The sequence below is a fragment of the Azospirillum palustre genome (assembly GCF_002573965.1).
GTDB lineage: Bacteria > Pseudomonadota > Alphaproteobacteria > Azospirillales > Azospirillaceae > Azospirillum > Azospirillum palustre.
The window spans coordinates 766,087-823,757 of record NZ_PDKW01000041.1 but is presented as its reverse complement, the minus strand read 5'-3'; the positions used below and the strand labels follow the sequence as shown (position 1 = coordinate 823,757).

Here is a 57,671-nt window from a genome sequence, read left to right as displayed (position 1 = left end):
AGGCCGCCGGCCCTATGCCTTCGACCTCCAGCTTCCCAATGTCTTCGACGACTGCCCGTTGCTGCTGGATCTGCTGCCGGACGCGCTGGTGGTGCTGGACGCCGGTGCGCGCGACCGCATCGAGGCAAGGGCCGACGATCTTGCCGAGGCCGGAATCGACAGGCGCATCCGTCGCGACGATCCCTGTCTGCTGCCGGTCCCGCCGCTGGAACGCCGGCTGATCGACGCCGACGCGCTGGAGGCAAAACTGGCTGCCCGGACCTTGCTGCCGGTGGAGGTGGCGACCGGCGCTGTCGTGGAGGCGGTGCGCACCGAGCGTACGCTGCTGCGCCGGGCGGCGGGTCTGGTCGGGGAGGGCCGTGCCGTGCTGCTCGCCGCCCGCTCCGGTGCGGGCGAGGCCGACCGGCTGGCCGGGCGGATGTCTTCGGCATTGGGGCGCCCGGTGCCCCGGCTGGACCGCTGGCCCGATCCACCGCTGGCTGCGGGGGACTGCGCCGTACTGGCTTTGCGGAGCGCCGACGGCTTCACCTGCGACGGCATGACCGTGCTGGTCGCTCCCCGCCATGCCGAAGAGGGCAGCGGCGAAGCGCAGGTCCGGCCCCCGCTGGCCCCGTCGGAACTGTCGACCGGCGACTTCGTCGTGCACCTCGACTATGGCATCGGCCGGCTGATCGGGCTGGAAACCATCGTCTCCGGCGACGGCGAGGATGCCACTGCCGATTTCCTAGTGCTGGACTATGCCCATGACGACCGGCTGCTGGTGCCGACCGCCGATTTCGACCGGCTGTGGCGCCACGGTTCGGCCGACACCGGCGCGAAGCTCGACAGCCTGAAGAACGCCCATTGGCTGGAACGCCGCGCCGTGCTGGAGGCGGAAATCGGCGAGACCGCCAAGGGCATCCTGCGCGAAGCCCGCCGCCGCGGGCGGGAGACGGCGCCGGTCATCGACCCGCCGGCCGACCGCATGCGCCGCTTCGGCGCCCGGTTCGGCTTCGACCCGACCGAGGGGCAGCGCCGGGCCATCCAGGCCGTGCTCGACGCCATGCGCCAGGGCCAGCCGATGGACCATCTGGTCTGCGCCGACGTCGGCTATGGCAAGACCGAAGTGGCGTTGCGCGCGGCGGCCGCGGTTGCCTTCGCCGGCCATCAGGTCGCGGTGATGGCGCCGACCTCCGTCCTCGCCCGCCAGCATCTGGAGGTGTTCCGCCGCCGCTTCGCCGGCTTCGGCATCAGATTGGAGCCGCTGACCGGCGCCATGACCAAGGCCGAGGGCGACCGCGTGCGCGCCGGGCTGACCGACGGATCGGTCGACATCGTCATGGGTACCCATGCCCTTTTGTCCAAGGATGTCCGCTTCCAGCGCCTCGGCCTGATGGTGGTGGATGAGGAGCAGCGCTTCGGCGCGACGCAGAAGCAGGCGTTGAAGCGGCGCATCAAGGGCATCCACAGCCTGGCGCTCAGCGCCACCCCGATTCCGCGCACCTTGCAGGGTGCCCTGGCGGGCCTGCGCGGCCTCAGCATCATCGATACGCCGCCGGCCCGCCGCCGGCCGGTACGCACCGCCGTCACGCCCCGCGACCCGGCCACCGCCCGTGCCGCCCTGCTGCGTGAGCTGGGACGCGGCGGGCAGGTCTTCTGCGTCACCCCGCGCATCGCCGACCTCGGCGAACTGGAGGCGTGGATCCGCGGGCTCGTGCCGTCAGCCCGCATCGCCGTGGCGCATGGCCGGCTGGGGGCGGCGGCGCTGGACGATGCGGTGATGGGTTTCGTCGATGGCGAGAGCGACATCCTGCTGGCGACGCCGATCATCGAATCCGGCATCGATATCCCGCGTGCCAACACGCTGCTGCTGTTCCGCCCCGACCTGTTCGGGCTGGGCCAGCTGCACCAGCTGCGAGGCCGGGTCGGGCGCGGGGCGGTGCAGGGCTATGCCTACCTGCTGACCGACCCCGACCACCCGCTGGAGGAGCGGGCAGCGCGCCGGCTCGGCTCGCTGGAGGTGATCGAAAGCCTGGGCGGCGGCTTCGTGCTGAGCATGCTCGACCTCGACCAGCGCGGGGCGGGCGACCTGCTGGGCGAGGACCAGAGCGGCCATCTGCGTGCGGTTGGGACCGAACTCTACCAGCGCATCCTGGCCGATGCCCTGCGGGCGCTGCGCCGCCAGCCCGATGCGCGCTGGGATCCGGAGGTGACGGTCGCGGTGCCGCACTGCATCCCGTCGGCCTACATCCCAGAGGAGGAACTGCGCATCGGCCTGCACCGCCGCATCGCCCGCACCCGCGAGGCGGGCGAACTGGACGCCCTGCGCGAGGAGATGGAAGACCGCTTCGGCCCGCTGCCGGCCCCGGTGGAGCGGTTGCTGGCCATCGCCGGGCTGCGCTGCCGCTGCCGGGCTCTGGGCATCGCCTCGCTCGGCTGCGGCCCGGCGGGCGTGGCGGTCACCCTGCGGGGCGAGCGTGCCGCGGCCAGGGCGGCGACGCTGGCGAAGCGCTCGACAGGTGTGCTGCGGGCGCAGGACGACCGCCTGTCGGCAACGCTGGAGGCGCCGGATGCCGAAAGCCGGCTGGCGAACGCGTCCCGTGTGCTCGACTGCATCGAGACGATCATCCGCAAGGCGCAGCGGCGAAAGCGGGAATAGGCCCTGTCAGCGACAGGCGCGCCCGATGACCCGCGGCAGGATGGCGGTCAGCGCCAGAGCGTCGAAGCAATGTTCCAGATGCGCCGACCGCAGCTTCGCGCGGCGGTCGGCGTCGACGGACAGAGCTGCGAGAAGGCTGACGGCGTCATCCTCGCCCGCGAAGGTCAACCGGTCCTCAGTCGGCCCGAACAGCCGGTCGGTGTCGGCATGGCGCCAGCTGACCAGCAGCCCGTTGCGTTTGACGATCTCCAGCGTTCTGGGAAAAATCACCGTGTCGAAGGCGAGGCTGCCGAAATCCAGGCAGGCCGCCGCGTCGGGGTAGGCGTTGCGCGGGGCCGGCGAGACCGGACCGGCCTTGAGGCCGAAGCGTTCCCATCCATTGCCCCACAGCGAGAACCCTTCGCCCAGGCCGCGGCGCAGGGCGGTGGCGAAGCGGCGGCGGTTCTCCACTGCGAAGGCGATGGTGAAGGCGCGGTTGAAGTCCAGCGTCCAGGCCGGGTCCGCCGAGCGGTCGGTCAACCCGCAACGGTCCATGGCCTGCACCCGGTGCAGTGCCGGCCGCTCCGTCATCGCCGCCGCCACCGCTTCCGCATCGCGCCGGATTGCCGGTTGAACCGGCTCACGCCCGGCTTCCGGATGCTCGGGCCAGCCCTGTCCCAGATAGAGGATGCGGTCCCGCACCGACGATTCCGCATCGGCATCGGATTGCCCCTTCATCGCCGCATAGGGGTGGCGCTGCAGTCCAGGCGTGTCCGGTGCCATCCAGCGCTTGTAAAGATCGACCGACCCGTCCGCTGCGGGGGCGGTGCAAATCCAGCGATGGACGCCCAGCGGCTCGTGGAAGACCCGGCCCAGCCCCAGCCGGACGGCCTGCTCGGCCGATCCCTGGCACATGCACCACATGGAAACGTCGTTCTCGGCCATCCAGCGGTTGGCATCGCGGATCTGCTCGGCGTTGACGGCGCCGATCTCTTCCAGCGGGTGCTTCAGGCACACATGCACGATGGCCGGCGGCGTGCCGAACTGCGCGATGTAGTCGCGCAGCATCTCCACGGTCGGCCTGGGGATTTCGAACAAATTCAGCACGAACAGGGCGTCGATGCGGCGGTCGATCACATCCTGTGAGATGTCGGGCAGCGCCAGCACCGACTCGTGTCCCAGATCGACCAGAGCCGCCTGGATCGACCACAGGATTTCCGACGTGCCCTGTCCGCATAGGAGGAAGCGCATGCCGCTATCTCCGCTTATCGAACAGGCTGACCGCCTCGGCCATATAGGCGGAAAGCTGCGCGATGTCGGCGCCCTCCCGCTCGACTGCCTCGATGCGGCTGCGGGCTTCCTGCCGCGCCTCGGCCAGCAATTCCGGATCGCCCGCCAGGGCGGCGGCGCGGGCGACGAAGGCGTCGTCGTCGGCGACCACGAAGAATGGTCCGGCCACGCTGGCGACGTCGCCGACCTCGAAGGAAAGCACCGGCAGGCCGCCCGCCATCGCTTGCGCCGCCCCGCCGCCGCCGCCCGTACGGCGCGGATTGACGAATAGGTCGCAGACCGAGACCAGCGCCTCCATCCGATCGACATGGCCCAGGCTGCGCAGCCGTCCGGCGTGGCGGTTCGCGGCCAGCCGCCCGGGCAAGCGTTCCACCCCGCCGGCGAATAGCACCAGAGCCTGCGGCACCGCGTCCAGAATCCGTCCCAGCAACTCCAGGAACGTGCCGTCGGCCTCGGCATCCAGCCGGTTGCCGACAACGACACAGACGAACTCCCCCTCCAGTAGGGAGAACTGGGCGCGCGTCGCGGTATCCCCCGTGCGGTGTACCGACAGGGTGAAGCGCGACGGCCGCCAGGATCGCGCCAGCCGACTCCCGTCGGCCGGCGGCGCATGATCGCCATAGCCGAGGACAATGTCGGCGAGCGACATGGTCCGCCCGCTGGTGGTGGGCACGCACATGACCGGATACGCGCGTCCCAACAGGTCGGCGACGATCACCGAACCGCCGAAACCGATCACCAGATCGGGGTCGAACGCCTCCACCGCCGACAGGAAGCCGGACAGCTTGTCGGCTGTGACGCCGGGAACGATGGACGACAGCATGCGGATCCGCTCGCCATCGCAGCGGATCGTCTGCTCTCCCGACAGCCTGTCTTCGACCGCGGCGGCGAAGGGCGGGACGAAGGCACTGTAATAGCGGTCCGGCATCATGTTGGTGTTGAGAACCAGCACCGTCCGGCCCAGGTCACGCTGCAACCGCACTGCAAGCAACAGCAGGTCGCGCGACGGCTGGTGTTCGGCGGACAGGAACTGGTTGGTCACGATGACCACCCGCCCCGCATCGGGCATGCCTGCCTGCCGTCCGGCCGGATCCAGTTCCAGCCGCACCGCAACCTGTCGCAGGAACCGTTCGTAGAAGGGAAAGAGATGTTTGCCGACGAAATCGGGCACCGAGCCCAAATCCATCCGCATCAGGAACAGCTGGCGCTGCATCGACCAGAAGATCTGGTTGATGCCGTCCAGCGATGCCAGATCCAGCACAGTGTCCAGCATCTCCAGGATATGCAGGTATCGGCGCAGATCGCCGGAGACATAGGCCAGCGCCGATTCCCGCAGGATGGGGTCAAGGCCGGCGGTCGCGCCGTCCAGCTTTTCCATCGTCGCCGCATCCTGCCCCAACCCCGCGGCCCTGGCGGACTCGCAGCTGTCGGAGATCGCCTTCAGCGCCTCGCCGGTTCCGGCCGGACCGCAAAGACGGGCAATCAGGTCGGTCAGTTCCGTGGCATGTGAATCGGAGGCTTGCATCGTTGGAAAAGTCCCGGCTGGCGCAGCGGCCGGCGGCGGCGCCTCGACGGGGCGGAATTGTGCCGGCATCCGTTTCCACCGATAGGTGCGATGCCGACAGCTGTCAATGCACTCGCTCCGCGACATGGTCGCCATGTCGGCCGCTGGGTCGGTTGCCACGTGCCGACCCGGATCGGGAAGGCACGTGGCCGCCGGCTGCCGTTACCAGGTTGGGAAGAACAGCAGCAGCAGGGAGAGAACCGCGAGGATGCCGAGAATGGTCCACATGGCGGGGCGCCCCAGGCCCCGCGAGGTGCCGGCCTTCGGGAGTTCGGTGCCCACATTCCGGGAAGGGCCAGCCATTGCGTTTGCTCCTGACAATGTCGATCTGTCGGTAATCAACACGGCAAGGCCGGTAAAGTTTCCGCTTCCGGTCAACCTTCCCCATCTGCCCCCCACACGGCGCGGGCTTGGCGATGAGGGGCGGCACGGATTTTCTGAACGCGTTTTTTGCTTTACCGCCAATGGGTTGATTGTGTCTCGCGGATTTCCCGCGGGAATCGGCGAAAAAACCACTTCCCAAGCGTGCCAGCCATCGGCAAACTCTACACAAGAAATAGAAAAGTTGCCGCGGGTACCACGAAAAATTCCCGTGCAATTCAGGAGCCACCGAAGGAGACCCCCTGTCATGTCGCTTCGCCGCCTGACTCTTCTCGCCGCCGGTCTGACCATGGCCTGGCTGGGTGTGGCCGCTGCCGATTCCAAGGACTCGCTGCTGAACGTGTCCTACGATCCCACCCGGGAATTCTATGTTGAGTTCAACAAGGCATTTGCCAAGAAGTGGGAAGCCGAAACCGGCCGCGCGCTGACCGTGCGGCAGTCGCACGGCGGCTCCGGCAAGCAGGCGCGTTCTGTGATCGACGGGTTGGATGCCGACATCGTGACCCTGGCGCTGGGCTACGACATCGACGCCATCGCCGATACCGGGCTGCTGCCGAAGGACTGGCAGAGCCGCCTGCCGAACAACAGCTCTCCCTACACCTCGACCATCGTGTTCCTGGTGAAGAAGGGCAATCCGAAGGGGATCAAGGACTGGAACGATCTGGTGAAGCCGGGCGTCCAGGTCATCACCCCGAACCCGAAGACGTCGGGCGGCGCGCGCTGGAACTATCTGGCCGCCTGGGCCTACGCCCTCCAGGCCAATGGCGGTGACGAGGGCAAGGCCAAGGAATTCGTGGCGCAGCTGCTGAAGAACGTCCCGGTTCTGGACAGCGGCGCCCGCGGCGCCACCGTGACCTTCACCCAGCGCGAGATCGGCGACGTGCTGCTGGCCTGGGAGAACGAGGCCTACCTGTCTCTGCAGGAATTCGGCGCTGACAAGTTCGAGATCGTGGTCCCCAGCCTGTCGATCCTGGCCGAGCCGCCGGTCGCCGTCGTCGACAAGGTCGTCGACCGCAAGGGAACCCGCAAGGTGGCCGAGGCTTATCTCCAGTTCCTCTATACCCGCGAAGGACAGGAGATCGCCGCCAAGAACTTCTACCGTCCCCGTCTTCCGGAACTGGCGAGCCAGTATGCGGGACGCTTCGCCGATGTTAAGCTGGTCACCATCGACCAATTCGGGGGCTGGCGTGCCGCACAGGAGAAGCATTTCTCGGACGGTGGTGTCTTCGACCAGATCTTCCAGAAGGGGCGTTGACCTATGGTCGCCGCTGCCGACAGCGACGGCGCTCTGGCAGGAAAGGGGGGTGCGGTGACGGTCCGCGCCCCCGTTCCTCTCTTCCGGAAGCCCAGCGTTCTCCCCGGATTCGGGCTGACGCTGGGCTTCACGCTCAGCTATCTCGGCTTCATCGTGCTGGTCCCGCTGGCCGCCCTGATCGTCAGGTCCAGCGGGCTCGGCTGGAGCGGGTTCTGGTCGGCGGTGACGACGCCCCGCGTTCTCGCCGCCTTCGAGGTCAGCTTCGGGCTGTCCTTCGCCGCGGCGCTGACCAACGCGATCTTCGGTTTCCTCGTTGCGTGGGTGCTGGTCCGCTACGACTTCCCCGGCAAGCGGCTAGTGGATGCGCTGGTCGATCTGCCCTTCGCTCTGCCGACGGCGGTGGCCGGCATCGCGTTGAGTGCGCTCTATGCCCCGAACGGCTGGCTGGGCAAGCCGCTGAACGAGCTGTTCGGCATGAAGGTCGCCTTCACGCCGCTCGGCATCGCCATCGCGCTGACCTTCATCGGCCTTCCGTTCGTCGTCCGCACGGTGCAGCCGATCCTGCAGGATCTGCCGGCGGAGGAGGAAGAGGCAGCGGCCTCGCTGGGCGCCTCGCGTTTCCAGACCTTCCGCAGCGTCATCCTGCCGGCCATCCTGCCGGCGCTGGTCACCGGCTTCGCCCTTTCCTTTGCCCGCGGTGTCGGTGAATACGGCTCGGTCATCTTCATCGCCGGCAACATGCCGGGCCTGACGGAGATCCTGCCGCTGCTGATCGTCATCAAGCTGGAGCAGTACGACTATGCCGGCGCCGCCGCGGTCGGCACGGCGATGCTGGGGGTGTCCTTCGTCATGCTCCTGATCCTCAACCTCCTTCAGCAGTGGATGAGGTCGCGCCATGCCCGCTGAGACGTCTGCAAGCACCGGCATAACCGCCCCGGCCTCCATCCCGGTGCCGCCGGGGCGATCCGCGCTGACCGAACCCGGCTGGGTCCGGGCGCTGCTGATCGGCGGAGCCTTGCTGTTCCTGGCGCTGTTCCTGCTGCTTCCCCTGGTGGCGGTGTTTGTCGAGGCGCTGCGCCGTGGTTTTGGCGCCTATTGGCTGGCACTGACCGAACCGGACGCGGTCGCAGCGATCGAGCTGACGCTGATCGTCGCCGCCATTTCGGTGCCGGCCAACCTGCTGTTCGGCGTCGCCGCCTCCTGGTGCGTCGCCAAGTTCGACTTCCGCGGCAAGAATCTGCTGATCACCTTGATCGACCTGCCTTTCTCGGTGTCGCCGGTGATCTCCGGCCTGATCTACGTCCTGCTGTTCGGCATGAACGGGCTGTTCGGCTCCTACCTGCGCGACATGGGCGTTCAGATCATCTTCGCCGTACCCGGACTGGTGCTCGCAACCATCTTCGTCACCTTCCCCTTCGTGGCGCGCGAACTGATCCCGCTGATGCAGGAACAGGGCTCCGACGAGGAGGAGGCGGCACTGGTGTTGGGCGCGTCCGGCTGGCAGACCTTCTGGCGGGTGACGATCCCCAATATCAAATGGGGCCTGCTCTACGGCGTGCTGCTGTGCAATGCCCGCGCGATGGGCGAGTTCGGCGCCGTGTCGGTCGTCTCCGGCCATATCCGCGGCGAGACCAACACGATGCCGCTGCATGTCGAGATTCTCTACAACGAATACAATTTCGTCGCCGCCTTCGCGGTCGCCTCGCTCCTGGCCATGCTGGCCCTGGTCACGCTGGTCGTGAAGACCGCGCTGGAGTGGCGCTTCGGGGACGAGCTGGCGGCGTCCCGGCACTGATCGCCGGGCTCTGGAGAGGAAAACGGGACCAATGGCGATCCAGGTTTCAGGCATCACCAAGCGCTTCAACGATTTCACCGCCCTCGATTCCGTCGATCTGGAGGTGAAGTCGGGGGAGCTTCTGGCCCTGCTCGGCCCCTCCGGCTCGGGCAAGACCACGCTGCTGCGCATCATGGCCGGGCTGGAAAGCCCCGACGGGGGCGGTCTGCTGCTGAATGGCGAGGAAGCGCTGGGGCTGAAGCCGCGCGACCGGCAGGTCGGCTTCGTCTTCCAGCATTACGCCCTGTTCCGCCACATGACGGTGTTCGACAACGTCGCCTTCGGCCTCAAGGTGCGGCCGCGCGGCGAGCGCCCCGGCTCCGCCGAAATCAAGCGGCGGGTGACCGAGCTGCTGGAACTGGTGCAGCTGTCGCCCTTCGCCGGGCGCTATCCGGCGCAGCTGTCGGGCGGCCAGCGTCAGCGCGTGGCGCTGGCCCGCGCTCTGGCCATCGAGCCGAAGGTGCTGCTGCTCGACGAACCCTTCGGCGCCCTCGACGCCAAGGTCCGCAAGGAGCTGCGGCGCTGGCTGCGCAAGCTGCATGACGACATCCACATCACCTCCGTCTTCGTCACCCACGACCAGGAGGAGGCGCTCGAACTGGCCGACCGGGTCGTCGTGATGAACCAGGGCCGGATCGAGCAGATCGGCACGCCGGCGGAGGTCTACGACCACCCGGCCTCCGCCTTCGTCTATGAGTTCCTCGGTCAGGTGAACCGGTTCGACTGCACGGTGGAGGGCGGCATCGCCCGTGTCGGCGACGGTGCCCTGGCGATCCCGACCCAGGGCGGCGTCCAGGGGCCGGCTGTCGCCTATGTCCGCCCGCACGACCTTGGGGTCACCCCGGCCTCGGCCGGTCCGGCGCGCATTTCCGGCATCCATGTCGTCGGGCCGGATGCCCGGATCGACATCGACCTCGCCGGCCTGTCGTTGGAGGCGGAGATGGACCGCGAGCGCCTCGCCACGCTCGGTATCGCCGCCGGCGACCGCTGCGCGATCCACATCGACCGGGCGCGGGTGTTCGCTCGCTAGAGTGTGATCGATTCAAGCGGTATCGCTTGAAGCGTGAATCACACGGAAAACCAAAAGCTTAGAGTCTGTCTGATGCTTATTGAAGCATCAGACAGACTCTAAACGCGGTCAACCCGCCGACTGCTGATCGGCGAGAGTCCGGTAATTGCCGTCGCGGTGGGCCTTCAGGCTGAGGTCCACCGCCGCGGCCTCGACCCCGGCGCTGCGCAGGACGAGGCCGGCCAACTGCAGGCTGGCCTCCATGGTTTCCGGCACGATGGCGCTGGCGCCCGCACTTGCCAGCGCCGCACTCTGGCCCAGATCGTGGGCGCGGGCGATGATCGGCAGAGAGGGGGCCGTGGCATGGATCGCCTCCACGGCGCGGTGCGCGGCGTCCGGCCGGTTCAGCGTGATGACGGCGGCCCTCGCCCGTTCGATCCCGGCGGCGCGCAGCACGGTGCCCTGGCTGGCGTCGCCGTAATAGACCGGCAGCCCGTCATGCCGTGCGGCGGCGATCCGCTGCGGTTCCAGATCCAATGCCACATAGGCGATGTTGTGCTCGGTCAGCAGCTTGGCGACCGCCTGGCCGACACGGCCATAGCCGCAGATCAGCACATGGCTTTTCAGATCGCTGGTTTCGATGCCGAATGCCTCGGCGCCCAACCGGGCCTCGATCAATTGGGCAATGCGCTGGGCGACCGCCCCGATCGCCGGCGTCACCGCCATGCTGAGCGCCACCGAGGACGACAGCAGCAATCCGGTGTGGCCGTCCAGCACCGACAGGCCGACCGCCTTGCCGATCAGGACGAAGGCGAACTCGCCGCCCTGCGACAGCAGAAGCCCGATCCGGAGCGAGGTCGCCAGCCCCAGCCCCGACAGCCGGCAAAGCAGGAACAGCAGCAGGCTCTTTCCGACCAGCAGGGCGACGGTCAGCGCCGCGATGGTCTGCGCTTCCGCCGCCATCGCCGGCAGGTCGAGCGACATGCCGACCGTCATGAAGAACAGGCCGAGCAGCAGGCCGCGGAACGGCTCGATGTCCGCCTCGACCTGATGGCGATAGGCGGTGTCGGCCAGCAGCATCCCGGCCAGGAAGGCGCCCAGCGCCATCGACATGCCGGCCTCCGCCGTCAGCCAGCCGACCGCCAGCACCACGAACAGGTTGGTGGCGGTGAACAGCTCCGGATTGCCGGCCGAGGCGATGAAGCGATAGGCCGGCCGCACCACGAACCGGCCCAGCAGCATGATGCCGAGGATCGCGGCCACCGCCTTCACCGCGGCGAGCGCCAGGGCCAGCGGAATGCTGGCATCGGGATCGGCTAGAAGCGGCAGCAGGGTCAGCAGCGGCACCACCGCCAGATCCTGGAAGATCAGCACGGCGACGGAAATACGGCCGAAGCGGGCGACCGTCTCGCCACGCTCCACCAGCAGTTTCAACACCGTTGCGGTCGAGGAGAAGGCCAGCATGCCGCCGACGATCAGCGCCGCCTCGGGCGCCAGGCCGAGCCACCAGGCGGCGCCGCCGATGGCGGCGCTGGTCAGCCCGACCTGCATCAGCCCCAGGCCGAAGATGTAATGTCTCATGGCCCGCAGGCGCGAGACCGGCAGTTCCAACCCGATGGCGAACAGCAGGAAGACGACGCCGAATTCCGATAGCACCTGCGGCACCGCCAGATCGACCACTGGACCGGGCGTGTGCGGCCCGAGCGTCGCGCCCGCCACCAGATATCCCAGAACTGCTGGAATGCGCAGCGCCTGGAACAGCGGCACCACCAGAATCGCGGCCAGCAGCAGGAACAGGACGTCGAACAGAAGGGCAGGGTCGTGCATGGCCGGATTAAGGAGATTGGGGCAGGGGCGCCCCTGTATCGTCCCCCAGTTGCCCCTTCCGCAAGCGCGATGGCACCGTAAGGCCGCCATTTCCCAGCCGACCGCAGGCCTTGGTGTTGTGACAGGCGGGGTAGGGCAAAATCGCTATGCCAGTGCATTTTGTCCTGGACGAGCCTCAAAGGGCTGCGTATATACCCGGCCCTCGACCGGTGGCGCCCTTCACGAGAGCGAAGACGCCAAGGGGCGAGGCCCCGATGGATTGGGGCAGCTGCGTTTCTTCTCCTTGCTTCGCCGACGCTTCGGTGGAGATGCCGAAAAAAAAGGGCTTGACCCATTCGGCTGAAAGAGATAGAAAAGTTGCCTGCCAGCGCGAACCGACCGGTTTGCGCTCTTCCGATCTTAAAATGACGATGCATCAAGCCGGTTCACCGGATGATTGCCTGTCGTGATCGGAATGGATCTTGGACATTGTAGATCGTGAAGTCGAGAAGGGATGCGCAGGCGGCGGCAGTTGGTAGCCGTTGCGGCCTTGGGGTGCTGGGTTCCTAAGGGGATCGGCACAATCGAGGATCGTCTGTGCATCTTTTGAGCAGAGAAACTGTATCAGTATCGACGTTTCAGGAGATCGCCTAGGCGGTCCTGTCAGTCGTGGATTTCGGTCCGCGATCTGAACCTGAGAGTTTGATCCTGGCTCAGAACGAACGCTGGCGGAAGCCGACCCTGGCTGGTCCGGCACCTTCAAAGCCCAGATGGCGCATCTCTGCCGCCGCCGGCGCATCCCTTCTCGACGATCCGGAACACCCGCTGACAGTGCATCCGCACTGTCTCGGCCGGATTGACGAGAAGCGCTTGGCGTTTTGAAATTTTCAAAATGCGGGATCTTTCAAATCGTGAATAAAGTCGAGTTTTAAGTGACCGAGGATGCATCTTCATGAGCGTCCACGAGGCAGGAGCGGTTTGCCCCTGTGCGTGACGTTCGGAATAGAGATCAAGCGTCTGAAGGGCATCTGGTGGATGCCTTGGCACTGAGAGGCGATGAAGGACGTAGCACGTTGCGATAAGTCACGGGGAGCCGCGAGCAGGCATTGATCCGTGAATTTCCGAATGGGGAAACCCACCGCGCAAGCGGTATCCCATGCTGAATAAATAGGTATGGGAAGCGAACCCGGCGAACTGAAACATCTAAGTAGCCGGAGGAAAGGACATCAACCGAGACTCCGCTAGTAGTGCACGTCGATAGGAGGCATGTGGACGGGCAGCAATGCTTGAAGCTAAGCCTTACTAATCGCTCGATCGGCTTGATCTCTCTCCGGGCGCCATGCACAGCGGCAAGCCGCTTCATGGACGATCTGAAGACGCATTCCGTCACTTGAAACTCGATTTTATCCCGATCAGCGAAAAGGCCGCCTCCCTTGTGGGAAGGCGGCCTTTTCGCGTTTGGAGTTTGGGCTCTTCGTCTACTCGCCCAACCCCTTGAAGCCCATGTCGCTGTCGGCGATGGTGACGAACCAGTTCTTCGGATCGCCCACCGTGCCGGCCAGTTCCGGCTGGTCGAGTGCCGGCCGCACCATCATGCGGGTCGGCGTGCGCAGGCCGTTCTTGAGGCAGAGGAAACCCATCATCGACAGCGGCCGCGCCGCCTGGGCGTTCAGCGTCCGGCACATCAGCGCAACCATACCCTCCCGGCGCGCCAGTTCGGTCATCAGCGAGAAGGCCGCCATCAGCCAGCCCGGCCGGGCCAGATAATCGCAGACCACGCCGACCGGCTCGCCCTTCCAGTGGTCGACCCGCAGCACGACATAGGCCAGAACGGTCTCGCCGCGCATGACGTAGAAGCGGCGGAAGCGGTCGGCCTGGGGGGACAGGTCGAAGCGCCAGTTCAGGAAGGCCCAGTCGCGCCGGGCGATCACCGAATGCTGCGGCGACGCCGCCTCCCAGAGGTCGTCGACGCGGTAGTCGAAACGGTCGATTTCCACCAGCCGGGCACCGAGCAGCTTGGCCGAAAGTCCGTAGCCCATCGAGGCCGACGCCAGCGCCGGCTTGCCCACCCTGGCGACCAGCTTGGCCAGACCGCCGCCATAGGGGCTGACGCGCAGGCAGCGCAGAGGGTCGATCACCCGCAGATAGGTGGGCACATTGCCGAGGTCGAGCCAGCCGCCGCGCTTGTAGGATTTATACGCGGCCTCCGTCATCGACAGCGACACGGCGAGATCGCTGGCCCCGGTGTGGGTTTCCGACAGGGCGGGGCCGACGCCGCGCAGGCGCCATTCCGGAGCGACCATCAGGTCGATCGCCCAGGAGGCCCTTCGGTTGCGTTCACCGACCTTCAGCGTGAAGGGGATGCCACCCTGCTGGCCGACCACCGCACCGTTCCGCTTGCACAGCCAGAGCTGCGGCCCTTCATGCTCCCGCTCCGGCGGTTCTTCGAACAGCCAATGGAAGTGGTCTGGGGACAGCTGGATTGCTTCGGCCCCGAAATGCGCGCGCTGGAATGCCTCCAGGGAGGCGTGGTCGCCCGGTTCATACCGGGCGACGCCACGTTGCTTCCAGTCGATGACGCTCATGCCTCATCCCCGACGGACACCGGCTGCACCAGATGGGCATCGCGCAGGATACGGGCGGAGGTCCGGCGCTTGGCGGTGATGTCCTTGTAGACGCGATGAACCTGCTGAACGGTCAGGTTCAGCGCCTCCGCGGCTTCCTCCTCGCTGGCACCGCGACCGTAGGCGCAGAGCGCCAGATCCAGCTTGTCGTAGGGCAGGGCGTAGTAGAACTCCTCCTGCGACTGCGGCAGCGTGTAGGTGTCGGTGCTGGGCGACTGCGCCTGGATTTCCGCCGGCAGGCCGAGATAAGCGGCCATCTGGTAGACCTGCGACTTGTAGAGATGGGCGATCGGCTTGAGATCGGCCAGACCGTCGCCGCCGCGCACGAAGAAGCCCAGCTCATATTCCAGCCGGTTCGGCGTGCCGAGCACGGCGTAGTTCAGGCGGTCGGCATGGGTGTATTCGACCGTCTTGCGCATGCGCTGCTTCAGGTTGGTGGCGGCGACGACGTCGAGATAGACGTCCACCGGCATGCGGCTGGTCTGGCGCTCGCCGTCCGGCGATTCGACGGTCAGGGTGAAGTAGTTGACGCGGTCGGCGTCCAGCAAATTACCGGCCAGACCGATCTTCTGCTTCCAGCCCGGACCGAATTCCGGGAACAGCCGGCGGATGGCGTTGTCGCGCCGCTCGTAGCAGCCGAGCGCCTCCAGCGGGCCGGTGATGTTCTCCATGACGGGCGTGACGCCGAGATGCTCGCAGAGCAGCGTGCCGAGGCGGGTGCTCTTCGGCGAGTTTTCCTTTTCCGGCATCAGGATGCACAGCACGCGCTCCGGCCCGAGGGCGCGGACGGCGAGCGTGGCGCAGACCGAGCTGTCGATGCCGCCGGACACGCCGAGCACGATGCCCTGGCGGCGCAGATCATGGGCGACGATGCGTTGGATGGCGTCTTCGATCTCGCGAGCCGCGGCCGCGCAATCCAGATCGAGGGCCTTGGAGTCGAACGAGGTGAGGGCGTTCAGCATGGTCACGGTTCCCAATGGGGGTTGATGCATCGTCGGGCAGAAACGGTCGCGGCGGTCAGGCCGCGGTGGGCTGGGGTGCGGCGGTCCGGGCGTTGCCGGCCAGATCCTCCAGCACGTGAATTTCGGCGTTGTCCAGGGCGGCCCGCTGGTCGCGGATGCTCTGGGGCAGTTCGTCGTGGACGTAACGGGCCAGCATCTGCAGGGTCAGCGTGCCGACCAGCGCCATCTCCTCCCGCTCGCCGGCCATGCGGCCGTTCTGGCGGTGGGCCTTGTCGGCCAGGGCGGAGACGGCCGCGGCATCGGTCAGGCCGTAGCGGGCGAGGGCGTCCGGCGACAGCAGGTCGCGGACATAGTCCGGGGCGCCGTCGCCGAACAGGGCCGTGGTCATCGGCGCCCGGTAAGGCCGCTTCGGCCGCTGGAAGATCTCGGCCGGCAGATGGCGGGCGGCGAGCCGGCGCAGGGCCAGCTTGTCGCGCAGGCCCAGCATCTTCACCCGGTCCGGCAATGCTGCGCACAGGTCGTCCACCGCCGGGTCGAGGAAGGGGTAGCGGACCTCGATGCTGTTGGCCATGGCGACGCGGTCGCCCTGGGCCGACAGCAGGTAGGGGGTCATGAAGGTGGCGATCTCCGCCCACTGGCTGCGCGCCAGCGGCGACCAGCGCGACCAGCCGTCCGGCAGATGGGCCGCCACATGCGCCTCGAAGGCGGCATCGTTGGCGGTGGCCTGGACATCGGCCGACAGCAGGCGCTGCGACCAGGCGGTGTTCCGCCAGCGGGTGCGGTGGGCGTAGAAGGTCTCCTCCGTCTCCATCATCCCGCGCTTGAAGAAGGCCTGCCACAGCGGGCTGTCCTTCTGGCCATTGACGGCGGCGAAGGGATGGACGCGGCCCAGCAGCTTCGGCCGCGCCTTGCTGTCGGGCTGCCGCGCCCAGAAGCGGCGGACCTTGTCCTCCTTGAAGATGTCGTAGCCGGCCAGCCACTCGTCGGCACCCTCGCCGGACAGCACCACGCGGATGCCGCTCTCGCGCACCAGACGCGACAGCAGGAACAGCGGGGCGGGGGCGGTGCGGACCAGAGGCATCTCGCCATGACGGATGACGTCGGGCAGGGCGGCCTGGATGTCCTCCGGGCTGCAGAGGATGTCGTGATGCTCGGTCCCGACATGGCCGGCGACCAGCCGCTGCTGCGGCGTCTCGTCGAAGCCGGCATCGGTAAAGCGGACGCCGAAGCTGTGCATGTGGGTGGTGTCGAGCTTGCGGGCCAGCGCCGCAATCACCGAGCTGTCGAGACCGCCGCTGATATAGACGCCGACCGGCACGTCGGCGCGCAGCCGCAGCCGGATGGCGTCGAGCAGCTTCTCCTCCAGCCGGTCGGCGGCCTCGTCCAGCGATAGCTTGGCCAGCGACGGGTCGGTGGCGAAATCGGGCTGCCAATAGCGGTCGACATGCAGCGCCAGCGTGGAGTCGACGCGGATCGCGGTGGCGGCCGGTACGCTCTCCACCCCAGCGAAGACGCTGCCGTGCGGTGCTGTGCTCCAGTGGGTGAAGACCTGGGCGAGGCGGGCCGGATCGAAGGCCGGATCCACCCGGCCGCCGCCGAACAGCGACTTGGCTTCGGAGGCGAAGACCAGATGGTCGCCGCGGCGGGCGTAGAACAGCGGCAGGATGCCGAGCCGGTCGCGGACCAGCCAAAGCTCGCGCCGCGTGGTGTCCCACAGGCAGATGGCAAACTGGCCGTTCAGCTTGGCCCAGGTGGCGGGACCGTACTCCTCGAAGGCGTGGACGATCACCTCGGTGTCGGTCTGGGTGTAGAAGCGGTGGCCGCGCGCCTCCAGCTCCCGCCGCAGTTCGACATGGTTGAAGATCTCGCCGTTGAAGCTGATCCAGAGGGTGCGATCCTCGTTGTGGATCGGCTGGAAGCCGCCGGCCAGACCGACGATGCTGAGACGCGCATGGGCAAGCCCGATCCGGTCGTCACGGTAGAAACCGTAACCGTCCGGGCCGCGATGGCCCAGCATGGCGATCATGCGCTTCAGCTCGTCCAGCCCGGCCGGTTCGGCACGCGATCCTGCGAGAACTCCGGCGACACCACACATGAGCGTGCTCTCTGTCCTGGGGTGGGTAGTGTTCGTGGTGGCGGTGTGTCTGGGGAGGGTTCCGCTCCCGTCCTGCCCCGTCCCGCTATGCGGGGGAGCGGACGGATGCCGCCGCCGGACGTGCCGGCTTGCCGATTTCCTCCACCAATTCCGCCCGCCGGATTTTGCCGGAGTCGGTCTTCGGCAGGCTGTCGCGGAACTCGATGAATTTCGGCACGAGGTGGCTTTCCAGCCGGCCGCGGCAGTGCTGGCGGATCGCCGCTTCCGACAGGGCGACACCGTCACGGGCGACGAGGAAGGCCTTGACCGCCAACCCGTCTGCATCGTCGGGAACGCCGATCACGCAGGCCTCCAGCACACCCTCCAGCTCGTACAGCGCGTTTTCCACTTCCTTGGGGCTGACCTTCTCGCCGCGGCATTTGAAGACGTCGTCCTTGCGGCTGACGAAGTACAGATGCCCCTCTGCGTCCTGGGTGAACAGGTCGCCGGTGAAGAGCAGGGTCTCGCCCTGCGGGCCGCGGCGCAGGCGGCGGGCGGTCTCCTCCGGCCGGTTCCAATAGCCGCGCATCACGTTGGCGCCGCGCACCACCAGCTCGCCGACCTGGCCGGGAGGAAGGCGGCTGCCCTCCTCATCGGCGACGAAGGCTTCGCAGTTGGGGATGGCGCGGCCGACCGAAGCCGGCTTCAGGTCCAGCTCGGCGGGATCGAGCGTGCTGATCCGCGTGCAGCACTCGGTCATGCCGTACATGGAATGGAAGACGGCCTGGGGGAAGCGCTCGCGCAGCCGGTGGAGATGGGCGGCCGGCAGCGGGGCGGCGGCGTTGGTCAGGTAGCGCAGGCTGCTGAGATCAGCGGTCTTCGCGGCTTCCAGACCAAGCAGGGTGGAGAAGACGGTCGGCACGCCGGGCAGGCCGGTGACGCGGTGCTGCACCATCCGTTTCAGCGTTTCCATCGGGAAGGCGAAAGAGCGCTCCAGCACCAGGGTGAAGCCGACGCGGGCGCCGGTCAGCACCTGGGACAGGCCATAGCCGAAGGTCAGCGGCAGGACGCACATCACCACGTCGTCGGGGGTGTTCCCCAGATAGGTCGAGATCGCCCAGCTGGTGTTGACGTAGTTGGCGTGGGTCAGCATCACGCCCTTCGGCCGGCCGGTGGTGCCGGACGTGTACATGATGGCCGCCAGATCCTGGTCGATCAGGCCCGGCTCTGCCGGCTGCCGGTGCTGTGCGGCCAGGGCGTCGGCATAGAGCAGGCCGGTGGCGCCGTCGGGCAGGCCGGCGCCGACCCACAGCACCGTCGGCGGCGTCTCCAGCGTCTCCAGCGCCGGCAGGACCTGCCGGGCCAGGGCGGCCGGCGCGATCAGGACCCGGATGCCGGCGTCGGCCAGCAGATAGGTCAGCTTGTCGGCCTTGGTGGAGGGGTTGACGGGCACGAACACGCCGCCGGCCTTCAGCGTGCCGAACAGGCCGGCGACATATTCGATGGAGTTCTCCAGCATCACCGCGACGCGGTCGCCGCGCGCGATCCCCGCCGACTGGAGCGCGCAGGCGACGGCGTCGCTTTCACGGTCCAGCTCGGCGAAGCTGCGGCGGGCATCCCCGGCGATCAGCGCGGTGCGGGAGGGATCCTGCTTGGCCGTCTCGCTGAGGAACTGGTGAACCAGATGGGCCATGGTGATGTCCTTCTTCGCCCGTCTTCGGTGCCCGTCTCTTGGCCGCTCGCCTTCCCAATCCGGTGGGATCAGGCGGCGTTGCGCAGCTCCTGCTTGCGGCCGACGAAGGCGGCGATGCGGTCCACCGATTCCAGGTTGTCGGCGACCATGTCGTCGTCATCCACGGCGATGCCGAAGCGCTCTTCCAGGAAGGCGACGACGTGCATGATGCCGGTGCTGTCGATGATCCCCGATTCCAACAGGGATTCGCTGTTGTCGAAGCCGGAGTCCTTGCCGAGCAGGAAATTCTCCACGATGAAGGCGCGGATTTCCGGCAGGGCGGGAGCGGTCAGGGTCGTGTCGGTCAGGGTGGCGGTCCGCATGTCTCTGAAAACTCCTGCTGGGTTCGGTCGACTTGGGTGTCGTAAAGGGGTGTCGTAACGGGGGTTCGGTCTGGAAGCCGGTCGGTCTGAACGGGGAGCCGGGTGTTCGGCCGGAACGCTGTTGGGGGTAGGTCCGGCTACCCCCTGTCATGTGTCCCGCTGTTTTCCGGCTCCTTGTTCTCGCATCCGCCTGATATGCAATTTTATTGTGATGCTCGCGGTGGTTTGCGAGGGCTCAAAGGATAGGAGTGGATTGAAGTCTGTGGTTAGCCACTCTGTTGTCCCGTAATAGAGCTTGTCGCGGGACGCTTGACGTTCGGCTTGGCGCCGGTACCCGCGGTCATACGCCTGCCGACTTGGGCTTTACCATCGAACCTGTCCATTCGGGCGTTGCCCCATTGGCCGAATCGCCGGTGTCCGCGGCTTTGCGCTTGCGCAGCCAGGCCGGGATGCCGGTCAGCTGGACGCTCAGCCATTCCACGGTGGCGTCGTCGGACACCGGGAAGGCCTTCAGCCGCAAGGGGTCGCTGGAGGCGTCGTTGAAGCCGGGGTCGATGGTGCGGGCGGTGCGGTAGCCGGCGCGCCGGATCTCCTCCACCTCGCGGTCGCTGAAATCGCCGTTGGGGAAGGCGAAATGACGGCAGGACCGGCCCAGCGCCTCCTCCAGCTCGGCACGGCACAGGGCGATCTCATCGGAACAGCGGTCGTCGTCGCATTGCAGAAGGATCGGATGGGTGCGGGTGTGGGCGCCGTAATCGGCGACGTCGGTCATCCGCGCGATCTCGTCCCAGGTCATCGCCTGCCGGTCGTCGCCATCCTTGTCGGGATCGTTGCCGGCCTCGGCCAGCAGGCGGCGGCGTTCCGGGTCGGGCACGCGCTTCAGCCGCTCCACCCCGATGCCGTCGGCAGCGGCGGTCTTCCACCAATAGGGGCGGGCGGTGCCGACGATCTGGCTGCACAGGTAGATGGTCGGGCGCAGGTCGAATTCGCGGAACAAAGGCGCCAGTGCCGTGTTGTTCCGGTGCCCGTCGTCGAAGGTGATGACCAGCGGATAATCCGGCAGCTTGTCCCAGCGGCCGGTCTCGATCGCGGCGGCGACGGCATCGAGCGTGGTGAAGCCGTAATGCTTGGCGTACCAGCGCAGATGCTCGCGCAGCACCTCCGGGTTCGGATCGTGATAGACGACGATGGTGACCGCGTTCCGCGCCTTCAGGAACCGTTGCATCGCACCGAATCCCGACCAGCGCACCAGATTGGCAATGGCGTTTTTCATGGTGCCCCTTCCTTCATGTCGATGCTCCCGGTTCGGGCCCGGGCCCAGGTCGGTGCCTGGGCTGTGTCAGCCTGAGCCGGGAGAGGCCTGCCGCTTTTCGGGTCAGCCGGTGGTGCTCTTCGAATGGCCTGCCGGTCCGGCGGCCGGAACCGGTCCGGCGGGAACGGCGGGCGACGTGCTCAGGCTGCCGCGCGCGTTGCGGCGGTAGATCTCCAGCAGCCGCTCGCGGAACACGGCGACGTCGAACTGGCGCTCCCACCGTGCGCGGGCGCCGGCGCTGAGGTTGCGGCGCAGGGTGCGGTCGTCGATCACCCGCGCCAACGCATCGGCCAGCGCCGTCACGTCGCCCGGCGGAACGAGCAGCCCGGTCTCCCCGTCGGCGATGGCGTCGGGGACGCTGCCGACCGGGGTGGCGACGATGGTCAGTCCCTCCGCCATCGCCTCCAGGACGGACATCGGCAGGCCTTCGAACATCGACGGCTGCACCAGCACATGGGCGCCGGCCAGCTCGCGCCGGCAGCCGGCCTGATCCAGCCAGCCGGTGAAGCGCACGCGGTCGGCGATGCCCAGTTCCGTCGCGAGGCTGCGGTAGGTCTCCAGATCGCCGTCCCCGGCGATGGTGACCTGCCAGTTGCGGTCGCGGCAGGTGGGGGACGCCAGCGCGTTCAGCAGGACGTCGATGCCCTTCAGCTTGATCAGCCGGCCGAGGAACAGCAGGCGGACCGGACCGGCGAAGTCCTCTTCCGCATCGTCGCGCACCGGCGGCGATGCCGGACCCGGCACGGCGTTGTGCAGCAGGGTGGTGCGCTGGCGCGCCTCCGGCCCGAAGGCCTCGGCCACCCAGTCGCGCCAGAACTCGCCCAGCACGACGATCTCGCTGGTCATCGCCATCATGCGGCGGATCGCCCAGCGCATCGCCGGACCGGCGTCCTTGAACTGCTTGGGGAAGCGCCCGCCATGCAGATGCAGGATCACCGGCACGCCGAAGGTGCGCGCCATGGCGATCAGGATGCCCTTGCGCAGGACACTGCCGTATTCCGCCATATGGATGTGGACGAGATCGGCCTTGCCGGCGGCAAAGCAACCGGCAAGCCGCGCGGTCGCCCGCGCGAAATAGAGGGGCATCAGGTGGAATTTGCCAGGGCCGTAGCTGTCGATCACCTCGAACTTCACGTCCGGGCAGTTCTGCCGGAAATCGGTCGTGAAGTTGTCGACCACACGGCCCATTCCGCCTTTCTCCTGGGTGCCGCCGGGGGAGACGATATAGATCATGTCCGCTCCTGATCCTTTCCCGGCCCGCCTTTCCTGCGTTGCGCCCCGGCTTTTACCGTGTGACGTCCGTCTTTCGACGGCTGCGGCGGGCTTGTTATGTTTTCGGCCTCTGTTCCTTGCCGGCCCGACGATCAGGCCGTGACAGGTGCGTCGCGGTGCGGCCGATGGGCTGCCGCCCTTTGGAACGCGCCGCAGCCGGGGGCTGGACGGCGTTCACGTGCAAGTTTACGCGATGCAGCATCCGCACGCTGTGGAGCGACCGAACGGGTTGGCCTGCCGGTATGGTTACCCAACCTGTGCATGTGCATCTCCCTTTCGGCTATGCCCGCATTGATTGTTTTCTAATCCGATCATCGACATCTGCGTGACCATGGCCTACCGCCGTTTGGAAGCAGCGGCGGCCGATCCGGCCAGCTTGTCCAGGTCCCCGGAAAGCTCGACGGCGCCGCGGTCCAGCTCCTGGTAAATCGCCAGAAGCGACTTGGCGTAGGCGTCGATGACGAACTGTTTCAGGAACAGGCGGCGGCCGTTCTCCGCCAGCCGGCGATAGAGGTCCGGGTCGCGGCCGACCTCGACGACGGCATCGGCCAGGGCGCCGGGATCGTTCACCGGGATGATCCGGGCGGTTTCGCCGTCGGTCAGCACTTCCGGGATCGATCCCACCGGCGTGGTGATGACCGGCAGTTGCGCCGACAGCGCCTCCAGGATCACCATCGGCAGTCCTTCGTGGGTGGAGGGCAGCAGCAGCATGTCGTGCGACCGGATGTGCGCATGCGCCTCCTCCCGGCCGATCCAGCCCAGGAAGCGGCATTCCTCCGCCACCCCCAGCTCGGCCGCCATGGCGCGGTAGCCGTCGACGTCGCCGCCGCCGCCGATGGTCACCCGGAAGGGCTGGCCGCGCTCCTTCAGCAGCGCGCAGGCGCGCAGCAGCGTGCCGATGCCCTTGCGCTCGGACAGGTTGGCGAGCACCAGCAGGGACAGCGCGGCTCCCGGCTCCGGCGGTTTCGGCGTGCCGAGGTCGGCGCCGACATCCGGCACGGCGTTGTAGAGCACCCGGATCTTGCGGGGATCGGTGCGGACCGACTGGACCAGGAAGTCGCGCCAGTTGTCGCCCAGCACCACCACCCGGCCGCAGCGGTTGAACAGCCAGCGGCTGATGCCGCGGGCGAACATGCCGCCTTCGAAGAACTCGACGAAGGAGGCGCCGTGCAGGTGGACGACGGTCGGGCAGGACATCAGCCCCGACACCAGCTGGACCGCCGCCTTGCGCAGGAAGCTCGCACGCTCCGACACGTTGATGTGCACGACGGAGGCCCGGCGGCGGGCAAGGATCCAGCCCAGCCGTGCCAGGGTGACGCCGAGATATAAGGGTGACAGCAGAACGCTACCGGTGCCGCGGGTGTCGAGGATGATGGAGCGTGTCGTGCCCGACCTGTCGAACTGGTCGACCACATAGCCCGTCATGCGGCCGATGCCGCCGCCTCCGTCGAGTGCGCCCGGCGTCGCGAACACGACGACGGTCCGGGTGGGCGCATCCGGCTGGCCGGTGGGGGTGCGGATGTCGTTGGTGCTGTCCATAGGCGTCGGGGTCCTTTTCGTGCTCAGGCAGCGTCGGACGCGGAGAACAAGGCCTGCCGCAGGCGGCGGCGCAGGCCGACCGGCATCAGCGAATGCATGGTGAAGGTGGCGAGAGCCATCGGCGTCGGCTGGCCGTCGCGCAGCGCCGAATTCAGGATCCGCCAGCGCGTGCCGGCGGTGCGGGCCGCCTGCTCGCCGCCGGTCGCCTGCAACAGCAGGCTGGCATAGGCGCGCGGCGACAGGTGGTCGCGCATCGACTCGGCCCATTCCAGCGCCTGGTTGATGTTGTGGCAGGTCGACAGGGTGACGCGGTTGTTCTCTTCGGTGTAATGGACGGCCATGACGTCGGGGATGTGGACCAGCGCCACCCCATCGATCCGGCCGCAGGTGATCAGCCATTCCCAGTCGTCGAAGCGGGATTTGGGGACCGGGTTGCGCAGCAGCAACGCCTTGGGCGCCAGCAGCGTGGTGGTGGGGGCGAAGGTCTCGCCCTTGAACAGGCCGCGGCGGACGAACAGATAGTCGCCGATGGCGTCGGCCGGGGTGGCGAGACGCCGGGGCCAGGCGAAGGTGCCGCGGGCGGTCACCACCTGGCAGCGGCAGCTGACGATGGGGAGGCGGATGCCGGCCGGGCGGCCCGCCATCTGCAACTCCACCTTCTCCGGCATCCAATGATCGTCGTCGTCCAGGAAGGCGATCCAGTCGCCCTGTGCGGCGCGCACGCCGATGTTGCGGGCCTCCGCGGCGCCGTGGTTCGTCTCCAGCTCCATCACGGTCAGCCGCGGATCGGCCAGTGTCGCCAGATGCGAGGCGGTGGCCGGATCCGGCCCGTCGATCACCACGATGACGTCAAGGTCGCGATAGGTCTGGTCGAGCGCGCTGCGCACCGCCCGCATCACCATGTCCGGGCGGTTGCGGGTGGGGATCACGACCGTAACCTGTTCGTTGGTCGCCTGTTCGCTGTTTGCCGGGCGGTTGCTGCTTGCCGGCTCGTTCTTCGGGCTCATGGGTCTGCCTTCGGTCGAAGGGAAATGGGAATGGTGGCAGAGGAGAAGGGACTGGAGCGCCCTGCCGCTACTGCCGGGACAGCGGGCCCGGATAGGGGCCGGCATAGGCGGCCCGCCCGGCGTAAGCGGGGGACGGGACGCTGGCGGCGGCGTTCCGGCGCAGGCGGTGCTCTTCGGCCGCCCGGTCGTTCAGCAGGCGCTGCCAGCGGCTCTGCTGGATCAGCCGGACGACGGCGATGGTGGCGATCACCCAGTTCATCGAATGGCGTTCGGCGAACACGCTCTCGGACACCGAAACCGCCAGCAGGGCGCAGCCGACGGCGAAGGCCCAGGCGGCCTCCGGCCGGCTGTTGCCGTAGCGGGCGGCGAAGAAGCCCTGGAACAGCATGCGGCCCAGCACCGCCACCACCAGCGCGACACCGACGAGGCCGAGGTCGAGTGTCAGCTCCAGCCAGCCGCTGTGCGCCGAGGTGATACCCCAGTCGCGGGTGAAGCTGGAGCCCGGTCCGTTGAAGCCGGACCAGTAGGCGGCATAGCCGTAGCCCTGGAGCGGCCGCTCGCCGACCGAGTGGACGATGTGCTCCCACAGCACGGTGCGGCCGGTCAGGGTCGGGTCGCGGCCCAGCGCATAGAGCACGTCGTACCAGAAGGTCGCGCCGGCGGTGACCATGATCACCAGCAGGGCCAGCAGCAGCGCCATGGTGGGGGCGAAGTTGCGGATGCTGCCGCGCAGCATGGTGGTCGACAGCAGGGCCACCGACACCAGGAGCGAGGTGACGAGGCCGGTGCCGGACCGGCTCATCACGATCAGCAGCATCGCCAGCAGGATCAGCGGCCGGGTGAGCCAGCGGCCCATTTCCTTCTGCCAGTCCAGCCAGACCAGCGCCAGGACCAGCCAGACCATCATGCGGCCGGTCACGTTCTTCTGGAAGAACACGCCCTTCCAGGCGCCGACATGCTGCGCGCTGTCCAGGCCGATGGCCGGCATCGCGAAGATCATGAAGAAGGAGACGAACATCAGGAAGGACAGCCCGACCACCAGCAGCCGCATGATCTCCGGGAAACGGAAGCGCAAAGCGAGCCAGATGCCGAACACCGTCGTGAACATGAAGGCGATCGACCGGCGCAGCGTGATGTCCGGGAACAGCGACCACAGCGCGGTCAGGAAGGCGAAGGCGATCATCGCCGTCAGCGCCGGGCTGGCGAAGGGGATCTGAAAGGCGATGGACGGCCGCAGGGCGATGGCGGCCAGCACCAGAACATAAAGACCGCCATACAGGATGGTGACGCCGGCCGATTCCAGATCGCCCGCCAGCGGGTCGCCGCCGGTCAGCATCAGCGGAAGCACCGAGCCTCCGAAGGCGATGATGCCGATGACGGCGATGGTTTTTTCCAGAAAATCCAGGATTTTCATCGGCTTTCCCTTAGGCTGCCGTACCGTGTTCGGCTGTGCAGCACTGAAGATGCGGATGATACCCCTCATCTCGTAGCCGGGCGGTGGCATTAGACCGAAGGAGGCCGGGCCCGAAAGAGGTAGCCGCTTTCGTGCCGCCCCCTCCCTTTGCCGCCCGAAAAAGGGAATGGACCCTAGAATCTGTCCGATGCTTATTGAAGCATCGGACAGATTATAAGTTTTTGGTTTTCCGTGCGATTCACGCTTCAAGCGATTCCGCTTGAACCGATCGCACTCTAAGCATTCCAATAAAAAGACCCCCGCGCGGGTGGCGCGGGGGTCCGGCTGGCATCCGGTTCAGGAGTGGAAGGATTACGACCCGTCGCCCTTCAGCACCATCACGGCGGTCTTGCACAGGATGAAGAAGTCGAACAGCAGGCCGCAGTTGCGGACATAGAAGACGTCCATCGCGACACGCTCCTGGAAGGTGGTGCGGTGGCGCCCCGACACCTGCCAGTAACCGGTCAGGCCCGGACGGACGGTGCCGATCACCGCGGCGGAGTCACCCACCTCCGGCAGCTCCTTCGGCATGTAGGCGCGCGGGCCGATCAGGCTCATGTCGCCCATCAGGATGTTCCACAGCTGCGGCAGCTCGTCGAGCGAGGTCTTGCGCAGGAAGCGGCCGAGCGGGGTGATGCGCGGGTCGACCGTCAGCTTGTGGTAGGTCATGTACTCTTCGCGGGCGACCGGGTCGTTCGCCAGCAGATGCTGCAGCTGCTCTTCCGCATCGACATGCATGGAGCGGAACTTCAGCAGGTCGAAGGTCTGCTTGCCGCCGGCCCAGCGCTTCTGGCGGAACATGACCGGGCCGGGGCTGTCAAGCCGGATGGCGACGGCGAGGCCCAGCATCAGCGGCGCCACCAGGACCAGCAGGATCGCCGACAGGACGATGTCCATGGCGCGGCGGATGCGCAGGTAGCCGGTCGGCGGACGGACGCTGACGCGCAGGGCCAGCGAGCCGTGCAGGTTGTGGTAGGTCGCATCGACGGCGCTGACATTGCCTTCGCCCAGCACGCAATAGACTTGGCGGAAGGGCAGGGTGCGGACCAGACCGGTCAGGTCGTTGCCGTGGCGGCCCATGTCGGCGACGATGGCGGCGCTGGCCTGGCCGGCGACGGCGGGCGACTTGGCCAGCAGCTCCACCGGACCCATCACCGGCAGGCCCGCGACGCGGGTCTGCCACAGGCTGTCGTCGTCATCGACGAAGCCGACCGGCCGCATGCCGAGCCAGGGCAGGCGTTGCAGCTTCTCGGCGATGGCCGCACCCTGCGGGCCGGCGCCGACGATCATCACCGGCGTGCGCCAGTCCAGCGCGCTGGACAGCAGGCCCTGGATCAGCAGCAGGTCGGCAACATAGGTCACTGCGAAGCCGAGCAGCGCGATCGACAGCGCCTCCACGAAGAAGGAGCGGAAGCCTTCCATCACGATGAACGGCACCGCCAGCACGGCGCAGCACAGAAAGGCCGCCTGAAAAGTCCGTCTCGTGCGTTCCATGTAGTCGAAGCGCCCGAGCGTGTAGATGCCGAACACCGACTTCACCAGAGGCACCAGCATCAGGCCGGTCACCAGCGACCGCTGCCAGGCGGCGGCTTCCATCGGCTCGGTCAGCGCATCGGCGCCGAGGAAATGGTTGAGCGTCCACCCCACCAGGGCGAGGACCAATCCATCCGAGAGTGCAAGCAGCAGCCCGGGGGCGATCGTGGGGATCGTCGCCTTTTTCGCCGAGGTCAGATCGATGACCACTTCTGGGTCCAGTTTGCTCATCGCAGGTCCCGTGGTTGAAGGAAATGCCAGCCATCGCACGGCCATTCGTGCGGATGGTCGCTCGTCATCAGCGTCTCTTGGGATTCGGCCGGTCTTTACTGTGCTGCACCACCGCATCGGCAGGGACGCATTTATGTAAAGAACACTCTTTCATGATTTTGGTGGGCCGATCCGCTGTTCGTTGAGGACGAATTAGGATGAGGAAGCCCGGCCAGCAACAGAGCATACGGACGTTGATTTCGCGTCCGCGATACCACCGGTGTTTCGAAGGGTGCGGGGGTCCGAATATTAATGGGGATACTTTCGGATGCGGCACCCAGCGGGGATAGCGTTTCGGGTTAACGGCAAGGTGGTGTCACACCCCCGGCGGTACCTGCGATCCCCGCAATTTTTAGGTATATGCCGCGGAGACCTCCCCCGACCGGACGAAAAGCGGCGGCGCGAACGGGGATGATCGCCGAACTTGCGGGGTGGGTCCGCCACCCGGATCGACCGAAGGGAGCGGCCCGGCAATTCCGAGCGGGGGCGCGGCGCGAACGAACCCTTGCCTGTTGCGGTGCGCAAGAGGCAGCGTGCGAACTCGCCGGAAAGCATACTCGGAACGTCCGGGATCTCTGACCGAAGCCGTGCTGACTAGCACCGAAGAGTGTTCCGGTCGCTTCAAGGCCGAATTGACGCTGTCCCGACCTCCGCCAAGATTTGGCGCGTTCTTTTTCCTTAGCTGCGCCCGTGCGGCACGCCCTTCGGAAATGGCCCATGCGACATGGGCCCATGCGACAGGGCGGACGCGATGCTCTCCCCAGCAGGCGAGACCGGAAGAAGAAGCGGACTATAGGGGGCGAAGGAAACCGGATGGCTGTCGAAGCTGGTACGATCATCAAACATGGCTGGATGTTCATGGTCGCGAACGTGGTCAACCGCGCTGCGGGACTGCTTCTGCTGCCGCTCTATGCGAAGGTCCTGTCACCGGCGGAGTTCGGCGTCTATGCCCTGATCAGCGTCGTCGGCGACATCGTTGCGGTCATGCTGATGATCGGCATGATCAACGCCTTCACCGTCGTCTATTTCGAACATCCCGACGACCGCAGCCGGTCCCGCGTGGTCAGCACCACGATGATCGGCCTGTGGGCCGCCTCGCTGGCGCTGCTGGCGGTGGCCCTGCCGGCCGGCTGGGGCGCCAGCGACCTGCTGTTCGGCGGCACCGACCAGGGGCCGATCATCGCCTTCGCCTTCGCCGGCATCGCGTTCAGCGCCGTGTTCGAGCTGGCGCTCGCCTATTACCGGGTCCACAAGCGGTCGGGCACCTGCCTGCTGATCTCGGTCGGCAAGGCGGTGGGGCTGATCGGCCTCAACCTCAGCTTCCTGCTGGTGATGGATCTGGGCGTGACCGGCATCTTCCTGGCCAACGCCATCACATTCGTCGGGCTGGGCATCGCTCTGACGGTGGCGATCCTGGCGGCGAACGGCGTCGGCTTCTCCTTCGGCATCCTGAAGCGGGTGACGGTGCTGGGCCTGCCCTTCATGCCGCAGACCATGCTGGACATGGGCAACCAGTTCGCCATGCGCTATCTGGTCAACCTGCTGATGGGCGTCGCGGCGGTCGGCGTGCTGTCGTTCGGGCTGCGGCTCGCCACCATGCTCTACATGTTCCTGACCGCCTCCTTCCTGCAGATCTGGTCGGTCAGCCGGATCGAGGCGCAGGACAGCACCGCCGGGCGCGACCAGTCGGAATTCGTCTTCTACCTGTTCGTCGTGCTGCTGTCGGCGGCGGCGCTCGGCATGGCGCTGACCGCGCCGGAGGTGCTGTGGCTGATCGCGTCCGCCGAGTACGAGACGGTTCTGCCCTGCATGCCGCTGCTGGTGCTGGCCTATGTCGTCCATGGCGTGCGCATGCATGCCGAGGTCGGGCTGGTGAAGACCAAGAAGGTCGGCGTCCTGCCGGCGATCTCGCTGGGCGGGTTGGCCGTCGGCACGCTGGTGATGGCAGTGACGCTGGGGCCGCTCGGCCTGATGGGCGGCGCCATCGGCGTGCTGGTGCGCGAGCTGGTGATGCTGGGCGCGACGGAGGCGATGTGCCGCCGCCTCAGCCCGAACGAGCCACCGCTGAGCGCGCTGCGGGTGACGGGCATCCTGGCGCCGGCCGCCATCGCCTATCTGGCCGGCCTCGCCCTGTTCGGGTTCGAGGTGAACCCGACCTTCGCCGCCGCCAAGGTCGGGCTGACCATGCTGTTCGCCGTCGCCGCCCTGTTCGGGCCGAGCTTCGGCAAGGCCGACCGCGCCATGCTGTTCCGCATGACGGCCCGATTTCGTCGTCGGTCCCAGGCGGCGGCGTGACGACCGGCGTGACAATGCTTGATCGGAGAGGATGACACCGCGATGCAGGACGCTCCGCACTACACATTTCGGCAGACGGTTGCGGCGGACGCCACCCGCTACGGCGGCGGTTCCGGCCTCGGGGCGGTGCTGAAGCTGCTGGCGGGCAACCGGATGTTCCGGGTGACCTTCACCCTGCGCAGCTGCCAGGCGCTGGACCGGATGGGCGGGCCGCTGCGAAAGCCGCTGCTCGCCGCCTGCCGGCTGCTGCACCGCTGGACCCAGCATTCCGCCGCCATGGATCTGCCCTGGGAAACCCAGGTCGGACCGGGGCTGCGCATCCTGCACGGCTGGGGACTGGTGGTGAACGCCAGTGCCCGGATCGGCGCCAACGTCACCCTGTTCCACGGCGTGACCCTGGGGCAGAAGGACGATCTGCTGCCCACCGGCCGCGTCACCCATTACCCGGAGCTGGGTGACGGTGTCTGGGTCGGGCCGCATGCGGTGGTGATCGGCGTCAGCATCGGCGACGAATGCATCGTCGCCGCCTCCTCCGTTGTCACCAAGCCGATGCCGCGGCGAAGCGTCGTCGCCGGCAACCCCGGCAAGGCGGTGGCCGAGGTCGCCATCCCCGATATCCCGCATCCGGCGCCGGTCGGCGGCGTGTCGGCGATGATGCCCGGTACCGCCACCTCGCCGGTGCCGGGCTGATCCTCTCAGGTCCAGCTCCGGAAACGAAAAAAGGGTCCGGCAGCATTGCTGCCGGACCTCTTTTCTTCAGGCACTCACCCGGCCGGACCAACCGGAGAGGTCAGGCGGCGTGCGCCAGGCTGGTGTCGGTCGTGTGCAGGTCGTGATAGGTGTCGAAGGTGACGCCGAACACGTCATGGCTGGCAAGCTGCTGCGTCGTCGCCAGATCGGCGGCGGTCGCGGTGGGCGTGTCGTTGGCGGCGCTCATCGTGTGGGCCAGCAGGTCGGCCGAGCTGAGCGATGCGGCGGCGGCCTTGGCAGCCGAGGCGTCGACGATCGTGCCGGTGCCGGTGGCGTCGGCAATGGTCGCGGCGGTGGCGTTGGAGATCTTCAGGCCGAAGGTCTCGTTGCCTTCCGTCACGCTGTCGCTCAGCACCTTGACCGTCACGGTCTTGGCAGTCTCGCCGGCGGCGAAGGTCAGCTTGCCGCTGGTGGCGGTGTAGTCGGAGCCGGCCTTGGCGGTGCCGTCCACCGTGGAGTAATCCACCGTGACCGGGGTGCCGGAGGCTGACGACAGCTTGACCGTGAAGGTGGCGTTGGCGGTGTTGGCGGTGGTGGTCGGGGTATCGAACACCGCACCTTCCATGGCGCCCTTCACGATGGCCGCCTTGGTCGGGTTGATGGTCTTGTAGTCGTCCATCAGGACGCCGCCGACGTCACCCGATTCCGGGGTCCAGGCCCAGAAGGTCCAGCTCATCCCCTTGTCGCCGGCCGCGATGTCGCTCTTGCCGTCCAGGTTCCAGTCGCCGTTCAGATACTTGGCCATGGTCTTGGCCCAGGTCTGCTCGGCGGAGCTGGTGAACTGGCCGCCCCATTCACCCAGCATGATCGGCGCGGTGTCGTTCTTGTACAGGTACCCCCACATCTTGTCGTACTGGGCCGGCAGGTTGTTGGGGTAGTTCGGGTCGTTCAGCCAGCTGAACTGCCCGACGCTCTGGCCGTAGGCATGCGGCGAGTAGACCAGCTTGTTGGGTGTGTCGAAGTGGATCGGCCGCGCCTGCGCACCGGCCAGCGTGCTGCTCCATTCAGTGCCTTCGACGAACAGCAGCCAGTCCTTGTTCACCGTCTGGATGGCGTTGCCGATGCGCTCGGCAGCCGACGCCCAGTCGGTGGCGGCGCTGCCGCCCCAGGTGGCGCTGACGCTCGGCTCATTGTGCAGGTCGGCGCCGATGACGGTCTCGTTGCCGGCGTAATGCTGGGCCAGCATCTTCCAGTTGTTGATGACCGTCGATTCCGGGTGCTTGTCGGTGTACCACAGCCCGTGCTCGTTGGTGCCGGCGCCGCCGTCGTTGCGGTGGTGGTCGAGGATCACCTTCATGCCGAGCTTGCCGGCGTAGTCGATGACCTTGTCATAGACCTGCAGGCGGGTCAAACCGGCCAGATCCGGGTTCTTCGAGAAGTCGATGCCGTTCGTCACCGCGGTGCTGTCGAACATTTCATCCGACATGGTCATGCGGATGGTGTTGAAGCCGACCGACTTCATCTTCTCCAGGTGGCCCTGGTAGCTGTCGGCCCACAGGCCGGCGGGCACGTAGTTGTAGCCCTCGCCGCCGAACCAGTTCACGCCGGTCAAGCGGACGGTGTTGCCGGCCTCGTCGACGATCTGGTTGCCCTGGGTGTGCAGGAAGCCCTGGATGCCGCCGGCGGTCTTGGTGCCGGTCGGCTCCGTCACCGTCACGTCGCTGACCGACAGGCTCGGCTGGGTCGGCGTGGTGGGGTTGGTGGGGTTGGTCGGGGTGGTGCTGCCGGCGAACCAGGACTTGTCGGCCTTCACCTCCATGGTGCCGTCCCACCACATGGCCTTCTGGCCGGCGACGATGTCCTTGCCGTCCAGCGCACCCTTGTCGATCGACACGATGCTGTCGGTCGGGTTCACGGCATGGCCGCCGATGGTGATCTTGTTGACGTACAGGTTGCGGTCGACACCGTTGACCACGGCGTCGTTGTCGTACTGGATCTGGACCTTGTGGGCGACGTCGGCGCTGACGTTCGCGTTGAAGGTGAAGTCCTTGGCAGCGGTGCCGGCCGTGCCTTCACCGATCATCTTGCCGTCGACCAGAACCTTGAAGTGGGCGTTCACGCCGCCGGCCGCATTGCCGTAGGCATTCACGACGATCGGCGTGCCGCCGGTGGTCGGGGTCGTCGGGGTGGTCGGCGTCGTGGGAGTGGTCGGAGTGGTCGGAGTCCCGGTGGCGCCGGCGAACATGTCCTTGGACATGTTGAAATCGAGCGAGCCGCTCCAGGACAGCATTTCGCGGCCGGACAGCGTGCCCTGACCTTCAGCGGCGTAGGAGACCGTCGAGCTGTTGGAAGCGATGGTCTTGCCGTTGACTTCGACCGACTTGACGATCAGGTCGCGGTACATGCCGGCTTTGTCGGTCGACAGCCAGTCGTTGTCATAAACGATCTGGACCTTGTGGGCGACGTCGGGTGCCACCTTGGTGGTGAAGCTGTACCGGCCGGCGCTGGTGGAATTGACCGTCGCCTGGCCGACGGCGACGCCATCGACGAGGAACTTGAAATGCGGCCAGACTCCTCCGGCAGTCACACCCGAGGCATTGACGACGAAGGTCGTATCGACGGGGCTCGTTGCCATTGGAAGTATCCTCTTTTCCGTGAATTTCGCTGAAACCCAATCTGGCCGGAAAAGGTTAACGAGGTATTTCAAATTTTAGCGAAATGCGGCTCTAATGCCACTATCACTTGTGAAAAGAAAGAGACACGAAAAACCCCTTTGTCGATGCATTGCAGCAACAAAGGGGTTCGGCATATCGTTAAGTATTTGATTTAGCGCTTTTTCGTGGCGCTCAAACGGGCATCACCGGGGCTTGTGGGCCACCACGAACACCTCGGGCCGGAACAGATAGAGCTGACCAACCCTTCCGAGCTTGCGATTAAGGGTTAACGGCAGCCGCCCCAAAAATGCCTCAACCAGCTTGGCATAGCCGAGATAGGCGCGGCTGGCGAAATGCATGTTCATCCGGCGGCGCACCGCCATCGGCAGGATGTAGACGGCTTCGACGCGGCCGAAGCCGGCCTTGCGCAGCATCGCTTCCGTTTCGCCCCAGCCATATTCGCGCAGATGCATGCAGATCGGCTCGTTCAGGCCGAACACCTCCGACAGGTCGGCCGGACCGGCGTATTTGTGCGGCATGCTGAGGATGTACTTGCCGCCCGGCTTCAGGATGGTGCGGACATTCTCCATATGGGTGAGCACGTCTTCCGGATGCATGTGCTCCACGACGTGAGTGGAGATCACGCTGTCGTAGCGGTCGGCTGCCTCGAAGCGGGCGAGGTGGATGCCGTCGCTGTTCTTCCAGGTGACGTTGGAATCCTGTTCGATCCAGGTCGCGCCGCGCTCGCGTGTCACCTCGGTGGCGACGCAGCGGTAACCGTGGCGGGCGAGGTAGCGCAGAAGCCGTGCCTTGCCCGACCCAACCTCATAGACGTCCTGCGGCCCGCCCAGCAGGGTCAGGAAATGGCGGAAGTCGAGGTCGTCGTTGCGGGTGTGGGCATCGTCCTCCGCCTCGTTCAGCCACGGACAACTGCTGTAGAGCGTCGTATAAGCCTGCTCGAACACGTCCCAGCGCTCGTCCGGCTTGCTATCCAGCAGTTCGCGGGCGAGCCGCCGTTCCAGATCCCAGTGGCGCTGCACCATGTCGGCCGTCAGCGGGTAGGTGGGCGAGAGGTGGAACTTCCGCCGGTAGCGCTCGACGAGCGCATCGTCCGTCGTGCGATCGGCGGGCAGACGATCCATCGGCACTGTGTCGGCTGTGTTCTGCACGATCGACCTCTCCATCAGATGGGTACAGGACGCATTGAGGGACTCTAAACGGGAGCGGCACCGGACGCGCGCGCGCGAACGAGAAAGTGCGCGGGCCTATCGCAGGGGGTGGATGGCACCAATGGCTTACCCCCGCGGTACGTCATCCGGGGCACCGTCAGCCCGACCGCGCCTTGCCGGTGCGCGCCTTTTCCCGCAACGTCTCCACCACCGCCGTGTAGAGCGGCAGGGGCCGGGACTCCTCGTCATAGGGGGAGGGGTGGGCGCCCAGATCCGGATGCTCCCGCGCGATGAAATTCAGGTCGGAACGCAGGTGCCACCAGCACAGCTCCTCCACCCGCGCAGTGTCGAGCATGTCGGCCAGATACTGCCGGGCCAGCTGGGCCATCGCCCGGTCCTTCTCCGCGCGCGACCAGGAGCGGGGCAGGCGGGTCTCGTCCACGTCCATCTCCGTCAGATGGACGGACAGGCCCAGCTTGTCGACCGCGCGCAGGAATTTGCGCATGCCGGCGCTGTCATAGGGCTTGCCGCCGATCAGGTGGCTTTGCAGCCCGATGCCATGGATCGGCACGCCGCGCTTCACCGCCCCGGTCAGCCAGTCCAGCAGATAGGCGCGCTTGCGCTGCTGCCAGCCCTCGTCGATCTCGATGCCGAACTCGTTCAGCACCAGCTTCGCCTTGGGGAAGGCCTTGTGCACATGGTGGAAGAAGGGATCGAGCCACTCCGGCCCCTTCTCCGCGCCGCCTGCCGCCACCCACCACATGCCGCGGCGGAAGCCGTAGCGGTCCTGTTCCTTCGGGTGGCTCTCCACCGTCTCCCAGAAGAAGACCTCGTTGGCCACGTCGATGCGGTAGAAGACGTCGCCGTAGCGCTGCCGCACCGCCTCCACAACGCCGGTGAAGCGCGGCCAGACATTTTCGGCGCTCAAGCTGCCGTCCGGCGAGAAATAGGCGCTTTCCGAGATGCCCAGTTCCGCCTGCCGGCCTGCGGGAAGCTTCATGTAGGGCGGCATGCCCATATGCTGCCAGATGATCGTGTGCCAGTTCGGCGTGGCGCCGATGCTGCGCGCCAGCTCAACCGCGGCGTCGAAGCGGCGCCAGTCGTAATTGCCCTCGGTGTGCTGGAAGACGCCCCATTTGCCGCCATTCTCCGGGGTGACGACGTCGCATTCGCGTGCCATCAGCCGGTCGAGCATCGGGTCTTCCGGATCGATGAAATGGTCGCGGGCGGCACCGTGGCGGATGCCCAGTGCCCGGCAGGCCTCGCGCAGTGTCACCGCCGGCTCCGCTGCCTGCGGCTGGGTGGCGGCGGCTTCCGCCGTCGTCGGGCCGCTGGCGCCGCGGCAGCTCGCCAGCACCGCACCGGCGGCGGCGGTCCACAGCAGGTCGCGCCGGCTGGGGCGCCAATGGGTCGGGTGCCATTTCGGGAAACCGGGCTTCGGACGTTCGGTCATGCGGAGGGGTTCTCTCTTCCTATCGCGGGTTCCGGTCGCAGGAGCCTGTCATGGAGAGGCCCCTCCCTCCGGGCGCCGCAGCGTCCGGAAGGAAAGGGCCTCCGGGTCGAAGGAGCTTCAGGTCACTCCGGATTCCCGCGTTACGGGGCGGTCCGGAGCGTGGTGTCGCCGTAGTATTTCCGGGTCGCCATGTAGCTGTTGTACGGACCCTGGTACCCGCGCGACGCCGCCTTCTTCAGGTTCACGTCGGTCATCACCGCGACGAACTTCGAATGATCGATCGGACCCAGGTCGGCGACCGCCTGCAGGTCGCTGGCGGTGGTGTGGCCCCAGCGGCTGACGAACAGCACCTTGGAGGCGGCGCCGCAGACGATGCGGGCATCCGACACGGCCAGCGCCGGGGCGGTGTCGAACACCACCAGGTCGAAGTGCGGCGACAGGCCGGCCATCAGGTGGATCAGGCCGTCGACGTTGAAGCGGTCCAGCGTCTCCGGCATCAGGCGGCCGGCGGGGATCATCGCATAGGGCGCGTCCTCGCTGGTGTGGACGATCTCGTCCAGGGTGGCGGTGCCGGAAACCCAGTCCGACAGGCCCTTCTTGGCCGACAGGTTGAACAGGCCGTCGATACGCGACCGGCGGAAGTCGGTGTCGACCACCACCACGCGGCGGCCGGCTTGCGCCGCGACCTGGGCGACGGCGAGGCTCATCGAGGTCTTGCCGTCCTGCGGGCGGGCCGAGGTGACGGCGATGGAGCCGACCGGACCCAGATCCGACAGGTGGTTGCGGAACAGGGCGCGCATCGATTCCGAGAACAGCGAGAACGGATGGTTCTGGAAGATCTGGTCGAGACGGCCGCGGGTGCCGCGGGTGGAGTGGTGCGGGACGATGTGGACCGTGCCCACGCCCAGGATGCGGCGGACGGCTTCCGGGGTGCGGATGCGGCGCTGGAACAGCTCGATGCCGAAGACGATGAAGATGGCGACGGCGAGCGAGGCGACGAAACCGGCCAGCAGCATCAGGATGCGGAACGGACCCGACGGCTCATGCGGAACCTGCGGCGCCGAGACCAGCTTGACGGCGGTCGGGAAGGCGCGGTTGTCCTGCTGGGCCTGCACCTCTTCCAGACGGCCGAGCAGGCTGTCCAGCAGCTGGCGCTTGGCCTGGGCCTCGGCCTCCAGCGTGCGCAGCGGCACCGCTTCCTCGGTCATCGTCTGGTAGCCGGATTCCAGCTTGGCGATCATCCCCTTCAGGGCGTTTTCCTGCTCGATGGCGACGTTGGCCGCCTCGCGGACGCCGCCGATCTCGTGGCGGACCTCCTGCTGCAGCGAGGAGTTCGCTTCGTTCAGGCGGGCCTGGAGTTCCTGGATGCGCGGGTGCTTCGGACCGTACTGGCGCGACAGCTGGGCCAGCTCGGTGGAGATCGAGGCGACGGTGGCGCGCAGCTGGGCGACGACGGGCGAGGCGAGGCTGCCACCGTTGCCGCCTGCGCGTTCCAGCGTCTGGGCCTGGGCGACGGCGCGGGCACGGGTGGCGGCTGCTTCGGCCAGACGCAGGCGGGCCTGCTCAAGCTCGGTGGTGGCCATCAGGCCGTTGGTGCCGTTCTTGACCAGACCGGCCTTGAAGCGGACGGCGTCGACCTTGGTGTCGGCGGCGGCGACTTCCTTGCGCAGGGTGGCGATGCGGTCTTCCAGCCAGGCGACGGCGCTGGTGGACAGGTCGCGGTCCATCTGTTGGCGGGTTTCCATGTAGCGGCGGACGACGGTGTCCACCACCTTCTGGGCGATCTCGGGGTCGCCGGCGGTGTAGCGGACCTGGATCACGCGCGACCGGCCGACGACGCCGACCTCGAGGTTGCGGCGGACGCGGTCGAGCACGCCGTCGATGCTGTCGGCGGCACGGGTCTCGCGCAGGTGGGTGTCCTTGGTCATGTTGTCGCCATGGGCCAGGACGGCCTGGACGACACCCGGCAGTTCCGGACCGAACACGGCGTGGGCCTGCTCGCGCGTCCAGGCGGTGGCGCGCTCGACGAAGGGCTTCGTCTCGTCGGCCTGGACCGGCGGGTTGTATTCCTGGTTGGTCGCCAGCTTCAGGTCGGTGACGGCCTGGGACAGCACGGCGGTCGACTTCAGGATTTCGATCTCGCTGAGGATCGCGCCGTCTTCCGGCGTGATCGAGTTCAGCGCCTGGTCTTCCGCGCGGACGACGCGGACCTGCCGGTTGTCGACCAGCAGAAGGGCTTCGGACGTGTACTTGTCCTTCATCAGCGAGACGGCGAAGGCCGACAGGGCGGTCAGCGCCAGCACGATGAGGATGATCAGCGTCTTGTGCGCCGCCAGCACCCGCAGGATGAAGCGGAAGTCGGGGCCCATCGCCGGAGCGGGGCCGTCGAACTCACGCGGCGCATGGTGGCCGACCTGGGTGGGCCACGCCGGAGCCGGCGGGCCGCCGTGGCCTCCGTTGTTGATCTGGGGAAGGTTTTCCACGTCTCAAAGCTCCTTCTGGATAGGCGACCGCCGGATCGGTGACGGAGAGATCCGGGTGGAAGCGGGCGCTGCGGCGCCCGTCCCGCGGGTTCGGAGGGATGCGGCACGGCGAAGGCGAAGGGTGCTCCAGGCGAACCCGAAGGCACCGATGCAATAGCGGCGGAACAGGCGGCGGGGCTCCTGCGCCAGACGGAAGGCCCATTCCATGCCGGAGCGCTGGACGGCCTCGGGAGCGCGCTTGAAGCGGCCCGCCAGGAAATCGACGATGGCGCCGCCGTTGACGATCAGCACCGGATGATCCAGCGCACGCTTCAGCTCCGCGGCGACCTGCTCCTGCTTGGGCATGCCCATGGCGAGAAGGATCACGTCGGGGCGGTTGGCCCGCGCCTGGGCGATGTAATGCTCCACCGGGTGGAAGCCGTGCTGAAGGTCGGCGTAGCGGTGCGGCGTCGCCGTCTCCAGCACCACGCGGGCGCGGTCCAGCCACGGGGTGGCCGTGCCATAGATCGCGACCTTGCGGGGGCTGAGGGTCTTCAGCAGCAGTGGGATGAAATCGGTGCCGTTCATGTTCAGGCCGGCCGGCATGCCCAGCACCGGCAGAACCGCCTGCAACCCGATCCCGTCGCGCAGCAGCACGTCCGACGCGCCGAAGGCGGTCAGGGCCGCGTCCGACGTCATGCAGACGTTCAGCCCGTGCGCGTTCAGGAAGGACAGCACCGTCGGACGGTCGGCCGCGCCCAGCCGTTCGATCAGGGCCCGGCGCTCGCCGTCGTTCGAAATGCACCGCATGCGCTCGATCAGTTCCAGGACCTCACGAGGGTTCGGCATGCGCATCTCCCAAAAAAAATTAATCGGAACAAAGCATTGAACGTTACACGACCGATCTGGCGTCCGGTCCGGCCTGACCCGGTGCCGGGCCCGTCCACCGGGCGGTGGCGGCTAACCCGTTGGGGTCGGACCACCAAACCTGCGTGGCTCTATGTGGCCGTGCCTCCCCCCTTTTCGCACGGGCGAGATCGGCGAAACGGCGACGGATTCGAATTAGCCCGGGCTTGCTCCCATCGGGGGATTCGGCTTGCCGAATCGACCGGTCAGACCCATAAAGTGAGACCCTGGCCATAAAGAGAGACCCTGGCGCTCTATGGCTGTTGTCCGAGGGCAGGGCCTGACGGCCTTGCCGGACCGGCCGCCCGGCCGATATGACCGGCCGAAGCGCTTGCATCACCGGGGCAATCTCAAGAAAAGACGATCATGACCGACGACACTTCCGACAACGCCCGCTCCGGCCGTACCCCCGGCACCGCTGACGAGTTCGACCGCCGCTACGCCCTGCGGGCGGTGGCCGCCGTGGTGCGCGGCGACGGGATCGAGGTGGATGCCGACAGCACCCCGGCGCGCTGGACGGTCGCGGTCAACCATGTCGTCCAGGTTCCCGGCACCGACCGCAAGCTCAAGCTGCGCTTCAAGGTGGCGCTCGGCCCGCTGCCGGACATCGAGGCCGACCTGTGGGGCCTGCTGACCACCGAGGAGGGGGTCGGCCGGCCGCAGGCCAAGGCGCTGGGCAAGCGGGTCAAGGGCGCCTGCCTGTCCTCTCCCGCCATCGCCAAGGCGAAGGACCGCGTCGACGGCTGGGTCGCGTCGATGGCGGAGCGGGCGGCCGGCTTCGGCGACTCCTGGCGGCCCAAGGGCTTCGCCGACGAACTCGGCCGCGTCATCGGTTTCGGCGGCCGGATCCCGCGTTTGCAGACTTTGCTCGACGCGATGGAGGAAGCCTTCTCCACCGCCGTCGCCCGTGCCGGCCTGAAGGTGCGGCGGGAGCGGCTGGAGAACGCGTCCGGCATGGGCGTCTATCTCGACAGCTTCGCCACCGCCCGCGCGATGATCCGCAAGCTGCGGCTGTTCGTCGGCCCGACCAATTCGGGCAAGACCCACGCGGCGATGGACCGGCTGGCCGAGGCGGAGAGCGGCTGCTACCTCGCCCCGCTGCGCCTGCTGGCGCTGGAAGGGCAGGAGGCGCTGGAGACGCGCGGCCGGCCGTGCAGCCTCGTCACCGGCGAGGAGCGCGACGTGCGGCCGGGCGCCGCCTTCACCTCCTCCACCATCGAGATGGTGAACACCAGCAAGGTCTGGGGCGCCTGCGTCATCGACGAGATCCAGATGATCGGCGATCCCGACCGCGGCTGGGCCTGGACCCAGGCGGTGGCCGGCGTGGCTGCGCCGGAAATCCTGATGACCGGCTCGGCCGACGCCATCCCCTACGTCAAGCGTCTGGCCGACGCCATGGGCGAGGAACTGGAGGTCGTCGAGTTCACCCGCAAGTCGCCGCTGCGCGTCCAGGAGGAGCGGGTGAAGCTGGAGGAGGTGAAATCCGGCGACGCGCTGATCGCCTTCTCGCGCAAGGACGTGATGGCGCTGCGCCACGACCTGCTGGGCCGCAACCACAATGTCGCGGTGATCTACGGCGCCCTGTCGCCGGAGGTCCGCCGGGCCGAGGCGCGCCGGTTCCGCGAGGGCACCGCCGACGTGCTGGTGGCGACCGACGCCATCGGCATGGGGCTGAACCTGCCGGTCGCCCGCGTCGTGCTGTCCACCACCCGCAAATATGACGGGCGGGAGGAGCGCGAGCTGACCGCGTCGGAGATCCGCCAGATCGGCGGCCGGGCCGGTCGCTTCGGCCTGCGCGAGGAAGGCCGTGTCGCCGTGCTGGACGGCGAGAGCATCAACCCGGTGCGCCGGGCGCTGACCTCGCCGCCGGTGCCGCCGGAAGATCCGCGCTCGTGGATTTCGCCCAACCTCAGCCATGTCTTGGCCATCGCGCAGGAACTGGACACCGACAGCCTCGCCAAGGTGCTGCGCACCGCCGGGCAGGAGCTGCTGCGCGCCAACCAGACCTTCCGCATGACAGACCTGGAGCAGCGCATCCAGGCGGCAACCGCGGTGGATCGCGCCAAGCTGCCGCTGGCCCAGCGCGACATGCTCGCCCGTTGCCCCATCGACACCCGCGACCAGAACAACCTGCGCCTTCTGGGCGGCTGGGCGGTCAACCAGGGCAGGGGCATCCCCAACGCCGCCCCCGATGCCGCCGAGCGCTTCCGGCACAGCGTCGGCACCGACGTGGAGCTGGAGAAGGCCGAGCGCGCGGTGAAGGAACTGACCGCCTACGCCTGGCTGGCTTACCGCTTCCCCGACGCCTATCCCGAGATGGACCTGTGCCAGGAGCGCCGGGCGCACCTGAACGCCTTCATCGAGCGGACGCTCGCCGAGCGCTCGCTCGCCCGCGCCTGCCCGGTCTGCGGCACGCGGCTGAAGGCCAACCACCGCTTCCGCGTCTGCGACAACTGTTACAGCAGCCGTGTCGAGGAACGCCGTGGCGGCCGTCGCGGTCCGCCGGAGCGGGGCAATGGCGAGAAGCCGGCGCACCAGCATCATTTCCACCATCCGGTGGCGAAGGAGGGCGCCCCGGCCGGTCGTGCTCCCGACCGGGCCGGCCCCCGCACCGGCCCGCGTGCCGGTCGAGGCCCGAAGCGGCGAAGTGCGACACCGTAAGCGCTGTAAGCCCCCCTTCCGAGCCGGGGGGCTTACGCCGCCGCGCTGCTGTCCTTGTCAGCCCCCTCGCGCTTCGGCCAGCTGATTTCCTCGACCGTGCCGGCCTCGCCCAGGAAATAGCGGCGGAGCGGCGTCAGGTCGGCCCCCAGCTCATAGACCAGCGGGCGGCTGGTCGGGATCTCGAACAGCGGGATGTCCTGGTCGCCGACGTTGTCCAGGTGCTTGACCAGTCCGCGCAGGCTGTTGCCATGGGCCGAGACCAGCACCCGGGCGCCCAGCCGCAGCGCCGGGGCGATCTCGTCGCGCCAGAAGGGGATGACGCGCTCGGTGGTGTCCTTCAGGCTCTCGCCACGCGGCAGGTTCGCCTTGGCGAGGCCGGCGTAGCGGCGGTCGGTGACGGCCGACCGCGGGTCGTCCGGTTCGATGGCCGGCGGCGGCACGTCCCAGCTTCGCCGCCACTGGAACACCTGCTCGGCCCCATGGCGCTCCGCCGTCTCCGCCTTGTTCAGCCCTTGCAGCGCGCCGTAATGCCGTTCGTTCAGGCGCCAGTGCTTGTGCACCGGCAGCCACAAGCGGTCCATGTCGCGCAGGACGAGGTGCAGCGTCTCGATTGCCCGGCTCAGCACCGAGGTGAAGGCGATGTCCACGTCGATGCCGGCCGCCTTCAGCAACTCGGCGGCCTTGTGGGTCTCGGCGATGCCGCGGTCGGTCAGGCCGACGTCGGTCCAGCCGGTAAAGCGGTCTTCCGCGTTCCACACGCTCTGGCCATGGCGCAACAGAATCAGTCGGTGCATGGCGGCTCTCCCTTCCAGCTCCGGCACTCCATCGCCGGGCATGTGAGAGGTGAAACAGGGCTGTAACCGGGCCGGTTCCCGCGACAAAACGGCACAGCGTCGGGCGGTTTCCGAGCGGCGACCGGTACCCTGCGGTTTCAAACCAATTTCATGATTGCTTCCACAGACACCAATTATGTCAGCGGCGAAATCGTGGCGACATACGCGAACAATAATCCTCCGGTACGGTCACCTCATTCGAAAACGCCGGCCTCGCCGGCCACAGCGGAAGGGAAGGGCCGATGACGCAACCGAACACGGGGTCGCAGACTTCATCCGGCACCGCGGGCCTGCGGGGCGCAACGCCGAACCATTCCGATTATCGCCCCAGCAACCTGACAACCTTGCGTACCGAGGCCACGATGCTGCATCATCATGACGTCATCTCCAGAGCCGTTTCGACCGACCGCGAGATCACTCTGGAGGCGCTTCGTGTGTTCACCTATCTGAGCCGGAGGCTCCATTTCGATCGCTCCGTTCCGGTGCTCCAGTCCGAACTGGCTGATGCGCTGGGCATGCAGCGGCCCAATGTGAACCGGGCCATCAAGCTGCTGGAAACCAAGCAGATCCTTCTGCGGGAATCCAAACTGGGGCGCGCGATCACGTTCCGGCTCAATCCGGGACTGGAGGGCGGCCGGGCGTGAGTGTTTGGTCAGGGATGGAATGATCGTCGAGACACGTGAACTGTTCTTCACCAATTCCGCCCTGAAGAAAGCCCTCGCCTGGTACCAGAAGGCTCCGAACCAGACGGATCTGCCGCTGGGCGTCGTCACCATGGTAACCCCGACCGCCGATGGCGGTCTGTCGGTTCAAATCCAGCAAAGCGGCGCCTCCAGATCGCGGGAGGTTGTCTTCACCCCCAGCAAGACGCTGGCGCTGCTTCTGCTGTTCTGCCGCCGCCAGAAAGTCCCGATCCCCCGCGATGCCGGCAAGGAGATCGAGGCGGCGGATGACGGCCTGATCCTGATCGTGCGTGGCGAGACGCAGACGTCCGCACCCCCTCCCTGACTTTACCGTCCCGTTCTTGCGACGCCGCCGCGCCTCCCGCGCGTGCGGCCCATTTGCGTTTCCGGTGCCTGGACCGTGACCGGCAAGAGTGGTGGCATACCTTATCTAAAGTAGTGAACAAGCCCGCAATTGCGGTCGGGACCGTTCCACGGCTCCGTTCAACTTGCCTTGACCCAATGGGCAGGTGATTACGATGTTTGTCATATTCGCCAAGACTGATCGCGTGATATTTCTTCCTGTGATATTGTTCCTCTGGATAATGGGGCTAAGCTTTAGTTCCAAACCGTCAACCGAACGGGGAACTGCGGGTTGATTTGTCATTCGAACATTCGGAAAAGCTGAAGCTTGCTCTTGGCTGTTTCGCCTGTCTCGATTGATATCCCAATCGCTGGCAACCCGGCCGCTCTCCTGTCACCCGCCCAGCTCCGCCACCGTCCAGGATTTCCCGCCGATGACCGTCACCCACCAGTCGCCGCCGCTTTGGAAGGAGCATCGGCATCGTCTGCCGCGGGTCCAGCCAATGCCCGTGTGACCGGGCCGATGTCATCGCCACAGATGCCCCCGTCTTCCCTGCCGTTGGCAGCATGCCCCGGCCGTCTCGCCGCCTCTCCACGGATGCTGGTCGCCTTCCTGTGCGCGCTGCTGGCGCTGCTGGGGACGGCCTCCTGGGCCGCCGTCACCGCGCTCGACTATCGTGACACGCTCGACCGGGCCGAGAAGGACGCACGGGAAGCGGCCATCCTGTTCGACAGCCATGCGCGCGGTGTGCTGGACGCCAGTGTCGGCCTGCTGGAACAGGTCGCCGGCCGGATGGATGGGCGTGGCCTGGCTTCCTGGGGACAGCGCACCTTGCCCGAGGCGATGGCTGTGGAGCGCAACGGCCGCGTCACGCTGCTCAGTGCCGACGGGACGGCGCTGTACGGTCCCACCGTCGCCTTTGCCGAGCCGGAAACCAGCGACGGCCTGTCGCTTCTGGTCCGCCCCTTATCGCCGGAGGAGGAACGTCGGATCCTGCCGGCCTTCGGGCATGTGGCGGGGCAGCCGGCCATTCTTCTCGCCCGCCGCATCCACACTGCGGCGGGCGTTTTCGACGGTGCGGTCCTGGTGGCCGTGCCGCTGGCGGCCCTGGAACCCGTGCTGAAGCCCTTCGACGCGAGCGCCCGCTCGGTCGGTCTGTACCGCCCGGACGGCGTCCGCCTCGCCGGCGCGGGCGCCCCGTCGCTCGGCCCGCTGCCGCGGCTTGAAGCCGGAACCATCCGGGTCGATGCGAAATGGATGGTGAACGGCAAGCCCTCGCTTCTCGGATTGAAGCGGATGGCCGGCCTGCCGATCCTGTCGGCGGTGACGATCCCGCGCACCAGCGTGCTGGATCCCTGGTATGTCCGGATGGAGCGCGGCCTTATCGTGGTGGTCGCCGGCGTCGCCGCATTGGCCGGCCTCTCCCTGCTCGGCGCCGCCAGCCTGCAACGCGAGGCGCTGGCCCGTCAGGCCCTGACGGAGGCGAACGCCCAGCTCGAACAGGCCAATGTCCAGTTGGAACAGCGGGTGGAGGAGCGCACTGCAGCGCTCAGCGCCCTCAACGTGAAGCTCAGCCGCGCGCTGGAGGAAAAGGAACGGGCCAATCAGGCCAAGGGCCGTTTCCTGTCGGCCGCCAATCATGATTTGCGTCAGCCTTTCCAGGCCTTGCGGCTTTTCCATCATATTCTGATGGAACGCCTCGCCAACACCCGCGACCATGCGATCGCCGAGAAGATGGGCGAGGCTCTGGACGCCGGCGAGAAGCTTCTGCATGCCCTGCTGGAGGTGGCGACGCTGGATGCCGGCGTGGTGCGGCCTCAGCTGGCCGACGTGCCGGTGTCGGCGGTGTTCGAGGATCTGCTGGCCGAATTCCGCGGTATGGCGGCGGAAAAGGGGCTGGTGCTGCGCGCGATGCCCACCCGGATGGTGATCCGCACCGACCGCACGCTGCTGACCCGCATGCTGGGCGATCTGGTGCGCAATGCCATCCGCTTCACCGACGAGGGCCGCGTCACCATCGGCTGCCGCCATCAGGGCAGCCGTCAGGGCCGGTGGCTGCGCGTTGAGGTGTGGGACACCGGAACCGGCATCCCGCCCGAACAGCTCGACAACATCTTCGAGGATTTCGTCCAGCTCGGCAATCCGGAGCGCGACCGCCGCCAGGGCCTCGGCCTCGGCCTCGCCAAGGTGCGTCGCAAGGCGGCGCTTCTGGGCCATGCGGTGGAGGTCCGGTCGCTCCAGGGCCACGGTTCGGTCTTCGCGGTCAGCGTGCCGGTGGTCGGAACCGAACGGGTGTCGACCGCGGCGCCGGTGCAGGACGCCGATCCGGTGGTGGCCGGCGACCGGTTGATCCTGGTGGTGGAGGATGACCCGATCCAGCGCGATGCCGTGCGCCTGCTGCTGGAGAGCTGGGACTATCGCGTCGTCGTGGCGGACGAGGGCGAGACTGCGCTGGCGTTGATCGGCGGGACCAACCCCCAGAGCGGCTCCCCCAAGGCCGGTTCCATGGCCGACACGCCCGTTCCCGACCTCATTGTCAGCGATTTCCGCCTGCCGGGCCGGCTGACCGGCGTGCAGATGGTGGCGAAGGTTGGGGAGCGGCTGGGCCGTCCGGTGCCTGGCCTGATCCTGACCGGCGACACCGCGCCGGAACGCATCCGCGAGGCGGTCGCCACCGGCTGCCGGCTTCTGCACAAGCCGGTTTCGCCGGAGGAGTTGCGCGGAGTCATCGCCTCCATCCTGTCGGAACGGGGCCTGTCGGAGCGGGGCCAGTCGGAACGGAACCGTCCGGCCGACAGCGGGGAACCGGCCATGGAGAACGAGTCCGCGGCATGAGTTAACCCTTTCTGAAGTTGGCCTGCCGCACACTGGGCCTGGGAAAGGGAGTTCACGGGACCATGGTGCAGAATCGCACGCTCAGGCGCCTCGATCAGGCGGAGCTCGATCAGGCGGTGCGGAAACACGAGATGTTCCGCAATGCCCGTGTCGGTGGGGCGCGTGCAAACCTGTCCTTCTGCGATCTGTCGGGCCTGGATTTATCGGGACGCGATCTGGCCCATGCCGATTTCGTCGGTGCCAGCCTGCGCGGCGCCGACCTGTCCGGTGCACGGCTCGACTGTGCCTCCTTCTTCGTCGCCGACCTGCGGCAGACCAATTTCGACGGGGCCAGCCTGATCAAGTCCGACCTGCGCGGCGCCTGCCTGCGTGGCGCCATCCTGGTCGGCGCCAACCTGTTCGAGGCGGATCTGCGCGACGGCTCCCTGGCCGAGAAGGACCGCTCCGGCCATCTGCACATGGTGCAGATCGAGTCCAGCCCGGCGGAGGCCGACGGTGCCGACCTGTCCGGTGCCAACCTGACCAACGCCCGGATGTCGGGCATCATGGCGGTCCATACCGACTTCTCGGACGCGGTGATGCGCGGGTGCAAGCTGGTGCGGGCAACCATGCGCGGCGCCAATTTCACCGGCTCCAACCTGGAGGGGGCCGACCTGTCCGGCGCCGATCTGCGCGGCGCCTGCCTGCGCGGCGCGGTGCTGACCGGCGCCACCATGGTGATGGCCGACCTCACCGACGCCGACGTGGAAGAGGCGCTGACCGACAAGCCGGTCGGCCGGGTGGTGGCGGAGCTGGGGCGATCGCTGGAAGACCTGCTGGCCGACCATATGACCTGGGTGGGGTCGAGCGGGGCGCAGGGCGCGATGCTCGACCTGTCCGGTTTCGACCTGCGCCATGCGCCGTCGCTGGCCCACATGTGCCTGACCATGCTGCGCGCGGCCGGGGCGACGCTCTACGGCCTGGACCTTTCCGGCGTGCAGATGCAGGCCGCGGTGCTGGACCGCGCCGACCTGCGCGGCGCCAAGCTGACGGACGGCGACCTGCGCGGCATCGGCCTGCGGAACGCCAAGCTGAACAATGCCGACCTGCGCAACGTCAACCTGCGCCCCCTGGTGTTCGACGAGCAGCGGTCCCGCCCGGCCGACCTGTCGGGGGCGAAGCTGCGTTATGCCGATCTCAGCGGCGCCTGCCTGCGGTCGGTCAATCTCGGCAATGCCGACCTGTCCTTCGCCAACCTGCGCGGCTGCGACCTCGCCAGGACCGATCTGACCGGCGCCAAGCTGTTCGGCGCCAAGCTGGAACGCCGCGCCCTGAACGAGGGGGTGATCCTGGACGGCGTCGCCGGGCTGAAGACTTAAGCGGCCGCCCGCGACAGCTTCTGGGTCAGCCGGCGCAATTCCGAAGCGGCCCGGTCGGCGATCCGCTGCGCCTCGACAAGCACGCCGGTGAGGTCGCCGACCTCCGGCGCGATCTCGCCCGCGGCGTCGGACATCGCGTCCAGTTCGGCAGCGGCCTTTTCGATCAGCCCGGTCACGACGCCGGCGGCACCGGCGGTGGAGTCGAAGCCAGCCATCTCAGTCTCCATTTTAAAAATAAGGTTATTCGGAGTGTGTCGCAATCCGCCGCCTTGTGCAACGGCTTCTGCCGCGCTGCACACATCGCCCATGGATTGCCGAAGGCAGTGCCCGCTTGCACGGCTTGCGGCGGCGGCGGTACACACGGGAAGGCTGCCTGGAGTGGAAGGGTCAAGACGATGCCGGGAACGGTTCCATCCGACCGCGTGACCGCGGCCGCCGCCGCTCTGACGGTCTTTCTCACCGACCGGCAAATCGATGCCGGCAAGCTCAACCGCTTCACCGCGCTCTGCGACGGGATCCGCCGGACCATGGAGTTCGACGACCGGATGGAGCTTGCCGAACGGCTTGAGCGCGACGTGCCGGTGAACGACACGATCCGGCTGCGTTCCGTGCTGTTCCATCTGACCGGCGATCTCTATCATCTGGAGCGCATCCTTCATTACCTGATCCTGGGCGGCGACAGCGCCGATCCGGCGGCGCTGCACTACACCCATTGGTGCATCTCGCGGCAGCTGTTCCTGGGAACCGCCAGCGGCGAGAAGATGGCGACCTTCGTCGCCTGCGACCTGTTCCGCTATTACACGGCGATGGTCAGGCAGATCGCGCGGCGCTGGGGACTGACACCGGCGCGTGCGGCCTTTCGCGACGGGCCGATCCGCCGGGTCGCGGTGGTGACCAACCAGTTCACCAACCAGGGACACCAGCCGACCCGCGACTGTTTCGACTTCGCCGCCCGCATGCAGGACGATTTCGGGCTGGAGGTCGCCATCATCAACGTCAACGGCATGCCCGCCAGGGTCGAGAATGTCTTCATCCCGCCGATGGTGGCGGAGGTCACGGCCGATCTGGAAGGCGTCTACGCATTGAAGATGTTCGGCCGGCAGGTGAAGGTCGCCTCCTTCACCGAGCCGGCCTTCAGCCAGGACAAGCTGCGCGTCATCGTGGAGGCCATCGACGGCTACGATCCGGATCTGATTGTCGCCTTCGGCGGGTCCAACATCGTCGCCGACCTGTTCGCGGAGGCCGATGCCCGGCCGGTGGTCGCCATCCCAACCACCTCCAGCATCACCGTCTCGCTCGCCCACATCGTGCTGGGGTACGAGGAGAACGACCACACCCGCTCCATCCCGGCTCTCTACCGGGCACCGTTCGCCCGCCGTTTCCGCCCCTTCACCTTCGGTTTCACGCCGCCGCCGTCCGACGGCAGGCGCGTCGAAACCGGATTCCCCGACGACACATTCCTCTTCGCGGTGGTCGGCACCCGCCTGGACCTGGAGGTGGGGGCGGAAACTCTGGAACTGTTCGACGAGATTCTGGAGCGCTGCCCGGACAGCGCACTGGTCTTCGCCGGGGAAGTGAAGGAACTGCCGGGCCGCCTTGCCTGCTTGCGCAATCGGAACCGCATGCGCTGCCTCGGCCATGTCCCCGACATCCGCGCTTTCTATGCCCGCTGCCACGTCTTCCTCAATCCGCCGCGCCAGGGCGGCGGCGGCGGCGCCTCCTATGCCCTGGCGGAGGGGGTGCCGGTGATCAGCTATGGCTCGGGCGATGTCGCCAGCAATGCCGGCCCGGCGTTCTGCGTGTCCGACCGCGATGCCTATCTGGCGCGTGCCGTGGCGCTCGCCACCGATGCCGAGGCCCTCGCCGAGGCCAGGCTCGCGGCCAAGGCGCGCTTCGTCGAGATCGGCGACCGCACCCGCTGCGTCGAACGGCTGCTCGCCTATGGCGAGGAGGCACGAACCCTGCTGCGCGGCGGGCCGGCCGCCGGAAATTAACCTTCCTTCATGATTTCGTGAAAGACTGGGTCCATCAGACCAATCCGATTGGAAAACCTGCCCGTGTCGAATGCCGCTCCAGGCCATGCCAACGGCCGTCTCCCCAGCCGACCGCCGATGTCCATCGCCGGGCGCCCGATCGGGCAGGGTCATCCGCCCTACCTGATCGCGGAGATGTCGGGAAACCACAATGGCGACCTCGGCCGTGCCCTGGCGCTGGTGGACGCGGCGAAGGAGGCGGGGGCCGACGCGGTCAAGCTGCAGACCTACACCGCCGACACCATCACCATCGCCCATGACGGTCCCGGCTTCCGGCTGGAGGGGGGGCTTTGGAACGGACGCACCCTGCATGACCTCTACCGCGAGGCGCACACTCCGTGGGACTGGCATGCCCCCCTGTTCGAGCGGGCGCGGTCGCTCGGGCTGACCATCTTCAGCTCTCCCTTCGACGAGACCGCCATCGAACTGCTGGAGGAACTTGACGCCCCGGCCTTCAAGATCGCCTCCTTCGAGGTGATCGACCTTCCCCTGATCCGCCGCGCCGCACGGTCCGGCAAGCCGCTGATCATCTCCACCGGACTTGCCACGCTGGGCGAGATCGAGGAGGCGGTGGCCGCCGCGGGCGATGTCCCGCTCGCCCTGCTGCACTGCGTCAGCGGTTATCCCACCCCGCCGGAGGACTGCAACCTCCGGACGATCGCTCACTTGGCCGAGGCTTTCGGCGGCGTCACCGCCGGCCTGTCCGACCACAGCCAGGGCATCGCCGTGCCGGTCGCCGCCGCGGTGATGGGGGCGACGGTGATCGAGAAGCATTTCACCCTGTCGCGCGCCGACGGCGGTGTCGACAGCGCCTTTTCTCTGGAGCCGGCCGAGTTCAGGGCGATGGCCGACGCCGTGCGCACGGCGACCGCCGCCATGGGCCGCGTCGATTACGGGGTGAAGCCCAGCGAGGCCGGCGGCCGCGACTATCGCCGTTCCCTCTATGTCGTTGCCGACGTGGAGGCGGGGGAGCCGCTGACCGCCGCCAATGTCCGCTCCATCCGCCCCGGCTTCGGGATGGCGCCCAGGCATCTGCCGGAGGTGCTGGGCCGCCGCGCCGTCCGCCGCCTTCGCCGGGGCGAACCGCTGGGCTGGGACATGCTGGCGCCTCCAGCGGAGGGACCGCATGGCTAAGCCCCCGGGCAGGCAGAGGATCGTCGCCATCTCGCAGGCGCGCATGACCTCGACCCGGCTGCCGGGCAAGGTGCTGATGCCGGCCGCCGGCCGTCCGCTGCTGGCCCATCATCTGGAGCGGCTGTCCCGCACGCCCGGCCTGGATGCGGTGGTGCTGGCGACGACGGTGAATGCCACAGACGACCCGGTGGTGGAGTGTGCGCAGGGGCTTGGCATCGCCGTCTTCCGCGGCGACGAGCAGGATGTGCTGGGCCGCTTCGCCGGCGCGGCCGCGCTGTCCGGTGCGGATCTGGCGGTGCGCGTCACCGCCGACTGTCCACTGATCGATCCGGCGCTGGTCGGCCGCCTGATCGCCGCCTTTCAGGACGGCCAACCGCTGGACTATCTGTCGATCGACAGCACACGCTATCCGCGCGGCCTTGACGCCGAGATCTTTCCGCGCCGTCTGCTGGACGAGGCGGCGACGAACGCCACCGACCCGGCGGAGCGGGAACACGTCACCCCCTACCTCTACCGCCGCCCCGACCGTTTCCGGCTGGGGACGGCGCTGGTGCCCGACCGGCCGCTGGAACCCGAGCTGGAAGGTCAGCGCTGGTGCGTGGACGAACCCGCCGATTACGAGCTGGTGCGCCGCCTGCTGGAGGCGCTCCTGCCGGCCAACCCTGTCTTCGGCTGGCAGGATTGTTGCAAAACTCTTCGTGACCACCCCGATTGGGTGGACATCAACCGCTCGGTCCGGCAAAAGTCGCTGCACTGACCCGGTGCCGGTTCGACCAAGGAGAAAACTGATGGATCGCAACGAATTCCTTCTCGCTCTTGACGAGATGCTCGAACTGGATCCCGGCACGCTGACCGGCGACGAGGCCCTGGAATCGCTGGAGGCCTGGGATTCGCTGGCGGTCATCAGCTTCATCGCGCTGGTGGACGAGAAGACCGGCGTCGTGGTCGAGGGCGAGAAGCTGGCCAAGGCCAAGACGGTCGGCGACCTGCTGGCCCTGGCGGGTGCGCCGGTCGCGGCCTGAGCGGTGCCCGTTTCCCGCCCTGTTTCGGCCGGCCCCGTTTCGGCCGGTCTCATTTCGGAAGGAAGCCGTCTGCGCGCCGGTGTCGCCACCGTTGCCGGCGGCCCTGCCGCTTATCTTTCGGTGGGCAGCGGCGGCGTGCCCGTGCTGCTTCTGCATGGCTTTGCCGGCGACCGCCTGACCTGGCAGTTCAACCTCTCGGCCCTGTCGGCCCGGCGGCGTGCCATCGCCGTCGACCTGCCGGGCCATGGCGGATCGACACCCGATGTCGGCAGCGGCCTGGTTTCCGACTTCGCGCCGTGGCTGCTCGAATTCCTCGACGGGCTGGAATTGCCGCGCGTGCATGTGGTCGGCCATTCGATGGGCGGCTATGTCGCGCGCGAACTGGCGAGGGTGGCGCCCGACCGGGTGGCGAGCCTGACCCTGCTGTCCAGTGCCGGGCTGGGCACGGCTTTCGATCTGGAGTTCCTGCGGCGGGCCATGGCGCCCGCCGATGTGGCGGAAGGACGCGCCTGCGCCGAACGGCTGTTCGCCGGCCCCTCGCCGCTGATTCCCCGCTTCGGCGAGGTGCTGCACGCGCAGGGCGCCGACCCGGTCCGCCGTGCCGGATTCGAGCGCATCGTCGCGGAATCCTTCGCTGCCCATGCCGCCGGTGGACCGCCGGTGGACTGGAGCGCCTATCCGATGCCGATCCAGGTGCTGTGGGGCCGCGAAGACCGCATCATCCCGATGCCGCCGGCCGACTGGCTGCCGCCGGCCGCACCCTACCGGGTGTTCGACAAGGCCGGCCATCTGCCGCATATCGAGGCCGCCAGCCCGGTAACCGCCGCTATCCGCAGCTTTCTGGACGGCTGCGACGACGGTCAGGCCCGGCCGTCCGATCCGTTGAGTTGAAAAGACCATGACCGACAGCATCTTCGCCCTGATCGCCGAGGAACTCGGCCGCATCGCCGCTGACAAAGGGGAGGTGCTGCCTCCCCTGACGGCGGACAGCCGTTTCCTCGACGGCGACCTGCCCATCGATTCCCTCGACCTCGCGACGCTGCTGGTGGTGCTGGAACAGCGGACCGGCCAGGATCCCTTCCGCGAGGGCTTCCGCCAGTTCACCACCGTCGGCGAGCTGGCGGCGCTCTACACCGTCCCGGCATGACCGGCCGCCGCTCCGACTGGCTCCATCCCGCCTTCCGCCTGATAGAAGGGGAGGACGTCTTCGTCTGGGCGGATCTCGCGGCACTGCCGGTTCCGGCGGGCGGCATCTTGCAGGCCGACCGGCCGTCGCGCGTGCTGGCCGCTCTGGCGGCGGCGGAAGCGGCGGGGCAGGGCCTTCTGCTGGCCCGTGGCGCAGCGGATCCGGAGGGCTGGCAACCGGGGCAGGGCTTCACCGTCACGCTGGAGAGTTCCGGCACCACCGGCGCGCCCAAGCGCCTGCGCCATGACTTCGCCCGGCTGCGCGGCCGGCTGCGCGGCGCTGCGGAGGACGGGGCGCGCTGGCTGCTGACCTACGATCCCGGTGCCTTCGCCGGCCTTCAGGTGATGCTGACCGCCGCCGCCGCCGGGGCTCTGCTGGTCGCGGTGCCCGGTGGCGGTGGCGGCACGGTTGCCGCCCTGGCGCAGGCGGCGCGCCGTCATGCCGTGACCCATGTCAGCGGCACGCCCAGCTTCTGGCGCGCCTTCCTGATGGCGCTCGGCGATGCGGAACTGCCGCTGGCCGCGGTGACGCTGGGGGGCGAGGCCGCCGACCAACCGCTTCTCGACCGGCTGGCGGCGCGGTTCCCCCATGCCCGGCTGCGCCATATCTACGCCTCGACCGAGGCCGGTTCGTTGTTCGCCGTCGCCGATGGCCGCGCCGGCTTTCCCGCCGCTTGGCTGGACGACGCGCCTGACGGGCTGGCGCTCCGCATCGTCGACGGCGTGCTGGAGGTGCGCAGCCCGCGCGCCGCCCCCGGAGCGGCCGACGGCGAGGGCTGGCTGTCCACCGGCGATCTGGTGGAGCGCCAGGGAGACCGGGTGCTGTTCGCCGGCCGTCTCGACGGGCTGGTCAATGTCGGTGGTGTGAAGGTCTCCGCCGAAGCGGTGGAACGCCGCCTGCTGGCGGTCGACGGGGTGGCCGATGCCATGGTCATGGCCGTGCCGAGTCCGATCACCGGCCATCTGCTGACCGCCACCGTCGTGGCGGCGCCGGGCGCGGACGAGGCAACGTTGCGCGCCGGTCTGCGCGCCGCCGCCGCCGATCTGCCCCCCGCCGCACGCCCGCGCGCCCTGACCTTCGCCGACCATATCCCGCTGAGCGCTGCGGGCAAGAAGAGCCGAAAGGGACCACAATGACCGCAGCCCATCCGACCGTGGACGACGGCCACCAGGCCAAACGGCACGTCATCGTCACCGGTGGCAGCCGCGGCCTTGGCCTTGCGTTGGTGGAGGCGTTGCTGGCCGACGGCTGCCGGGTCTCCACCTGCAGCCGCGCCCCGTCGGACGCGCTGGAGCGGCTGTCCGGCCCCGACCTGTTCTGGCACCCCTGCCGGATCGGCGATGGGGCGGAGGTCCGCGCCTTCTTCGACGCCGCTGTCGCCTGGGGCGGCAATTCGCCGCTGTGGGGTCTGGTCAACAATGCCGGCATCGCCCGCGAAGGCGTGCTGGCGACCTTTCCGGAGGTCGATGCCGAGGCGGTGATCCAGATCAACCTCACCGGGGCGCTCCAGGCCGCCCGCGCCTTCCTGCGCGCCAAGCTGGTGGCTCGCGGGGCGGGCGCGCAGGGTGGGCGCATCGTCAACATCTCCTCCATCATCGGACAGCGCGGTTATGTCGGTCTGGCCGCCTATTCGGCGTCGAAGGCCGGGATGGACGGGCTGACCCGGGCACTGGCCCGGGAGGTCGGGCGGCGGGCGATCACCGTCAATTCGGTGGCGCCGGGCTATCTCGACACCGAGATGTCGGGCAGCCTGTCCGACGGGCAGCGCGACCAGATCGTGCGCCGAACCCCGCTGGGCCGGCTGGGCACCGCGGCGGACGTGGTGCCGCTGGTCCGTTTCCTGCTGAGCGACGGCGGTGGCTTCATCACGGGTCAGACCCTTACAGTGGACGGCGGCATCACCTGCTGAGGCCGCGTGTGACGCTGCAGGAAAACGGGGGAGGCGGAGATGGTCGCCAGCCGGATCGACGGGGTGTGCGTGCGCGGCATCGTCGGCTGCGTGCCGGACGGGCGGGAGACCGTTGCGGATCTCGCCCGCCGCTTCGGTGAGGAGGCGGCCCGCAAGGTCGCCGCCGCCACCGGGATCGAGGAGCGGCGGATCGTCGCTCCCGGCCAATGCACCAGCGACCTTGCCGAGGCGGCCGCCCGCCGCCTGCTCGGCGGATTGGGGTGGGAGCCCGACAGCATCGACCTGCTGGTTCTGGTGACCCAGACCCACGACCAGACGCTGCCCGGCACCGCGTCTCTGCTGCACCGGCGGCTCGGGCTGCGCAAGGGCGCGGCGGTGCTCGACATCACCCATGGCTGCTCCGGCTTCGTCTATGGGCTGTGGGTCGCCGGTGGGATGCTGAAGCCGGCCGGGCGGCGGGCGCTGCTGCTGGTCGGCGACACCACCTCGCGGCTGATCGACCCGGAGGACCGGGCGGTCGCCCCGCTGTTCGGCGATGGTGCCGCCGCGGTGGCGCTGGAGCTTGACGGCAGGGCGGACCCGATCGCCTTCGACCTGGGCAGCGATGGGGCCGGCGCCCCCTATCTGGCGGCCGACGGCGGGGCGATGCGCCATCCGGACCGGCCGGCACGCCTGTCCATGGACGGGACCCAGGTCTTCGCCTTCACCCTGCGCGAAGTGCCGGGAAGCGTGCGTGCCGCGCTCGACGGCGCCGGCTGGACCACGGACATGGTCGACCACCTCGTCCTGCATCAGGCCAACGCGCAGATGATCCGCCATCTGGGCCAGAAGCTTGGCGTTGCGGCCGACCGCACCGTCGTTGCCCTGCGCGAGGTCGGCAACACCAGTTCCGCCTCCATTCCGCTGGCGCTTGCCGCTTCGCTGGCCGACAGCCTGACCGCCGGCCCTCGCCGGCTTCTGCTGTCCGGCTTCGGCGTCGGCTGGTCCTGGGGCAGTGCTGCGCTCGTCGCCGGGCCGCTGGCGGTGTGCGAAACGGTTGTCCTGCCCGGCAGGAAATACCCGGCAGAATCTGCCGCACCGGCAAGCCCTGCCGCCTGACCGGCAGAATTTGCCGATGGGTAGGCAAATTTTGCCGACCCATTTGCTGCCCACCGGTACGGATTACCAAGGAAACCCGGCAAATTTGAACTGGCCCGCTTTTTGCCTACCACTTTGGCGGGGGAATTAGTCCCCTTCCGGTTCAAGCGCCTCGAAAGCAGTGCGCTTCCGGACATTGATCCTCCAAAGGAGTGGCTACCATGGCCGGCAACGTTACCCTGTCCTCTTCCATGCGGACCAACCTCCTGCAGCTGCAAAGCACGCAGGAGCAGATCAACAAGAAACAGAACATCCTGTCGACGGGCAACAAGGTCAACACCGCCCTCGACGGCCCGACCGCCTTCTTCTCGGCCAAGGGTCTGAACCAGCGCGCCGGCGACCTGACGTCGCTGAAGGACGCGATGGGCCAGTCGATCAGCACCATCCAGGCCGCCGACAAGGGCCTGACCTCGATCGACTCCATGGTCGACCAGGCCAAGGGCCTGACCACCGCCGCCTATGCGGCGCTCGGCAACGATGCCGCCTCCATCGCCACCCGCAAGTCGCTTGCCTCCCAGTTCAACACGCTGCGCGGCCAGATCGACAAGCTCGCCGCCGACAGCGGATACAGCGGCAAGAACCTGATTGCCGGCAACGGCATGGCCATGGACAGCACCAGCGCGTCCCGTGCCGCCGTCAACAGCATGACCGGCGTCGACAACGCCCGCGTCACCAACGTGCAGTCGGCCGACACCTACTCGATCCGCGTCAAGGGCGACGGCTCGATCGAAGGCAAGACGTCCGACATTTCCACTGCGGAGAGCGCACACGGGCTGACCGGCCTGAAGCTGTCGGGCACGATGTCCGGCACGACGGGCAGCTTCTCCAACGTCCAGATCGAGGTGCGCGGCGCCAACGGCCGTTCCCGCGACTTCATCGTGTCGGACGGCACCGAGAGCCGCACGATCTCCTATTTCGACAACACCCAGACGACCTCGACCGCCCTGAAGACGGCCGCGAAGACCGGTTCGGCCCAGGTGTCGACGGTGAATGTCGGCGGGACGATCGAAGAAGGCGACATCTTCACCATCACGGTGGAAGGCCAGTCCTT

45 protein-coding genes and 1 other annotated feature (1 of these 46 running past the window's edge) are annotated in these 57,671 nt (G+C 67.7%); of the genes, 23 read left to right on the top strand and 22 right to left on the bottom strand.

The annotated features are described in order from the left end of the window. A protein-coding gene (locus CRT60_RS17335; protein WP_098737755.1) for a DEAD/DEAH box helicase crosses the window boundary here: on the top strand, positions 1-2,638 show its 3' portion. Its footprint begins 776 nt before the window's first position; the window shows 2,638 of its 3,414 coding nt (coding positions 777-3,414); its start codon lies beyond the left edge, outside the window; it ends in the stop codon at positions 2,636-2,638. Between the two features lie 6 nt (positions 2,639-2,644). On the opposite strand, the gene CRT60_RS17330 is transcribed toward CRT60_RS17335, so the two are convergent. The 3 genes from CRT60_RS17330 to CRT60_RS36205 all read right to left on the bottom strand — a co-directional run bounded on the left by CRT60_RS17330 (position 2,645) and on the right by CRT60_RS36205 (position 5,774). After that, positions 2,645-3,868: a glycosyltransferase family protein gene (locus CRT60_RS17330; protein ID WP_098737754.1), complete on the bottom strand. Its 1,224-nt coding sequence runs from the start codon at positions 3,866-3,868 to the stop codon at positions 2,645-2,647. Between the two features lie 4 nt (positions 3,869-3,872). Beyond that, on the bottom strand, positions 3,873-5,432 hold the full coding sequence (locus CRT60_RS17325) for a glycosyltransferase (protein WP_098737753.1): 1,560 nt from the start codon (positions 5,430-5,432) through the stop codon (positions 3,873-3,875). A 201-nt stretch (positions 5,433-5,633) separates the two neighbouring features. Continuing rightward, positions 5,634-5,774 (bottom strand): hypothetical protein, encoded by a 141-nt coding sequence (locus CRT60_RS36205; RefSeq protein WP_161958069.1) that lies wholly within the window; start codon positions 5,772-5,774, stop codon positions 5,634-5,636. A 325-nt stretch (positions 5,775-6,099) separates the two neighbouring features. On the opposite strand from CRT60_RS36205, the gene CRT60_RS17320 reads away from it, so the two are divergent. Genes CRT60_RS17320 through CRT60_RS17305 form a run of 4 tightly spaced genes read left to right on the top strand, consistent with a single transcriptional unit; the run spans position 6,100 to position 9,971 of the window. Beyond that, complete coding sequence (locus CRT60_RS17320; RefSeq protein WP_098737752.1) at positions 6,100-7,107, top strand: sulfate ABC transporter substrate-binding protein; 1,008 nt, start codon at positions 6,100-6,102, stop codon at positions 7,105-7,107. A gap of 3 nt (positions 7,108-7,110) precedes the next feature. Beyond that, entirely contained in the window at positions 7,111-8,013 is a 903-nt protein-coding gene (gene cysT, locus CRT60_RS17315) for a sulfate ABC transporter permease subunit CysT (RefSeq protein WP_098737751.1), read from the top strand. After that, positions 8,003-8,902 carry a sulfate ABC transporter permease subunit CysW gene (cysW, locus tag CRT60_RS17310; RefSeq protein WP_098737750.1) on the top strand — a complete coding sequence of 300 codons (900 nt, stop codon included), beginning with the start codon at positions 8,003-8,005 and terminating at the stop codon, positions 8,900-8,902. The genes cysT and cysW overlap by 11 nt, the downstream gene beginning before the upstream one ends. 31 nt (positions 8,903-8,933) lie before the next feature. After that, positions 8,934-9,971, top strand: coding sequence for a sulfate/molybdate ABC transporter ATP-binding protein (locus tag CRT60_RS17305; RefSeq protein WP_098737749.1), 1,038 nt, complete (start codon positions 8,934-8,936; stop codon positions 9,969-9,971). 108 nt (positions 9,972-10,079) lie between these two features. On the opposite strand, the gene CRT60_RS17300 is transcribed toward CRT60_RS17305, so the two are convergent. Further along, positions 10,080-11,777, bottom strand: a complete 1,698-nt coding sequence (locus CRT60_RS17300; protein WP_098737748.1) for a monovalent cation:proton antiporter-2 (CPA2) family protein — start codon at positions 11,775-11,777, stop codon at positions 10,080-10,082. Positions 11,778-12,031: 254 nt separating this feature from the next. Here CRT60_RS17300 and CRT60_RS35745 point away from each other — a divergent pair, with 254 nt between their 5' ends. Further along, positions 12,032-12,226, top strand: coding sequence for a hypothetical protein (locus tag CRT60_RS35745; RefSeq protein WP_143273301.1), 195 nt, complete (start codon positions 12,032-12,034; stop codon positions 12,224-12,226). 579 nt (positions 12,227-12,805) lie between these two features. Beyond that, positions 12,806-13,060: a sequence feature (23S ribosomal RNA rRNA prediction is too short), on the top strand. A gap of 174 nt (positions 13,061-13,234) precedes the next feature. Here CRT60_RS35745 and CRT60_RS17295 read toward each other — a convergent pair. From CRT60_RS17295 to CRT60_RS17245, 11 genes are all read right to left on the bottom strand, one after another. After that, a complete protein-coding gene (locus CRT60_RS17295) occupies positions 13,235-14,341 on the bottom strand; it encodes a GNAT family N-acetyltransferase (protein WP_098737747.1) in 1,107 nt (368 codons plus the stop codon). After that, complete coding sequence (gene nadE / locus CRT60_RS17290) at positions 14,338-15,342, bottom strand: NAD(+) synthase (RefSeq protein WP_098737746.1); 1,005 nt, start codon at positions 15,340-15,342, stop codon at positions 14,338-14,340. The genes CRT60_RS17295 and nadE overlap by 4 nt, the downstream gene beginning before the upstream one ends. Positions 15,343-15,397: 55 nt before the next feature. Continuing rightward, positions 15,398-17,437 carry an asparagine synthase (glutamine-hydrolyzing) gene (asnB, locus tag CRT60_RS17285; RefSeq protein WP_098737745.1) on the bottom strand — a complete coding sequence of 680 codons (2,040 nt, stop codon included), beginning with the start codon at positions 17,435-17,437 and terminating at the stop codon, positions 15,398-15,400. An 85-nt stretch (positions 17,438-17,522) separates the two neighbouring features. Further along, complete coding sequence (locus CRT60_RS17280) at positions 17,523-19,109, bottom strand: class I adenylate-forming enzyme family protein (RefSeq protein WP_098737744.1); 1,587 nt, start codon at positions 19,107-19,109, stop codon at positions 17,523-17,525. A 68-nt stretch (positions 19,110-19,177) separates the two neighbouring features. Beyond that, positions 19,178-19,471 (bottom strand): phosphopantetheine-binding protein, encoded by a 294-nt coding sequence (locus CRT60_RS17275; protein ID WP_098737743.1) that lies wholly within the window; start codon positions 19,469-19,471, stop codon positions 19,178-19,180. A 340-nt stretch (positions 19,472-19,811) separates the two neighbouring features. Continuing rightward, positions 19,812-20,744 carry a polysaccharide deacetylase family protein gene (locus tag CRT60_RS17270; protein WP_098737742.1) on the bottom strand — a complete coding sequence of 311 codons (933 nt, stop codon included), beginning with the start codon at positions 20,742-20,744 and terminating at the stop codon, positions 19,812-19,814. 102 nt (positions 20,745-20,846) lie between these two features. Continuing rightward, entirely contained in the window at positions 20,847-22,016 is a 1,170-nt protein-coding gene (locus CRT60_RS17265) for a glycosyltransferase family 4 protein (RefSeq protein WP_244592555.1), read from the bottom strand. Between the two features lie 375 nt (positions 22,017-22,391). Next, complete coding sequence (locus CRT60_RS17260; protein WP_098737741.1) at positions 22,392-23,594, bottom strand: glycosyltransferase family 4 protein; 1,203 nt, start codon at positions 23,592-23,594, stop codon at positions 22,392-22,394. Positions 23,595-23,617: 23 nt separating this feature from the next. Then, positions 23,618-24,601, bottom strand: a complete 984-nt coding sequence (locus tag CRT60_RS17255; protein ID WP_098737740.1) for a glycosyltransferase family 2 protein — start codon at positions 24,599-24,601, stop codon at positions 23,618-23,620. 67 nt (positions 24,602-24,668) lie between these two features. Continuing rightward, the gene (locus tag CRT60_RS17250; RefSeq protein WP_098737739.1) at positions 24,669-26,015 is read right to left on the bottom strand and encodes an O-antigen ligase family protein; all 1,347 of its coding nucleotides are present in this window, start codon (positions 26,013-26,015) and stop codon (positions 24,669-24,671) included. Between the two features lie 351 nt (positions 26,016-26,366). Then, the gene (locus CRT60_RS17245) at positions 26,367-27,818 is read right to left on the bottom strand and encodes an exopolysaccharide biosynthesis polyprenyl glycosylphosphotransferase (RefSeq protein WP_098737738.1); all 1,452 of its coding nucleotides are present in this window, start codon (positions 27,816-27,818) and stop codon (positions 26,367-26,369) included. An 852-nt stretch (positions 27,819-28,670) separates the two neighbouring features. On the opposite strand from CRT60_RS17245, the gene CRT60_RS17240 reads away from it, so the two are divergent. Both CRT60_RS17240 and CRT60_RS17235 read left to right on the top strand, forming a co-directional pair. Further along, positions 28,671-30,152 (top strand): lipopolysaccharide biosynthesis protein, encoded by a 1,482-nt coding sequence (locus tag CRT60_RS17240; RefSeq protein WP_098737737.1) that lies wholly within the window; start codon positions 28,671-28,673, stop codon positions 30,150-30,152. Between the two features lie 42 nt (positions 30,153-30,194). Further along, a complete protein-coding gene (locus CRT60_RS17235) occupies positions 30,195-30,842 on the top strand; it encodes a serine acetyltransferase (RefSeq protein WP_098737736.1) in 648 nt (215 codons plus the stop codon). A 100-nt stretch (positions 30,843-30,942) separates the two neighbouring features. On the opposite strand, the gene CRT60_RS17230 is transcribed toward CRT60_RS17235, so the two are convergent. The 5 genes from CRT60_RS17230 to CRT60_RS17210 form a co-directional block, all read right to left on the bottom strand. After that, positions 30,943-33,477 (bottom strand): cellulase family glycosylhydrolase, encoded by a 2,535-nt coding sequence (locus CRT60_RS17230; protein WP_098737735.1) that lies wholly within the window; start codon positions 33,475-33,477, stop codon positions 30,943-30,945. A 222-nt stretch (positions 33,478-33,699) separates the two neighbouring features. Beyond that, positions 33,700-34,665 carry a class I SAM-dependent methyltransferase gene (locus CRT60_RS17225; RefSeq protein WP_098737734.1) on the bottom strand — a complete coding sequence of 322 codons (966 nt, stop codon included), beginning with the start codon at positions 34,663-34,665 and terminating at the stop codon, positions 33,700-33,702. Between the two features lie 157 nt (positions 34,666-34,822). Next, a complete protein-coding gene (locus CRT60_RS17220; RefSeq protein ID WP_098737733.1) occupies positions 34,823-36,118 on the bottom strand; it encodes an endo-1,4-beta-xylanase in 1,296 nt (431 codons plus the stop codon). A 140-nt stretch (positions 36,119-36,258) separates the two neighbouring features. Continuing rightward, the gene (locus tag CRT60_RS17215; RefSeq protein ID WP_098737732.1) at positions 36,259-38,601 is read right to left on the bottom strand and encodes a GumC family protein; all 2,343 of its coding nucleotides are present in this window, start codon (positions 38,599-38,601) and stop codon (positions 36,259-36,261) included. A 3-nt stretch (positions 38,602-38,604) separates the two neighbouring features. Next, positions 38,605-39,429 carry a WecB/TagA/CpsF family glycosyltransferase gene (locus tag CRT60_RS17210; protein ID WP_098737731.1) on the bottom strand — a complete coding sequence of 275 codons (825 nt, stop codon included), beginning with the start codon at positions 39,427-39,429 and terminating at the stop codon, positions 38,605-38,607. A 423-nt stretch (positions 39,430-39,852) separates the two neighbouring features. On the opposite strand from CRT60_RS17210, the gene CRT60_RS17205 reads away from it, so the two are divergent. Further along, complete coding sequence (locus tag CRT60_RS17205) at positions 39,853-42,147, top strand: helicase-related protein (RefSeq protein WP_244592554.1); 2,295 nt, start codon at positions 39,853-39,855, stop codon at positions 42,145-42,147. 32 nt (positions 42,148-42,179) lie between these two features. On the opposite strand, the gene gpmA is transcribed toward CRT60_RS17205, so the two are convergent. After that, a complete protein-coding gene (gene gpmA, locus CRT60_RS17200; protein ID WP_098737730.1) occupies positions 42,180-42,941 on the bottom strand; it encodes a 2,3-diphosphoglycerate-dependent phosphoglycerate mutase in 762 nt (253 codons plus the stop codon). Positions 42,942-43,222: 281 nt separating this feature from the next. Here gpmA and CRT60_RS17195 point away from each other — a divergent pair, with 281 nt between their 5' ends. From CRT60_RS17195 to CRT60_RS17180, 4 genes are all read left to right on the top strand, one after another. Further along, positions 43,223-43,624, top strand: a complete 402-nt coding sequence (locus CRT60_RS17195) for a cyclic nucleotide-binding domain-containing protein (protein ID WP_098737729.1) — start codon at positions 43,223-43,225, stop codon at positions 43,622-43,624. A 19-nt stretch (positions 43,625-43,643) separates the two neighbouring features. Further along, positions 43,644-43,988 carry a hypothetical protein gene (locus CRT60_RS17190; protein WP_098737728.1) on the top strand — a complete coding sequence of 115 codons (345 nt, stop codon included), beginning with the start codon at positions 43,644-43,646 and terminating at the stop codon, positions 43,986-43,988. 555 nt (positions 43,989-44,543) lie between these two features. Continuing rightward, on the top strand, positions 44,544-46,841 hold the full coding sequence (locus tag CRT60_RS17185; RefSeq protein ID WP_244592553.1) for a hybrid sensor histidine kinase/response regulator: 2,298 nt from the start codon (positions 44,544-44,546) through the stop codon (positions 46,839-46,841). A gap of 62 nt (positions 46,842-46,903) precedes the next feature. Then, entirely contained in the window at positions 46,904-48,199 is a 1,296-nt protein-coding gene (locus CRT60_RS17180) for a pentapeptide repeat-containing protein (protein ID WP_098737726.1), read from the top strand. Here CRT60_RS17180 and CRT60_RS17175 read toward each other — a convergent pair. Beyond that, positions 48,196-48,414 (bottom strand): hypothetical protein, encoded by a 219-nt coding sequence (locus tag CRT60_RS17175; RefSeq protein ID WP_098737725.1) that lies wholly within the window; start codon positions 48,412-48,414, stop codon positions 48,196-48,198. The two genes, CRT60_RS17180 and CRT60_RS17175, sit on opposite strands and share 4 nt — an antisense overlap. A 180-nt stretch (positions 48,415-48,594) precedes the next feature. Between CRT60_RS17175 and CRT60_RS17170 the strand changes: the two genes are divergently transcribed. The 10 genes from CRT60_RS17170 to CRT60_RS17125 form a co-directional block, all read left to right on the top strand. Beyond that, the gene (locus CRT60_RS17170; RefSeq protein ID WP_098737724.1) at positions 48,595-50,193 is read left to right on the top strand and encodes a glycosyltransferase; all 1,599 of its coding nucleotides are present in this window, start codon (positions 48,595-48,597) and stop codon (positions 50,191-50,193) included. A gap of 117 nt (positions 50,194-50,310) precedes the next feature. Beyond that, positions 50,311-51,366: a pseudaminic acid synthase gene (pseI, locus tag CRT60_RS17165; RefSeq protein ID WP_098737723.1), complete on the top strand. Its 1,056-nt coding sequence runs from the start codon at positions 50,311-50,313 to the stop codon at positions 51,364-51,366. Beyond that, positions 51,359-52,123 (top strand): cytidylyltransferase domain-containing protein, encoded by a 765-nt coding sequence (locus CRT60_RS17160; RefSeq protein WP_098737722.1) that lies wholly within the window; start codon positions 51,359-51,361, stop codon positions 52,121-52,123. The genes pseI and CRT60_RS17160 overlap by 8 nt, the downstream gene beginning before the upstream one ends. Positions 52,124-52,154: 31 nt before the next feature. Next, positions 52,155-52,388, top strand: a complete 234-nt coding sequence (locus CRT60_RS17155; protein ID WP_098737721.1) for an acyl carrier protein — start codon at positions 52,155-52,157, stop codon at positions 52,386-52,388. 135 nt (positions 52,389-52,523) lie between these two features. Beyond that, positions 52,524-53,279 (top strand): alpha/beta fold hydrolase, encoded by a 756-nt coding sequence (locus tag CRT60_RS17150; RefSeq protein WP_244592552.1) that lies wholly within the window; start codon positions 52,524-52,526, stop codon positions 53,277-53,279. 7 nt (positions 53,280-53,286) lie between these two features. Then, positions 53,287-53,535, top strand: coding sequence for an acyl carrier protein (locus CRT60_RS17145; RefSeq protein WP_085083545.1), 249 nt, complete (start codon positions 53,287-53,289; stop codon positions 53,533-53,535). Then, positions 53,532-54,710: an AMP-binding protein gene (locus CRT60_RS17140; protein WP_098737719.1), complete on the top strand. Its 1,179-nt coding sequence runs from the start codon at positions 53,532-53,534 to the stop codon at positions 54,708-54,710. Before CRT60_RS17145 ends, CRT60_RS17140 begins: the two co-directional genes overlap by 4 nt. Beyond that, the gene (locus tag CRT60_RS17135) at positions 54,707-55,483 is read left to right on the top strand and encodes an SDR family NAD(P)-dependent oxidoreductase (protein WP_098737718.1); all 777 of its coding nucleotides are present in this window, start codon (positions 54,707-54,709) and stop codon (positions 55,481-55,483) included. Before CRT60_RS17140 ends, CRT60_RS17135 begins: the two co-directional genes overlap by 4 nt. Before the next feature lie 39 nt (positions 55,484-55,522). Then, positions 55,523-56,581, top strand: a complete 1,059-nt coding sequence (locus tag CRT60_RS17130; protein WP_098737717.1) for a 3-oxoacyl-ACP synthase III family protein — start codon at positions 55,523-55,525, stop codon at positions 56,579-56,581. Positions 56,582-56,781: 200 nt separating this feature from the next. Beyond that, positions 56,782-57,671: flagellin (locus CRT60_RS17125; protein ID WP_425290409.1), on the top strand; the 890-nt coding region annotated here is incomplete at its 3' end.

Excerpts from the sequence above, each read along its gene's own strand:
- CRT60_RS17305 (WP_098737749.1), top strand. The coding sequence starts at position 8,934 with ATGGCGATCCAGGTTTCAGGCATCACCAAGCGCTTCAACGATTTCACC.
- CRT60_RS17330 (WP_098737754.1), bottom strand. The coding sequence starts at position 3,868 with ATGCGCTTCCTCCTATGCGGACAGGGCACGTCGGAAATCCTGTGGTCG.
- CRT60_RS35745 (WP_143273301.1), top strand. The coding sequence starts at position 12,032 with ATGGATTGGGGCAGCTGCGTTTCTTCTCCTTGCTTCGCCGACGCTTCG.
- CRT60_RS17195 (WP_098737729.1), top strand. The coding sequence starts at position 43,223 with ATGACGCAACCGAACACGGGGTCGCAGACTTCATCCGGCACCGCGGGC.
- CRT60_RS17275 (WP_098737743.1), bottom strand. The coding sequence starts at position 19,471 with ATGCGGACCGCCACCCTGACCGACACGACCCTGACCGCTCCCGCCCTG.
- CRT60_RS17325 (WP_098737753.1), bottom strand. The coding sequence starts at position 5,432 with ATGCAAGCCTCCGATTCACATGCCACGGAACTGACCGACCTGATTGCC.
- CRT60_RS17265 (WP_244592555.1), bottom strand. The coding sequence starts at position 22,016 with ATGATCTATATCGTCTCCCCCGGCGGCACCCAGGAGAAAGGCGGAATG.
- CRT60_RS17140 (WP_098737719.1), top strand. The coding sequence starts at position 53,532 with ATGACCGGCCGCCGCTCCGACTGGCTCCATCCCGCCTTCCGCCTGATA.
- pseI (WP_098737723.1), top strand. The coding sequence starts at position 50,311 with ATGTCCATCGCCGGGCGCCCGATCGGGCAGGGTCATCCGCCCTACCTG.
- CRT60_RS17175 (WP_098737725.1), bottom strand. The coding sequence starts at position 48,414 with ATGGCTGGCTTCGACTCCACCGCCGGTGCCGCCGGCGTCGTGACCGGG.
- CRT60_RS17205 (WP_244592554.1), top strand. The coding sequence starts at position 39,853 with ATGACCGACGACACTTCCGACAACGCCCGCTCCGGCCGTACCCCCGGC.
- CRT60_RS17180 (WP_098737726.1), top strand. The coding sequence starts at position 46,904 with ATGGTGCAGAATCGCACGCTCAGGCGCCTCGATCAGGCGGAGCTCGAT.
- CRT60_RS17170 (WP_098737724.1), top strand. The coding sequence starts at position 48,595 with ATGCCGGGAACGGTTCCATCCGACCGCGTGACCGCGGCCGCCGCCGCT.
- CRT60_RS17190 (WP_098737728.1), top strand. The coding sequence starts at position 43,644 with ATGATCGTCGAGACACGTGAACTGTTCTTCACCAATTCCGCCCTGAAG.
- CRT60_RS17230 (WP_098737735.1), bottom strand. The coding sequence starts at position 33,477 with ATGGCAACGAGCCCCGTCGATACGACCTTCGTCGTCAATGCCTCGGGT.
- cysW (WP_098737750.1), top strand. The coding sequence starts at position 8,003 with ATGCCCGCTGAGACGTCTGCAAGCACCGGCATAACCGCCCCGGCCTCC.
- nadE (WP_098737746.1), bottom strand. The coding sequence starts at position 15,342 with ATGCTGAACGCCCTCACCTCGTTCGACTCCAAGGCCCTCGATCTGGAT.
- CRT60_RS17280 (WP_098737744.1), bottom strand. The coding sequence starts at position 19,109 with ATGGCCCATCTGGTTCACCAGTTCCTCAGCGAGACGGCCAAGCAGGAT.
- CRT60_RS36205 (WP_161958069.1), bottom strand. The coding sequence starts at position 5,774 with ATGGCTGGCCCTTCCCGGAATGTGGGCACCGAACTCCCGAAGGCCGGC.
- asnB (WP_098737745.1), bottom strand. The coding sequence starts at position 17,437 with ATGTGTGGTGTCGCCGGAGTTCTCGCAGGATCGCGTGCCGAACCGGCC.
- CRT60_RS17235 (WP_098737736.1), top strand. The coding sequence starts at position 30,195 with ATGCAGGACGCTCCGCACTACACATTTCGGCAGACGGTTGCGGCGGAC.
- CRT60_RS17160 (WP_098737722.1), top strand. The coding sequence starts at position 51,359 with ATGGCTAAGCCCCCGGGCAGGCAGAGGATCGTCGCCATCTCGCAGGCG.
- CRT60_RS17320 (WP_098737752.1), top strand. The coding sequence starts at position 6,100 with ATGTCGCTTCGCCGCCTGACTCTTCTCGCCGCCGGTCTGACCATGGCC.
- CRT60_RS17240 (WP_098737737.1), top strand. The coding sequence starts at position 28,671 with ATGGCTGTCGAAGCTGGTACGATCATCAAACATGGCTGGATGTTCATG.
- CRT60_RS17210 (WP_098737731.1), bottom strand. The coding sequence starts at position 39,429 with ATGCCGAACCCTCGTGAGGTCCTGGAACTGATCGAGCGCATGCGGTGC.
- CRT60_RS17220 (WP_098737733.1), bottom strand. The coding sequence starts at position 36,118 with ATGACCGAACGTCCGAAGCCCGGTTTCCCGAAATGGCACCCGACCCAT.
- CRT60_RS17185 (WP_244592553.1), top strand. The coding sequence starts at position 44,544 with ATGCCCCCGTCTTCCCTGCCGTTGGCAGCATGCCCCGGCCGTCTCGCC.
- CRT60_RS17300 (WP_098737748.1), bottom strand. The coding sequence starts at position 11,777 with ATGCACGACCCTGCCCTTCTGTTCGACGTCCTGTTCCTGCTGCTGGCC.
- CRT60_RS17135 (WP_098737718.1), top strand. The coding sequence starts at position 54,707 with ATGACCGCAGCCCATCCGACCGTGGACGACGGCCACCAGGCCAAACGG.
- cysT (WP_098737751.1), top strand. The coding sequence starts at position 7,111 with ATGGTCGCCGCTGCCGACAGCGACGGCGCTCTGGCAGGAAAGGGGGGT.
- CRT60_RS17245 (WP_098737738.1), bottom strand. The coding sequence starts at position 27,818 with ATGAGCAAACTGGACCCAGAAGTGGTCATCGATCTGACCTCGGCGAAA.
- CRT60_RS17145 (WP_085083545.1), top strand. The coding sequence starts at position 53,287 with ATGACCGACAGCATCTTCGCCCTGATCGCCGAGGAACTCGGCCGCATC.
- CRT60_RS17155 (WP_098737721.1), top strand. The coding sequence starts at position 52,155 with ATGGATCGCAACGAATTCCTTCTCGCTCTTGACGAGATGCTCGAACTG.
- CRT60_RS17270 (WP_098737742.1), bottom strand. The coding sequence starts at position 20,744 with ATGAAAAACGCCATTGCCAATCTGGTGCGCTGGTCGGGATTCGGTGCG.
- gpmA (WP_098737730.1), bottom strand. The coding sequence starts at position 42,941 with ATGCACCGACTGATTCTGTTGCGCCATGGCCAGAGCGTGTGGAACGCG.
- CRT60_RS17130 (WP_098737717.1), top strand. The coding sequence starts at position 55,523 with ATGGTCGCCAGCCGGATCGACGGGGTGTGCGTGCGCGGCATCGTCGGC.
- CRT60_RS17255 (WP_098737740.1), bottom strand. The coding sequence starts at position 24,601 with ATGAGCCCGAAGAACGAGCCGGCAAGCAGCAACCGCCCGGCAAACAGC.
- CRT60_RS17260 (WP_098737741.1), bottom strand. The coding sequence starts at position 23,594 with ATGGACAGCACCAACGACATCCGCACCCCCACCGGCCAGCCGGATGCG.
- CRT60_RS17250 (WP_098737739.1), bottom strand. The coding sequence starts at position 26,015 with ATGAAAATCCTGGATTTTCTGGAAAAAACCATCGCCGTCATCGGCATC.
- CRT60_RS17295 (WP_098737747.1), bottom strand. The coding sequence starts at position 14,341 with ATGAGCGTCATCGACTGGAAGCAACGTGGCGTCGCCCGGTATGAACCG.